At 66.8% G+C, this 56,302-nt stretch carries 52 protein-coding genes, 1 other RNA gene and 1 pseudogene (2 of these 54 cut by a window edge); 31 read left to right on the forward strand and 23 right to left on the reverse strand.

The genetic code is table 11. From position 1 onward, the window contains the following. Positions 1–370: the 5' portion of a fimbrial protein gene (locus tag EYW47_RS24885; protein WP_133197500.1), read on the reverse strand. 182 nt of this gene lie to the left of the window's left edge; the window shows 370 of its 552 coding nt (coding positions 1–370); its start codon is at positions 368–370; its stop codon lies beyond the left edge, outside the window. An 833-nt stretch (positions 371–1,203) separates the two neighbouring features. Here EYW47_RS24885 and EYW47_RS24890 point away from each other — a divergent pair. Further along, positions 1,204–1,443 (forward strand): hypothetical protein, encoded by a 240-nt coding sequence (locus tag EYW47_RS24890; RefSeq protein WP_133197501.1) that lies wholly within the window; start codon positions 1,204–1,206, stop codon positions 1,441–1,443. 79 nt (positions 1,444–1,522) lie between these two features. Here EYW47_RS24890 and EYW47_RS24895 read toward each other — a convergent pair whose 3' ends face one another. Further along, positions 1,523–6,148, reverse strand: coding sequence for a translocation/assembly module TamB domain-containing protein (locus EYW47_RS24895; protein WP_133197502.1), 4,626 nt, complete (start codon positions 6,146–6,148; stop codon positions 1,523–1,525). Positions 6,149–6,284: 136 nt separating this feature from the next. Next, a complete protein-coding gene (locus EYW47_RS24900) occupies positions 6,285–8,033 on the reverse strand; it encodes an autotransporter assembly complex protein TamA (protein ID WP_133197503.1) in 1,749 nt (582 codons plus the stop codon). A 709-nt stretch (positions 8,034–8,742) separates the two neighbouring features. Between EYW47_RS24900 and EYW47_RS24905 the strand changes: the two genes are divergently transcribed. From EYW47_RS24905 to panD, 5 genes are all read left to right on the forward strand, one after another. Further along, positions 8,743–8,928, forward strand: a complete 186-nt coding sequence (locus tag EYW47_RS24905) for a DUF3460 family protein (RefSeq protein ID WP_133197504.1) — start codon at positions 8,743–8,745, stop codon at positions 8,926–8,928. 116 nt (positions 8,929–9,044) lie between these two features. Continuing rightward, positions 9,045–9,887, forward strand: a complete 843-nt coding sequence (locus EYW47_RS24910) for a segregation and condensation protein A (RefSeq protein ID WP_133197505.1) — start codon at positions 9,045–9,047, stop codon at positions 9,885–9,887. 327 nt (positions 9,888–10,214) lie between these two features. After that, positions 10,215–10,976, forward strand: a complete 762-nt coding sequence (locus EYW47_RS24915) for a hypothetical protein (RefSeq protein ID WP_240763904.1) — start codon at positions 10,215–10,217, stop codon at positions 10,974–10,976. Positions 10,977–11,295: 319 nt separating this feature from the next. Then, on the forward strand, positions 11,296–12,129 hold the full coding sequence (panC, locus tag EYW47_RS24920) for a pantoate--beta-alanine ligase (protein WP_133197506.1): 834 nt from the start codon (positions 11,296–11,298) through the stop codon (positions 12,127–12,129). A gap of 120 nt (positions 12,130–12,249) precedes the next feature. Continuing rightward, a complete protein-coding gene (gene panD / locus EYW47_RS24925) occupies positions 12,250–12,636 on the forward strand; it encodes an aspartate 1-decarboxylase (protein WP_028207747.1) in 387 nt (128 codons plus the stop codon). 295 nt (positions 12,637–12,931) lie between these two features. Here the strand turns inward: panD and EYW47_RS24935 are convergent, their stop codons facing one another. Further along, positions 12,932–13,558: a ParA family protein gene (locus EYW47_RS24935; protein WP_133197507.1), complete on the reverse strand. Its 627-nt coding sequence runs from the start codon at positions 13,556–13,558 to the stop codon at positions 12,932–12,934. A 302-nt stretch (positions 13,559–13,860) separates the two neighbouring features. On the opposite strand from EYW47_RS24935, the gene EYW47_RS24940 reads away from it, so the two are divergent. Beyond that, positions 13,861–14,280: a PaaI family thioesterase gene (locus tag EYW47_RS24940; RefSeq protein ID WP_133197508.1), complete on the forward strand. Its 420-nt coding sequence runs from the start codon at positions 13,861–13,863 to the stop codon at positions 14,278–14,280. Positions 14,281–14,400: 120 nt separating this feature from the next. Here EYW47_RS24940 and EYW47_RS24945 read toward each other — a convergent pair whose 3' ends face one another. Beyond that, a complete protein-coding gene (locus EYW47_RS24945) occupies positions 14,401–15,984 on the reverse strand; it encodes a cobyric acid synthase (RefSeq protein ID WP_205710151.1) in 1,584 nt (527 codons plus the stop codon). Positions 15,985–16,176: 192 nt separating this feature from the next. Between EYW47_RS24945 and cobU the strand changes: the two genes are divergently transcribed. Genes cobU through EYW47_RS24965 form a run of 4 tightly spaced genes read left to right on the forward strand, consistent with a single transcriptional unit; the run spans position 16,177 to position 19,763 of the window. Beyond that, on the forward strand, positions 16,177–16,812 hold the full coding sequence (gene cobU / locus EYW47_RS24950; RefSeq protein WP_133197509.1) for a bifunctional adenosylcobinamide kinase/adenosylcobinamide-phosphate guanylyltransferase: 636 nt from the start codon (positions 16,177–16,179) through the stop codon (positions 16,810–16,812). After that, positions 16,809–17,750: an adenosylcobinamide-phosphate synthase CbiB gene (gene cbiB, locus EYW47_RS24955; RefSeq protein WP_133197564.1), complete on the forward strand. Its 942-nt coding sequence runs from the start codon at positions 16,809–16,811 to the stop codon at positions 17,748–17,750. The genes cobU and cbiB overlap by 4 nt, the downstream gene beginning before the upstream one ends. After that, positions 17,743–18,792: a threonine-phosphate decarboxylase CobD gene (cobD, locus tag EYW47_RS24960; RefSeq protein WP_133197510.1), complete on the forward strand. Its 1,050-nt coding sequence runs from the start codon at positions 17,743–17,745 to the stop codon at positions 18,790–18,792. The genes cbiB and cobD overlap by 8 nt, the downstream gene beginning before the upstream one ends. Before the next feature lie 53 nt (positions 18,793–18,845). Continuing rightward, the gene (locus EYW47_RS24965) at positions 18,846–19,763 is read left to right on the forward strand and encodes a cobalamin-binding protein (RefSeq protein ID WP_240763905.1); all 918 of its coding nucleotides are present in this window, start codon (positions 18,846–18,848) and stop codon (positions 19,761–19,763) included. A 30-nt stretch (positions 19,764–19,793) separates the two neighbouring features. On the opposite strand, the gene cobC is transcribed toward EYW47_RS24965, so the two are convergent. From cobC to EYW47_RS24990, 5 genes are read right to left on the reverse strand one after another with little or no spacing between them, the layout of a single operon-like run. Next, on the reverse strand, positions 19,794–20,384 hold the full coding sequence (gene cobC, locus EYW47_RS24970) for an alpha-ribazole phosphatase (RefSeq protein ID WP_133197512.1): 591 nt from the start codon (positions 20,382–20,384) through the stop codon (positions 19,794–19,796). Further along, positions 20,369–21,148: an adenosylcobinamide-GDP ribazoletransferase gene (locus tag EYW47_RS24975; protein WP_133197513.1), complete on the reverse strand. Its 780-nt coding sequence runs from the start codon at positions 21,146–21,148 to the stop codon at positions 20,369–20,371. The genes cobC and EYW47_RS24975 overlap by 16 nt, the downstream gene beginning before the upstream one ends. A gap of 5 nt (positions 21,149–21,153) precedes the next feature. Next, positions 21,154–22,242: a nicotinate-nucleotide--dimethylbenzimidazole phosphoribosyltransferase gene (gene cobT / locus EYW47_RS42030; RefSeq protein ID WP_133197514.1), complete on the reverse strand. Its 1,089-nt coding sequence runs from the start codon at positions 22,240–22,242 to the stop codon at positions 21,154–21,156. A gap of 51 nt (positions 22,243–22,293) precedes the next feature. Continuing rightward, positions 22,294–23,130, reverse strand: coding sequence for an ABC transporter ATP-binding protein (locus EYW47_RS42035; protein WP_377785136.1), 837 nt, complete (start codon positions 23,128–23,130; stop codon positions 22,294–22,296). After that, positions 23,127–24,158: a FecCD family ABC transporter permease gene (locus tag EYW47_RS24990; RefSeq protein WP_133197566.1), complete on the reverse strand. Its 1,032-nt coding sequence runs from the start codon at positions 24,156–24,158 to the stop codon at positions 23,127–23,129. Before EYW47_RS24990 ends, EYW47_RS42035 begins: the two co-directional genes overlap by 4 nt. A gap of 543 nt (positions 24,159–24,701) precedes the next feature. Here EYW47_RS24990 and EYW47_RS24995 point away from each other — a divergent pair. The 5 genes from EYW47_RS24995 to EYW47_RS25015 all read left to right on the forward strand — a co-directional run bounded on the left by EYW47_RS24995 (position 24,702) and on the right by EYW47_RS25015 (position 27,268). Then, positions 24,702–25,052, forward strand: coding sequence for an ATPase (locus tag EYW47_RS24995; protein ID WP_133197515.1), 351 nt, complete (start codon positions 24,702–24,704; stop codon positions 25,050–25,052). Next, on the forward strand, positions 25,049–25,363 hold the full coding sequence (locus EYW47_RS25000) for a cell division protein ZapA (RefSeq protein ID WP_133197516.1): 315 nt from the start codon (positions 25,049–25,051) through the stop codon (positions 25,361–25,363). Before EYW47_RS24995 ends, EYW47_RS25000 begins: the two co-directional genes overlap by 4 nt. A 119-nt stretch (positions 25,364–25,482) precedes the next feature. After that, positions 25,483–25,663: non-coding RNA, 6S RNA (ssrS, locus tag EYW47_RS25005), on the forward strand. A gap of 130 nt (positions 25,664–25,793) precedes the next feature. Beyond that, positions 25,794–26,252 (forward strand): EVE domain-containing protein, encoded by a 459-nt coding sequence (locus EYW47_RS25010; protein ID WP_133197517.1) that lies wholly within the window; start codon positions 25,794–25,796, stop codon positions 26,250–26,252. A gap of 284 nt (positions 26,253–26,536) precedes the next feature. Continuing rightward, positions 26,537–27,268 (forward strand): SIMPL domain-containing protein, encoded by a 732-nt coding sequence (locus EYW47_RS25015; RefSeq protein ID WP_133197518.1) that lies wholly within the window; start codon positions 26,537–26,539, stop codon positions 27,266–27,268. A gap of 163 nt (positions 27,269–27,431) precedes the next feature. Here EYW47_RS25015 and lgt read toward each other — a convergent pair whose 3' ends face one another. Together lgt and EYW47_RS25025 are read right to left on the reverse strand one after the other, a co-directional pair. Continuing rightward, the gene (gene lgt, locus EYW47_RS25020; protein ID WP_133197519.1) at positions 27,432–28,346 is read right to left on the reverse strand and encodes a prolipoprotein diacylglyceryl transferase; all 915 of its coding nucleotides are present in this window, start codon (positions 28,344–28,346) and stop codon (positions 27,432–27,434) included. A gap of 288 nt (positions 28,347–28,634) precedes the next feature. Next, a complete protein-coding gene (locus EYW47_RS25025; RefSeq protein WP_133197520.1) occupies positions 28,635–29,591 on the reverse strand; it encodes a LysR family transcriptional regulator in 957 nt (318 codons plus the stop codon). A 172-nt stretch (positions 29,592–29,763) separates the two neighbouring features. Here EYW47_RS25025 and ilvD point away from each other — a divergent pair, with 172 nt between their 5' ends. Together ilvD and EYW47_RS25035 are read left to right on the forward strand one after the other, a co-directional pair. Next, on the forward strand, positions 29,764–31,437 hold the full coding sequence (gene ilvD, locus EYW47_RS25030; RefSeq protein WP_133197521.1) for a dihydroxy-acid dehydratase: 1,674 nt from the start codon (positions 29,764–29,766) through the stop codon (positions 31,435–31,437). 222 nt (positions 31,438–31,659) lie between these two features. Next, a complete protein-coding gene (locus EYW47_RS25035; protein WP_377785188.1) occupies positions 31,660–32,007 on the forward strand; it encodes a c-type cytochrome in 348 nt (115 codons plus the stop codon). Positions 32,008–32,142: 135 nt separating this feature from the next. On the opposite strand, the gene EYW47_RS25040 is transcribed toward EYW47_RS25035, so the two are convergent. The 3 genes from EYW47_RS25040 to EYW47_RS25050 all read right to left on the reverse strand — a co-directional run bounded on the left by EYW47_RS25040 (position 32,143) and on the right by EYW47_RS25050 (position 34,550). Further along, positions 32,143–32,562 carry a DUF2486 family protein gene (locus EYW47_RS25040; RefSeq protein ID WP_133197523.1) on the reverse strand — a complete coding sequence of 140 codons (420 nt, stop codon included), beginning with the start codon at positions 32,560–32,562 and terminating at the stop codon, positions 32,143–32,145. Positions 32,563–32,625: 63 nt separating this feature from the next. After that, positions 32,626–33,042, reverse strand: coding sequence for a DNA polymerase III subunit chi (locus tag EYW47_RS25045; protein WP_133197524.1), 417 nt, complete (start codon positions 33,040–33,042; stop codon positions 32,626–32,628). Beyond that, entirely contained in the window at positions 33,039–34,550 is a 1,512-nt protein-coding gene (locus EYW47_RS25050) for a leucyl aminopeptidase (protein ID WP_133197525.1), read from the reverse strand. Before EYW47_RS25050 ends, EYW47_RS25045 begins: the two co-directional genes overlap by 4 nt. A 131-nt stretch (positions 34,551–34,681) precedes the next feature. Here EYW47_RS25050 and lptF point away from each other — a divergent pair, with 131 nt between their 5' ends. The 3 genes from lptF to EYW47_RS25070 all read left to right on the forward strand — a co-directional run bounded on the left by lptF (position 34,682) and on the right by EYW47_RS25070 (position 37,387). Beyond that, positions 34,682–35,782, forward strand: coding sequence for an LPS export ABC transporter permease LptF (gene lptF / locus EYW47_RS25060; RefSeq protein ID WP_133197527.1), 1,101 nt, complete (start codon positions 34,682–34,684; stop codon positions 35,780–35,782). A gap of 3 nt (positions 35,783–35,785) precedes the next feature. Beyond that, a complete protein-coding gene (gene lptG, locus EYW47_RS25065) occupies positions 35,786–36,934 on the forward strand; it encodes an LPS export ABC transporter permease LptG (protein ID WP_133197528.1) in 1,149 nt (382 codons plus the stop codon). Positions 36,935–37,009: 75 nt separating this feature from the next. Next, positions 37,010–37,387 carry a sirohydrochlorin chelatase gene (locus tag EYW47_RS25070; protein WP_133197529.1) on the forward strand — a complete coding sequence of 126 codons (378 nt, stop codon included), beginning with the start codon at positions 37,010–37,012 and terminating at the stop codon, positions 37,385–37,387. A 159-nt stretch (positions 37,388–37,546) separates the two neighbouring features. Here the strand turns inward: EYW47_RS25070 and cobA are convergent, their stop codons facing one another. The 6 genes from cobA to EYW47_RS25100 form a co-directional block, all read right to left on the reverse strand. Then, on the reverse strand, positions 37,547–38,320 hold the full coding sequence (gene cobA / locus EYW47_RS25075; protein WP_133197530.1) for a uroporphyrinogen-III C-methyltransferase: 774 nt from the start codon (positions 38,318–38,320) through the stop codon (positions 37,547–37,549). A gap of 67 nt (positions 38,321–38,387) precedes the next feature. Then, positions 38,388–39,704 carry a sulfate adenylyltransferase subunit 1 gene (locus EYW47_RS25080; protein WP_133197531.1) on the reverse strand — a complete coding sequence of 439 codons (1,317 nt, stop codon included), beginning with the start codon at positions 39,702–39,704 and terminating at the stop codon, positions 38,388–38,390. A 25-nt stretch (positions 39,705–39,729) separates the two neighbouring features. Then, the gene (gene cysD, locus EYW47_RS25085) at positions 39,730–40,692 is read right to left on the reverse strand and encodes a sulfate adenylyltransferase subunit CysD (RefSeq protein ID WP_133197532.1); all 963 of its coding nucleotides are present in this window, start codon (positions 40,690–40,692) and stop codon (positions 39,730–39,732) included. Between the two features lie 95 nt (positions 40,693–40,787). Then, positions 40,788–41,549, reverse strand: coding sequence for a phosphoadenylyl-sulfate reductase (locus tag EYW47_RS25090; protein ID WP_205710152.1), 762 nt, complete (start codon positions 41,547–41,549; stop codon positions 40,788–40,790). Further along, a complete protein-coding gene (locus EYW47_RS25095; RefSeq protein ID WP_133197533.1) occupies positions 41,546–42,100 on the reverse strand; it encodes a DUF934 domain-containing protein in 555 nt (184 codons plus the stop codon). The genes EYW47_RS25090 and EYW47_RS25095 overlap by 4 nt, the downstream gene beginning before the upstream one ends. A 33-nt stretch (positions 42,101–42,133) precedes the next feature. Next, on the reverse strand, positions 42,134–43,813 hold the full coding sequence (locus tag EYW47_RS25100; RefSeq protein ID WP_133197534.1) for a nitrite/sulfite reductase: 1,680 nt from the start codon (positions 43,811–43,813) through the stop codon (positions 42,134–42,136). Positions 43,814–44,039: 226 nt separating this feature from the next. Between EYW47_RS25100 and EYW47_RS25105 the strand changes: the two genes are divergently transcribed. Next, the gene (locus EYW47_RS25105; RefSeq protein ID WP_133197535.1) at positions 44,040–44,981 is read left to right on the forward strand and encodes a CysB family HTH-type transcriptional regulator; all 942 of its coding nucleotides are present in this window, start codon (positions 44,040–44,042) and stop codon (positions 44,979–44,981) included. 97 nt (positions 44,982–45,078) lie between these two features. Continuing rightward, positions 45,079–46,290 (forward strand): ABC transporter substrate-binding protein, encoded by a 1,212-nt coding sequence (locus EYW47_RS25110; RefSeq protein WP_133197536.1) that lies wholly within the window; start codon positions 45,079–45,081, stop codon positions 46,288–46,290. A gap of 204 nt (positions 46,291–46,494) precedes the next feature. Here EYW47_RS25110 and EYW47_RS42040 read toward each other — a convergent pair. Next, a pseudogene (locus EYW47_RS42040) lies at positions 46,495–46,785 on the reverse strand (type II toxin-antitoxin system RelB/DinJ family antitoxin); the annotation flags it as partial. A gap of 337 nt (positions 46,786–47,122) precedes the next feature. On the opposite strand from EYW47_RS42040, the gene EYW47_RS25120 reads away from it, so the two are divergent. Both EYW47_RS25120 and EYW47_RS25125 read left to right on the forward strand, forming a co-directional pair. Continuing rightward, positions 47,123–47,776: a protein-L-isoaspartate O-methyltransferase family protein gene (locus EYW47_RS25120; protein WP_133197538.1), complete on the forward strand. Its 654-nt coding sequence runs from the start codon at positions 47,123–47,125 to the stop codon at positions 47,774–47,776. Positions 47,777–47,835: 59 nt separating this feature from the next. Further along, complete coding sequence (locus EYW47_RS25125; RefSeq protein WP_133197539.1) at positions 47,836–48,159, forward strand: rhodanese-like domain-containing protein; 324 nt, start codon at positions 47,836–47,838, stop codon at positions 48,157–48,159. Between the two features lie 178 nt (positions 48,160–48,337). Here EYW47_RS25125 and aptA read toward each other — a convergent pair whose 3' ends face one another. After that, positions 48,338–49,663, reverse strand: coding sequence for an omega-aminotransferase AptA (gene aptA / locus EYW47_RS25130; RefSeq protein ID WP_133197568.1), 1,326 nt, complete (start codon positions 49,661–49,663; stop codon positions 48,338–48,340). A gap of 450 nt (positions 49,664–50,113) precedes the next feature. Between aptA and urtA the strand changes: the two genes are divergently transcribed. The 6 genes from urtA to EYW47_RS25160 form a co-directional block, all read left to right on the forward strand. Further along, complete coding sequence (gene urtA, locus EYW47_RS25135) at positions 50,114–51,418, forward strand: urea ABC transporter substrate-binding protein (RefSeq protein ID WP_133197540.1); 1,305 nt, start codon at positions 50,114–50,116, stop codon at positions 51,416–51,418. A 143-nt stretch (positions 51,419–51,561) separates the two neighbouring features. After that, positions 51,562–53,247 carry an urea ABC transporter permease subunit UrtB gene (urtB, locus tag EYW47_RS25140; protein ID WP_133197541.1) on the forward strand — a complete coding sequence of 562 codons (1,686 nt, stop codon included), beginning with the start codon at positions 51,562–51,564 and terminating at the stop codon, positions 53,245–53,247. Between the two features lie 87 nt (positions 53,248–53,334). Continuing rightward, a complete protein-coding gene (gene urtC / locus EYW47_RS25145; protein ID WP_133197542.1) occupies positions 53,335–54,537 on the forward strand; it encodes an urea ABC transporter permease subunit UrtC in 1,203 nt (400 codons plus the stop codon). Positions 54,538–54,617: 80 nt separating this feature from the next. After that, positions 54,618–55,403, forward strand: a complete 786-nt coding sequence (gene urtD, locus EYW47_RS25150) for an urea ABC transporter ATP-binding protein UrtD (protein WP_240763908.1) — start codon at positions 54,618–54,620, stop codon at positions 55,401–55,403. A gap of 47 nt (positions 55,404–55,450) precedes the next feature. After that, on the forward strand, positions 55,451–56,146 hold the full coding sequence (gene urtE, locus EYW47_RS25155) for an urea ABC transporter ATP-binding subunit UrtE (RefSeq protein WP_133197544.1): 696 nt from the start codon (positions 55,451–55,453) through the stop codon (positions 56,144–56,146). Positions 56,147–56,241: 95 nt separating this feature from the next. Then, positions 56,242–56,302: the 5' portion of an urease accessory protein UreD gene (locus tag EYW47_RS25160; protein WP_133197545.1), read on the forward strand. Its footprint extends 869 nt past the window's final position; the window shows 61 of its 930 coding nt (coding positions 1–61); it begins with the start codon at positions 56,242–56,244; its stop codon lies beyond the right edge, outside the window.

The raw sequence follows: 56,302 nt of genomic DNA on the forward strand, positions 1-56,302 counted from the left end.
AGTCGACCAGCTGGACTTCCACTTTGGTCGCGGTGCCGTTGTTCAGCAGGTTGCCGTCGCTCAGCGTGTTCGCGCCGTATTCCCAGAACGTGTGGACGTTACCCGCGTCCGGCGTGCAGTTCGTCAGGGCGATGTTGAAGCCCGTCGAGCCCGCGACCGAACCTGCTGCGGACAGCTCCGAAGCCGACAGGGTCGGCAGCGTGACCGTGAAGTTGTTGCCTTGACCGTTACCGCTCACGTCGCAGGTGTTGGCAATCAGTTCACCGTTGATGGTCACGATACCGCCGTTGCTCGCGGGTCCAGCAGCGTGAGCCGCCGAAGCAGCAAGCCCCATTGCCGCGACGATCATTGGGAGTGCAATTTTTTTCATAAAAAATAATCCTAAAGAGCCACCGAAGTGACCGACCAGATTGATGAATCAGCGAAAATCACGCTGAACCCGGGCATGACTCAGCCGACGGTGACAACCCCGCACCGGCCGAATTGCTAGTTCCGGCCGCTCAGCTCCCCATTCAAGGGGATCTAAAATTATGAAATCTGACTGCACGAAAAGTTATCAGAACAGTCTTAATTATCCGACCGTAAGAGCAGAATCTTCTTTATCTTTTCTTGGATAAACCTTGGCGCCGCTGTACTTTTCCGAAATGTCTTTGGATATTGAAATTTATTTGACAATTACTCAGCTTCGGAACTCTAATAAAAACCCTTCCTTTAAAATTTCCAGAATTAATCCGCCTACGCAAACAGGATGTCCAATTTGCCGTTGACGTCCCTTGCCGTTTTTCCTTTATCGTGCCTGGTTTATGTTAGTGAAATAGAGCTGGCGTCGACGCCATTCATGGGCGTTTCCGCCTGGCGATAAGCGTTCGCGCGAGAACAGCACGCCGCGCGTAAATCAAGCCTCATATCCATGGCGCCCATGAATAGCCGCCTCACCGCCGGTTCTTTTTTCTTCTCCTTGAAGACGTACAGCGCCGCGATCCTCGCGCTGGGCATGGCCTTCTGACAAGACCTGCCATTTCCTACAGGCCTGCTTTTCGCAGTCCTCTCCAATGGCGGTGCTGCGAATAGGCTCGGACGGTGCGAGCGCTACGCTCGATACGCTGCTCGGCAGCGTCTTCGCAATGTGTCTCGGCATCGCCGTTGCGGTGATCGCCAACATCCTGATCCCGCAATCGTCTGCCGCGGCGCCGACGCGATCGCGTGCGGTTCTTTCGCCTGATCGCCTCGCGCGACGTCTTCGCCCTTGCGCTCTATTTCGTCATGCTCGCCGCCCTGCTGTACGCGTTCGGCGGGTCGACGCTCAGCCCCTTGATTGGCACGCTGCCGGATGCGCACTGGCGCCCGGCGATCAAGACTCGAGAGCCCCATGAGCTGGATTCGTCGAATCGCCCACACTGGCACGATGGCGTGCGCCCGATAGCAACCGACAGCAACCGATAGTGCCGACCACACCGGCCGCTCTGATCGGGCCCGCGAGGCGCGCTAGCCCTCGCCATGCCGCGCGCCTACCGGGTGGGCACTACCACTTGATGCGATCGAAGCGCCGCGTATAGAGAATATCGGCGCCGTAGAACGTGCCGCCATAGGTGGCCACGGACCAGTAGCGCGTCAGATTGAGCGTGATCTTGATCGCGTTCGCGGCCGACTGCAGCCCCTGCTCGTAACCGAGCACGAACCGCTCGTTGATGGCCTTGGAGAGCAGCACGACTTCGGGGTCGGTCAGACCCACCTCGCTGCGCCCGATCGAAATTTCGTCGAGGCCGATGCTCTGCGCGATGCGCTTGCCTTGTGCGCTGCCGAGCAGCGCGAGCGCCGTCGTCATCGCGCTCTGTTGACCGACGTTGTTGCCCTGGTCGGTGCCGTGGCCGAACAGGAGCCACGAAAGCTTGTCGTTATCGGGCACGTTCGGCTCGGAGACGAGCTTGGCCACCGGCGCCTGAACCGTGCCCGTGACCTGCACGCCCGCCTCCACCTGCTGGTTGCGCCGCATCGCGAGAATGTTGATGCCCGGATTGCCGACCGGCCCGTTGAACGTAAAGAAGCCGTTCTCGATCGCGAGCTTGGTGCCGAACGCCGTGTAAGTGGACCCTTCGGTCACGCGCACGTTGCCGTTCGCGCGCAGCGGCACGTCCGGCGCGCTGTTCACGGTAATCGTGCCGGCGAGACCCAGGTCCGCGCCCTGCCCGCGGAAGCGGAAGTCGCGCCCGAGGTTGATGGCAACGTTCGCGCGGGGCGCGAAGCGCGGCGCGGGCTTCTTCGACGCAGTCTCCTCGATGGGCGGTGGCATGCCGCCGGTCGTCGTGCCGTCGGGGCGCACGATCACGACGTCGTTGCCGAGCGCGGGCGCGGCCGACTCGGGCATGTCGAAGCGCGCGCGATCTACGGTGAACTTGCCGTCGATCTGCATGCCGCCCAGATGCCCGCCATTGGCGATGCTCGCGCTGCCCGAAAGTGACAACTTGCGGTCGGGCGAAGCAAACAGCTCGAGCTTGTCCGCGATGATGCTCGCGGTAAGATCGGGCTCGTCGTTGTCGAGGCGCACGCGGCCCGTAGCGCGCAGCGTGCCGCTCGTCGCGCCATGGAACTCGACCTGCTGGAAATCGACGAGATTTTTTGAAAGCGCGATGCGGATCGTGCCGTCCTTCAGCTCCATGCCCTGGTCGACCACCGTCGCGGAAATGCCGTCGCCAATGAGCGAGCCCGTTAGGTTCGGCTTGGCCAGCGTGCCGCCCAGCGCGAGCTGCAGCGCGAGATGGCCATCGAGCAGGTAGGTCGGGCCCAGCAGGCCGCCGGTGGTCTTCAGCGAAGGCACGTTCGCCTTGATCGTGCCGCCGAGCGGCGCTTCTTCCGCCACCGTGAGCATGCCGCCGCGCGCCACGAGCGTCGTGTTCGTGTCGATGTCGAGCGTGCCGATGCGGCTTGCCTGCGCATGCGCTGTGAGCGTGAGGCGATTGCCGCCGCTGAAAGCCGCGCGCGCATTGAGATCGCCGATGCCGAGCGAGGCGAGACCGCGCCCGATCTCGGTCGTGATGTCGCCCGAGCGGCGCTTCACCTGCACATAGCCGCTCGCGCTCTGGCCGATCGAGAAGTCCCAGTCGCCATCGAAGATCAGATCGGTTTTGAGCGTGGACGGCACGCCTGTGAACTGCTGGCGCAATTGCATGATGCGCGCGACCGAGACGTTCGTGAGCGCGCCCGCCGAGCGGATGCGGCCGTGGTCGAGGTCGAACGACTTCAGGTCGAGCGAGGCGCCCACGGCTGCGATGCGCGTCGCGCCGAGCGTGAGCTTGCCCGGCCCCGCGCTCACCGTCACCGGCGCCTCCAGCTTCACGCCAGGCACGCCGCGGTTCTCGAGCTGCGTCACCGTGCCGTCCCAGCCTGTGCCTTCGCGCGTATCCGAGAGCTTGCCGTTGGCCGCCACCGCGAAATCGATCGGCTGGCCTTGTACCCTGCCCTTCGCGCTCGCGGTGAGCGTGTGCTTCGCGCGCGTGCCAGAAAGGCGCGCGCTCAAGGTCGTGATGTCGACGCCCGCCACGGCGACACCGCTCGCGTCGGCGCTGAACGCGAGCGCGCCGTTCGCGCCGTCGCGCGCCTCGGCCCGGCCCTCGGCGTGGCCGACGCGGTTCTCGCCGAACACCACGTTCTCGGCCTTGTAGTCGAGCGCCACGTCGGGATGCGCGAAGGTGCCGGTCAGGTCGCCGCTCGCCGCGAGCTGGCCCGCGACGCCGAAGCCGAGCCGGTCGAGCTGCGGTGCGTCCACGCGAAAGCGCAGGCGGTCGCCGCTTGCGCCAAAGCTGCCTTGCAAGTCAACGGTATTGCCCGCGACCGAAAGATTCGCGTGGCTCGGCAGGATGCGCGAGCCCGCCAGCTGGACGAGGCCCTGGCCGGTGAGCGGGAGGTCGTCGTAGACACTCGGGCCGAGCTTGAACTCGGCCTTCGTCGTCACGGTGGGCGCGAGCATGCCGCTCGCGTCGAGCGTGCCGTTCACGCGTGCCGTGATGCGGCGCGTTGGGCCTTTCTGCGCGGCCTGGCGTGCCGTCGTTTGCGGCGTCGCGCGTGGTGCCGCGGTTTGCGTGGTATTGCGCGCAACGTTCTGCGCTTGCGCCTGCTCGCTCGTCTGCGCAGGATTGAGCGCGGGGTTCATCGCGGGATTGAGCGCGAGGTTGCGTTGCGGATTCAGCGCATTGTTTTCCGCGGCGCGCTGCGCCTCGGTGGGCGCCGCGGGCCTGGCCGCGGGTTTGACCGCCTTGCGGGCCGCGCCCTTTTGCACAGGGACCTGCGGCGCCAGCGAGAGCGGATCGAAATTGGTCAGCACCGCCTTGAGCGTGTACGAGGAATGGGCGTCGTGCTTGAGCGCGCCCGTGATGTCGAGATGCCCGGCCCCCGAGCTCAGACGCACGTCGTTGAAAGCAAGGCGCGCGGGATCCTGCGTCACCTTGCCCTGCAGACGCAGCGCGGCCTTCGGATCGGCGAGATCGAGCGCGACGCTCTGCACGTCGCCGGCCAGATGCACCGTGATCGGGCCCGCCAGCTGGGTCGGGAGCACGCTCGCTTCGAGTGCGTTCAGATCGAGGGCCGCCACCTTGAGGTCGAAGCGGCCGTTACGCCCGCTCAGCACGCCGCTACCCGTCACTGTCGCGTTCTTCACGAGCCGCACGTTCAGGTTCGAGAGGCGTTGCGTATGCGCATCGAGCACGACGTCCGTGCGCGCCTCGATGAGCGGCAGCAAGTGCGCGTCGATAGCCCCCGGCTTCGCGTTGACGATCGACACCTTGCCCGCGACCGTAAAGCCCGCCGCATTGGGATTCTCGTGGCCGGGCGCGACGCCGGCTGCACCCGAAGCGAGGGCGGTGGCGGAAGCCGGTGCGGCAGCCGACGCCCCAGCGGACACCCCGGCCGAAGCGTTGCGCGCGTGCGCCGCGGACGCGCCCCGCGACCGCGCTGCCGATGACCCTGCCGATGCCGCCACCGATCCCGCCGCCGAGGCGCCAAGAGTACCGGACGCCGTTGCCGATCCAACCGCCGATGCGCCACGCGCACCGGGCGCCGCTGCCAACGCCGCCGCCTCGGGCACGAACGGCTTGACCGGGTCCTGCGACGGCTCCAGGTCGGCGCGCAGGGCCAAGTCGGCGAACGGCGCGCCCGGCGCGAACGCCTGCGGGTTCACGTGATCGAAAGCGAGCGTCGCGCGCTTGAGCGGCACAGCCGCGAACGGCGCCGCCTCGACATGCGCCTGCCCCGCCAGCTTCATGCCGCTCGCCGCGACGTCGGCGGTCAGCGCCTCGAGCGACCCGCCGAGGCGTGCGTTCACCTGCACCGCCTCGTTGTTCACCTTGCCCGCATAGCCAAGCTCGCCCGTGAGTGCGAACGGCCGCACGCCGTCGAGCTTCGCGCTCGCGCTCACCGCGCCGTACGGTGTGTCGAGCTGCTCGACGGCCGCCTCGTGATGGCGCCCGTCGCTGCGGCCGTGGAATGAGAAATTCGAGAACTCGGTGGTCGAGGCGCCCTCGTGCAGCGTGAGCTTCGTCACGCGCAGATCGCGGATCTCGAGCGCGAGCGGCAGCCGCAGGTCGCCCGGCAGCGTCAGCGGCGACGATGGCTCGGTGGACGGCACGATGCGCGCATCGACGTTGCCCACATGCAGATAGTCGAGCACGAAGCGCCAGGGCCGCTTCTCGTGGATCTCCAGCGCCCACTGGCTGCTCACGCGGTCGACCGCGAAGGTCGTGCCGTCCGTGCCACGCCAGCGCACGTCGCGCAGGCGCAGGCCCGTCGCGATCGTGCCGCCGTCGAGCGTGCCCGCGAGTTGGCCGCCCAACACCTTCACCGCTGCGCGCCAAACCCAGGCCGTGCCGCGCTCGGTGGTCGCCGCGCCGTACAGGAGCCCCGCCAGCAGCGAGACGATCAGCACCGGCGCCACAACCGCCCACGCGAGCGACTTCCACAGCCGGCGCCGGCGGCGCGGCGGCGGTGCGTCCGGCTCGCCGCCAACACCCGACGGCGGCGCGCCAGCGCCATGCGCTCCATTTGCTCCATTCGCGTCGTCACCGCCGGGCGGCGGCGCGCCGCCGCCATCCGAAGGCGCGGCAAGCGTCACCGCAGGCACGAGCCAGCCCAAGCAACGCAAGCGTTCATGCGCGCTCATGCGGCGCCCCCTGCGGCAGCGAGCCCTTTAGCCGTGCGTCCTGCGGCGGCACGCCCTCCGGCGGCGCGCTCCCCGGCGGTGCGCCCTGGGGCGAGCGGCAGCATCGAAGCGGCACGGAGCGTGGCAGGCGTCATCATCAGAATGCGATTCCGAGAGTCACGTAGGGCCGCACTCTGCGGTCGCGAAAACCGTACGCGAGGTCGAGATTGACCGGACCGACAGGGCTACGCCAGCGCGCGCCGAAGCCCGCGCCCGGATAGAAGACCTTTTCTCCCCAGGTGTCGGTGGCGGTGCCGACATCGAAGAAGACCGCGCCGCCCCAGTCGCGATTGAACCAGTGCTGATATTCGCCCGACCCGGTCACGAGGTACTTGGTCGGCAAAATCGAGCCGTCGACGTTGTTGCCGATGCTCTGGAAGGAATAGCCGCGCACCGAGTTCGAGCCGCCCGCGCGGAACAGCAGCGAGGCTGGCACGTCCGAGGAACTGCTCGACGTGAATACGCCCCCCATCTCGGCGCGAAACAGCACGATGTCGTCGCGGCCGATCGGCAGATACTGCTGGCCGCGCATGTAGCCGCGCACGAAGTTGGCATCGGAGCCCGCGCCCTTCACGCCGAAGCCCGCCTCCACGCGCACGAGGTTGCCCGAGCGCGGAAAGAGCGGATCGTCGACGTTGCGGCGCGTCCACGACCATTGAGGCACCAGCGCACGGGCCATGGTGGGCGGCCCGGCATTCTGGTAAAGGCGGTCCTGGTAGTAGAGCAGCGAGTACGCGTAGTCGATGTTCTGCGAGGTGCGCGTGCGCTGCACGCCCGCGCGCAGGCTGTAGATCGTGGTGTCCGAGACGTCGGTCGTCGTGTACGACGCCAGCACGCTGTTGGTCCACGCACGCGGGCCCGGCGGCATCGACAGTTGTATCTGGCCGTATTTCTGGATCTTGTCGAGCCGCCCCGAGAGCTGGAGCGGCCATGCCGAGCCAAAGGTGTTCAGATACGTGTACGAGCCCTGGATATGCGGACCGGTATCGGTCGAGTAGCCCACGCCGCCGCGGAAGTTGTTGTACGGATACTCGCTCACCTTCACGTGCAGCGGCGTCTGCTCGGGCTTTTGCGTGTTGTCGTCCACGTCGATGGCCACGCTCGCGTAGTACGGCGTGTTCTGGACCTGGCGCTGCAGCTCGGTCACACGGTTGACATCGTAGATTTCGCCGGGCGAGATCGGGTTCACGTTGTCGATGGTTTTCTGCGGATAACGCCGCGTGCCCGAGACGTCGATCTGCCCCATCGTGAAGGTCGGGCCGCTGTCAAATGTCACGGAAAGCTTCGCATCATGCTTGAGCGGATCGACGCGCGCCTCGGAATGCACGATCTTCGCGCCCAGGTAGCGCCGCGCCTGCAGCGCCCTGAGCGCCGCGCTCTTGGCGCCGTCCCAGCCCGACTGCGTGAAGGCTTCGCCTTCGTGCAGCGAGAACGCGAAACGCGTGGCATTTTCCTGCGCGGGGTCCTCGGTCTGCACGGGGCCGGTAAACGTGAGCGTCACCGCCGAGATCTGCGTGCGCGGGCCCGCGTCGACATATACGGTCACGGCGCGCTTGCCGTTCGCGCCTGTGCGCACGTCGGTGCGCACGACCGGCGTGAAATATCCGTCCGTGGAGGCCAGGTCGCGCACCTGCTGCGGCGTGGCGGTCACGAGAAAGTCGAACTGGTCGTCGCTGACGCCGGGCCGCGTGGAGAAGCGCGCGAGGTCGAGATGCGCTTCTAGCAGCTTGCGCAACTCGCGCGGCGAGGTCTGGATGTCGACGTCGTAGTACGTGCGCTTGTGCGACCAGGGCAGCAGGCTGGCGAGATCGGCGCGCGCGGGCGCCGCGGTCACCAAACTGGCCATGAGGCCTGCGGCAAGCCATGCGGCCAAGCGCAGGGAGAAGCCAGCGGAAGAGCAGGCTGAAAAGCGGGCCGAGAAGCTGGCGGAGAAGCAAGCCGAGAAGCAAGCCGAAAAGCGGATCAAAAAGCCGACTGCGGGGTGCCCCCCCTCAGCGGGCCCGCCGTTGGCGCGCTGCGTGGCGGCGTGAGCACGCCGCGTCACCCGTGACGGATGCCGCTTCGCACGCAACGCTTCGATCACCCATCCCGCCAAACAAGACCTCCAGCCGTCGTTCTTTTGCCCATTGCATACGTTTGCGCAGGCGCCTCTTGCCGCGGCGCGGGCGCAAACGCGTTATTTCACCACAACAACGCTCGAAAACCCCAGGACGCGGCGCAAAAAGGGCCGCAAGGAGCGCCTCATCAAGCTGCGTTGCCGCCTGGTACGACGCACAAGCACCGGTTTCACCCAGCTGCCGCTTGCCGGACACCGCTCCCCGGCCGGCGCGCACCAAGCCCGTCCGGGGCGTGCCGGGCGAGCGCCGATGCGGCCCCCGCCCGCGCACGGAGCGAGCGCCTTGCATGCACTGTCCGCCTGGATGTTCCGCGCCCGGCGCTTGCGGTAAAATTGCCGCCGACACGCATCGAGGCGGCCTGTCAGACACCGCCGCCTCACCGCACCTACGCGCACTTTTATGTGCACCTATGCGCAGCACTCGCGACGGACGTTAGCCATGTATCAGTCGGAAATCACGCAGTTCCTGAACCAGCTCAAAGAGCAGAAGCCGTATCTCGATGAGCAGCAGCGCAAGGGCCGCGCGCTCCTGTGGGACAAGCAGCCGGTCGACCTCGACGAGCGCGAGCGCCAGCAGGCCTCGCGCGTCAAGCAAACGTCGTACGTCTACTACCAGAACTTCTGATGGCCGAGGCCGACGGGGCCGACATGGCTAACGAGGCCGAAGGACGGCCCGACGCACGTCATGCCCCCCCGGCCGGCGCGGCGGCGGGCCATGCTCCAGCAGGCCCGGCCGGCCAGATGGCCAGCGCGGGTGAAGCGCTCGCCGCGCCCGCCACGGATTCGACGCCCGACACGGTTGACGGCGTCGCGTTTGCACGCCTGTACGGCGAGCCGCTCTTCAAGCTCCCGCAAGACCTCTACATCCCGCCCGACGCGCTCGAAGTCTTCCTCGAGACGTTCGAAGGCCCGCTCGATCTGCTGCTCTACCTGATCCGCAAGCAGAACTTCAACGTGCTCGACATTCCGATGGCGGACGTCACGGTGCAATACCTCGGCTATGTCGAGCAACTGCGCAAGACCAACCTCGAACTCGCCGCGGAATATCTGCTGATGGCCGCCATGCTCATCGAGATCAAGTCGCGCATGCTGCTGCCGGTCAAGAAGTCCGACACCGGCGAGGAAGCCGAAGACCCGCGCGCCGAGCTCGTGCGGCGCCTGCTCGAATACGAGCAGATGAAGCTCGCCGCGCAGCGCATCGACCGCCTGCCGCAGCTCGGCCGCGACTTCATGCGCGCCGAGGTCTATATCGAGCAGAGCATCACGCCGCGCTTTCCCGACGTGGACAGCTGCGACCTGCGCGCCGCATGGGCCGACGTCATCAAGCGCGCGAAGCTGGTGCAGCATCACAAGATCTCGCGCGAGGAGCTCTCGGTGCGCGAGCACATGAGCGTGATCCTGCGCAAGCTCCAGGGCGCGCGCTTCATGGAGTTCTCCGAGCTCTTCGACGTCACGCGCGGCGTGCCCGTCGTGGTCGTGAACTTCATCGCCATGCTCGAGCTCGCGCGCGAATCGCTCATCGAGATCACCCAGGCCGAGCCGTTCGCGCCGGTCTACGTGCGCCTCGCCTATCTGCCTGCCTGAGCCGCACTCGCCCATCGAGATTTGAAATCGCCACCGGCACGACGTCGTGCCGGTGGCGATTTCCTTTGGGCTTCGTGTCCGCGCGCGCGGCTTTGAGTTCGGACAAGAACGATGCGCGCCGCGCCGATGTTGAGATGTGTTTCCAAAGCGGAAGCCATAGACTGGCCCGCTTTACCGGCTATCGCCATGACGAGCGCTTACGGCTCGGTCACTTCAGCGCTAGCGGCTCGAAACCACCAACAATTTCATATGCACGGTCAGAAATTCATCCGTTCTCAGGGGCGCCGGAAACCAGGGGGATTCACCGCCATCGCGGCTCGATTGGTTGTGAGCGCAGCGATCTGCTTCTCGTGCACGCTCGCCCTGGCGCAATCGGCGGCCGACGATGCCAACAAGAGCAATAACCCGCTCAGCCTCGCGACCTCGCTGAACTTGCAGAACTACTTCACGCCGAGCCTCTTCGGCAGTAACGACCACACCAACGATTTCCTCTTGCGCTCGGCGATCCCGATCGCACCGAATGCGCTCATTGCGGCGCCGGAGATCTTTCGCGTGACCGTGCCCGTGAGCACGCGTCCGGGCAGCACGGGCGGTTACACGACGGGACTGGGCGACCTCAATCTGTTCGACATCTTCCTGCTGCACGGGGGCGCGATCGACATTGGCGCAGGGCCCCTGATCACGGCTCCGACGGCGACCGACCGCTCGCTCGGCACCGGCAAATGGCAGGCGGGCCTCGCGGCAGTCGCCATCAACGTCGACAGGCAGCGGCTGCTGGGCGCGCTGATTCAGTGGCAGCACTCGTTCGCCGGCCAGAGCGACCGGCCCGACGTGCAGACGCTCACCGCCCAGCCGGTCGTCATCTGGAATCTGCCCCAAGGCTGGTACGTGCGCTCGACCGGCACCTGGACGTTCGACTTGCAGCACGGGGGCTACTACATCCCGGTGGGGCTCGGCGCGGGCAAGACATGGAAAGCCCGCTCCACCATCTACAACGTGTTCGTCGAGCCCCAGTATTCCGTCGCGCACGCGGGCAACGCGCCACGATGGCAAATATTCGCCGGCTTGAACATGACCCTCGGCAAGTAGGCGCCGCGCGAAACCGGCGCCAGCCCCGCGCCCCGGAGCCGCAGCGCCCGAAGCATCGCTCGCGGCGCCATGACCCTCTTTTCCACGCCGTGGCGGCCGGGCAGCGCGATCCAGCCCTATACAGGCTCCCCTCGCGCGAGGCCAGGATAATCCCCCATCCGAAGCGGCTGCGCAGCACGCCCAAATCCTCTACAATCGCCCGCGCCTGCCCGTGACGGGCCGGGCACGCCATCCGGCCGGCCGCGCGCCCTGGTGCGCCGCGCGTTTCGCCGGTTGCCGCAACCCGTCTTGCCCCGTGCGAGGCATAACGCATCCGATCATGAAAGTCATCAGCTCGATTCAGGAACTGCGCGACCAGTTGCGCGGCCAAAACCGCACCGCGTTCGTGCCGACCATGGGCAACCTGCACGAAGGCCACCTCTCGCTGATGCGCCTCGCGCGCCAGCACGGCGACCCGGTAGTCGCCAGCATCTTCGTCAACCGCCTGCAGTTCGGCCCCAACGAAGATTTCGACAAATACCCGCGCACGCTCCAGGACGACATCGAGAAGCTGCAGAAGGAAAACGTCTACGTGCTGTTCGCGCCCACCGAGCGCGACATGTACCCGCAGCCGCAGGAATACCGCGTGCACCCGCCGCACAACCTCGGCGACATTCTGGAAGGCGAGTTCCGGCCCGGGTTCTTCGAAGGCGTCTGCACCGTGGTCATGAAGCTGATGTCGTGCGTGCAGCCGCGCGTCGCAGTGTTCGGCAAGAAGGACTATCAGCAGCTCATGATCGTGCGCGCGATGTGCCAGCAGTTCGCGCTGCCGACCGAGGTGATCGCCGCCGAAACCGTGCGCGACACCGACGGCCTCGCGCTCAGCTCGCGCAACCGCTATCTCGCGGCCGCCGAGCGCGCCGAGGCGCCGCAGCTCGCGGGTGTGCTGCGCACGATCCGCGAGCAGGTGCTCTCGGGCCGCCGCGACTTCCAGCAGCTCGAGCTCGACGCCATGGCCACGCTTGCCGCGCGCGGCTGGAAGCCCGACTACATCGCCATCCGCAGGCAGGCGAACCTCCTGCCCCCCGTACCTGGTGAAACGGATGCGCCGCTCGTCGTGGTGGCTGCGGCCAAGCTGGGCGCCACGCGCCTGATCGACAATCTCGAGATCTGAACCAATCTGAGCGGATCTGAGCGCCGCGCCGCCTGCGCGCCGGCTCACCCGGTCTCAGCACGCTTTTTTTCGGCATTACCCGTGGCGGGCCGTGCGCCCGCCCGCCTGAGGAGACTCACCATGCAACGCCATATGCTCAAGTCGAAGATCCACCGCGTCGCCGTCACGCACTGCGAGCTGCATTACGAAGGCTCGTGCGCGATCGACGAGAACCTGCTCGAAGCGGCGAACATCGTCGAGAACGAGCGCATCGACATCTGGAACATCAACAACGGCGAGCGCTTCACGACCTACGCGATCAAGGGCGAGCGCGGCAGCGGCATGATCTCGCTGAACGGCTCGGCCGCGCGCCGCGCGCAACTGGGCGACCTCGTGATCATCGCGGCTTTCGCGAACGTGGAAGAAGAAGAGCTGAAGGCAGGCTGGAAGCCGGACCTCGTGTTCGTCGACGAGAACAACCGCATCAAGGGCAGCCGCGACCACGTGCCGACGCAAAGCTGGAGCTAAAGCGCGAGCGGCCGCGCGGCGGCTTGCGTTCGGCGGCTTGCGTTCGGCGGCTTGCGTTCGGCGGCTTGCGTTCGGCGGCTTGCGTCCGGCGGCTTGCGTCCGGCGGCTTGCGTCCGGCGCTTGCGGCTCATGCGGCGGGCGCCCTGCCCGCCGCGGCACGCATCACCGGGCGCGGGGCACGCCCCCGGTGGTTCGCAGCGCGCTGGCCGCTCGCGCCAGTCACGCGCCATTCTCGCGCCGCTCAGGTCCACTCAGGGGCCGCTCAGGGGCCATTCAGGTACCACTCGGGTGGCGCTTATTTGCCGTCCACCCACGAGATGATCGGCTGCCACTGGTCGAGATCCTTATCCACACGGCTTTTCGCGACGTCCCATAGCGTGAGGCCGTGGGCGGCGAGCTGCACGTAATTCTGCGTGTCGCGCAGATAGCCCAGCACGGGCAGATCGAGCCCCTCCACGAAGCGTTGCAGTTGCTCGGCCGAGCGGGTGCGCGAGTCCACCCGCATGCCCACCACGCCCACCTTGATGGCGCCCTTTCTGACCGCCTTTTCCTTGGCGAGCCGGTCGAGGAAGTCCTTGGTCGCGAGAATGTCGAACATGGACGGCTGCAGCGGGACGATCACCTTGTCCGCGAGCTCGACGATCGCGGCGAGCCGGTTGCCATGCAGGCCCGCCGGCGTGTCGATCACGGCGTGCTCGAGCCCCTTGGGCGGCTTGCCCGGGTTGTCCAGGTCGACGCCCCAGCTCTCGATGGCCGGCAGCGTCTCGGGCCGCAGGTCGAGCCACGCGTGCGCCGACTGCTGCCGGTCGAGGTCCGCGAGCGCGACCCATTCGCCTTGTGCCGCGAAATAGCCGGCCAGATTGGTGGACAGCGTGCTTTTGCCGACGCCGCCCTTGGGGTTCGCCACCACGATCACCGTCATGAATGCTCCCGTCAGGAAGGCTGGCGCAGGGGCCAGCCGGTTTGCCGATTCTGCTGATTCTGCCGATTTCGCTTCCGCCGGTGCCGCAGCCCAGCCGCGCTAGCCGCTTCGAAGTGCGCGGCACACCGGCGCGACGGCACGCCGTCGCAACCGTCCGATAATATCGGCAAATGCGGCAGCGCCGAAGTCCCGGCACGAGCGTGCGCGCGTGTGGCGCATCGCACAGCCGCGAAGCCAGGCGTGCACGCCGTGCCGTTTCGAACCCCGATCCCCCTTCTGAAAATCAAGGAGACTTTCCTGTCATGAGCACGTTGCGCACCGATATCACCATCGATTCCCTGCACGAGCGCCAGCGCGGCCGGCTGCCCGATCTGATCGGCTTTCGCGCGGTCGCGCTCGAACAAGGCCTGCTGCGCGCCGAACTCGACATCCGCAGCGAACTGCTCGCGCCCAATGGCTTCCTGCACGCCGCCACGGTGATCTGTCTGGCCGATACGGCCTGCGGCTACGGCTGCCTCGCGCACCTGCCGCCGGGCGCGAAAAACTTCACCACCGTCGAGCTCAAGAGCAACTTTCTGGGCACGGCACGCGAAGGCACGCTGAGCGTGGTCGCCACGGGCGTGCACCTCGGGCGCAGCACGCAGATCTGGGACGCCACCGTGACGGGCCCGGACGGCAAGACCACGGCCCTCTTCCGCTGCACGCAGATGGTGCTGTACTGAAGCGAGTTCGCGAGGGCCGGTTCACGCGGATAGCTGGCCCTCCTGTTGCCGTACCGATGACGCCTTCCTGACCACTCCGGAGCGGTACGTCCGCGCCAGCCGTCGCCGTCGCGACCGCGCTCAACCGATCGCGCCATACAGGCGCGCCAGATCGAGGCTCGCTTCAAGGGTATCGGCTAGCCGCTCGAGCGACGCCTCGCGCAGCGCCGGGTAATCGACGCGTTGTGCCGCCTCGAGTCCCGCCCAGCGCAGCAGCGCGGCGCACGCTTCGGGCGTATCGAAGAGACCGTGCACGTAGGTCGCGAGAATCTGGCCGTCGGCTGACTGCGCGCCGTCCGCTCGCGGCTGCCCGGCCTCGCCGTTGCCGGCGCGGTCCATCGCGCCGTCCAGGGCAGAGTCGCCCACGCCGCTGGCCGACACGATGCGCAGCGCGGGCTCGGCCAGCGCCGGGCCGCGCGTGACGCCCATGTGGATCTCGTAGCCCCGCACCGGCACCGGCGGTGTGCCGTCGGCGGCTTGCGCGGCGCCGCGCAGCACGAGGCGGCCCGTCACGTTCTTCAGCGTCTTCTCCCGCGTGAGCTCGGTTTCGTAGTCGAGCCAGCCGAAGCCGGCCACGGCGCCGGGCTCGCCCTCCACGCCATGCGGATCGGCGATCGCGCGCCCGAGCATCTGCATGCCGCCACAAATGCCGATCACCCGCCCGCCGTAGCGCAGATGCCGCGCGAGCGCCGTTTCCCAGCCCTGCGCGCGCAGCCACGCGAGGTCGTCGCGCACGTTCTTCGAGCCCGGCAGGATCACGAGATCGGCGGCAGGCGGCGCGCTGCCCGTGCGCACATAGCTGAATTCGATCTGCGGATGCGAGCGCAGCGCATCGAAGTCCGTATGGTTGCTGATGTGCGGCAGCGCGGGCACCACCACGCGCAAGGTCTCGCCGCCGGCCTGCGCGTGCGTGTGGGCGGCGCCGGGCAGCATGTCCTCGGCATCGAGCGTCAGGCCGTGCAGATACGGCACCACGCCGAGCACCGGCTTGCCCGTCTGCGCTTCGAGCCAGTCGAGACCGGGCTTGAGCAGCGAGGCGTCGCCGCGAAAGCGGTTGATGATGAAGCCCTTCACGCGCGCGCGCTCGCTCTCGGACAAACACGCGAGCGTGCCGATCAGGTGCGCGAACACGCCGCCGCGGTCGATGTCGGCGACGAGCACGACAGGGCAGTCGACGGCCTCGGCAAAGCCCATGTTGGCGATGTCGTTGGCGCGCAGATTGATTTCGGCGGGGCTGCCCGCGCCTTCGACGAACACGGTCTCGTAGCGCTCGCGCAGCCGTGCGTACGACTCGAGCACGGCTTGGCGCGCGAGCGGCTTGTAGTCCTGGTAGGCGCGCGCGTTCAGATTCATGCGCGCCTTGCCGTGGACGATGACCTGCGAGCCCAGATCGCTGTTGGGCTTGAGCAGCACGGGGTTGAGGTCGGTATGCGGCGCGATGCCCGCGGCGAGCGCCTGCAGCGCCTGGGCGCGGCCGATCTCGCCGCCGTCGGCCGTCACGGCGCTGTTCAGCGCCATGTTCTGCGGCTTGAACGGCGCCACGCGCACGCCCGCGCGGTACGCGAGGCGGCACAGGCCGGCCACGAGCGTGCTCTTGCCGGCGTCGGATGTGGTGCCCTGGATCATCAGCGTGCCGCGCGGCACGGCGGGTTTCGTAACAGACATGATGGCGATGAGTGGCGGCAATGGCGGCAAAATGCCGGGGCGTTCGGGCGAAGGCGCATTATCCCATCGGCTGCGCGCGTCGCAGACGGTCTGCGCCGCTTCTCTCCACGCTCTTCACGCTCTTGATGCTCTCGACGCTCTCCCGCCGCGATCACCGTCAATCTGTCGGACACTAGCCGCTACAATCACGCGATGATTTCGCGCGACTTCACCTTCATCGTCGGCGGCGCGCGCTCGGGCAAGAGCGCCTACGCCGAACGCCTCGCCGCAGAGAGCGGCCTGCCGGTCACCTATATCGCCACCGCGGCCACGCCCGGGGGCGCACACGCCGATGCCGAATTCGCCGCGCGCATCGCGCACCACCGTGCGCGGCGGCCCGCGCATTGGGCCATCGTGGAAGCGCCGCTCGATCTCGCGGGCGCGCTCGACGCCGCGGCCACACCCGGCCAGTGCGTGCTGATCGACTGCCTCACGCTCTGGCTCGCCAACCTGCTTTGCCCGCCCGGGTCGGAGGCGCCGCTCTCCGACTGGCGCGCGCGCCTCGACGCCTTCGCCGCCGCCTGCGAACGCGCGAAGCACGCCGACTGCACCGTGCTCGTGGTCAGCAACGAGATCGGCATGGGCGTCGTGCCGATGGGCGCGGCCACGCGCCTCTACGTCGATGAGCTTGGCCGCCTGAACCAGCGCATCGCCGCGCTCGCCCACCGCGCGACGCTGGTGGCCGCCGGCTTGCCGCTCGTGCTCAAGGCGCCGTCGCCGGACGCAGCGGGCGGACTGAGCGGACTGAGCGGACTGAGCGGATCAGGCGGATCAGGCGGATCATGCTGACGATGCTGAGCCTGCCCGCCACCGCCGCGCTCGCCGTCGCCGGCGTGGCCGTCGACCGCTGGATCGGCGAGCCGCGCCGCGCGCATCCGCTCGTCGCGTTCGGCGCGCTCGCGAGCCGCATCGAAAAGCGCCTGAACACCGGCCGCCGCGGCCGCCCGCTCGGCCTCCTGGCCTGGCTCGCCGCGGTTGCGCCGCCTGTCGCGCTCGCGGCGCTACTGTGCGCCGTGCTGCCCTGGCCGCTCGCGTGGGCGCTGCACATCGCGTTGCTGTGGTTCGCGCTCGGCGCGCGCAGCCTCGAAGAGCACATCGCGCCCATCGCACGCGCACTTGCCGAACGCGACCTCGCGGCGGCGCGCGAGTTGACCGCGCGCATTGTCTCGCGCGACACCGCCAACGCCGACGCCACCGCGCTCTCGCGCGCCGCCTGCGAATCGGCGCTCGAAAACGGCAACGACGCGATCTTCGGCGCGCTGTTCTGGTTCGCCCTCGCGGGCGGGCCGGGCGCGCTCGCGTTTCGGCTCGCCAACACGCTCGACGCGATGTGGGGCTACCGCACGCCGCGCTTTTTGCGCTTTGGCTGGGCGGCCGCCCGCATCGACGACGTGCTCAACTGGATTCCCGCCCGCCTCACGGCCGCGAGCTACGCGCTGCTCGGCGACACGCGCGTCGCGCTGCGCTGCTGGCGCGAGCAGGCGCCGCGCTGGGAGAGCCCGAACGCGGGCCCGGTGATGGCCGCGGGCGCGGGCAGCCTGAACGTGCTGCTCGGCGGCGCGGCGGTCTACCACGGCGCCGTGGAGGAACGCCCCGCGCTCGGCGCCGGCGCGCCGCCGCGTGCCCAGGACGTGACGGCCGCGCTGCGTCTCGTCGAGCGCACGACGATCCTGTGGCTCGCCATGCTCCTTGCACTGGCCTTCCTGAGCGTGGCAACCCATGTCTGAAGCGCATCTCGACACGGCTCCGCACGTGATCGCGCACGGCGGCAATCTGCACGAAGCCGCGCGGCGTTACGGCATCGCCTGGGATGCGTGGATCGATCTTTCGACCGGCATCAATCCGCACGGCTATCCGGTTCCACCGGTGCCCGCCGCAGCGTGGCGACGCCTGCCCGAGGACGGCGACGGCTTCGCCGCCAGCGCGGCGCGCTACTACGGCGCGCCCGATGCGCAGCACGTGTTGCCGGTGGCCGGCAGCCAGGCCGCGATCCGCGCGCTGCCCGCGCTGCTGGCCACACCGGCATCGGCGGCGTGCGTGGCGATCGCGCCGCTCACCTACGGCGAATACGCGCCCGCGTTCGCGCAGGCCGGCCACGCCGTCGTGCCGCTCGACATCGCCAGCGCGACGCTTCCCGAAGACGCGACGCACGCGGTCGTCGTGAATCCCAACAATCCCACGGCGAGCCTCATCGGCCGCGAGACGCTGCTGCGCTGGCACGCGCAGCTCGCCGCGCGCGGCGGCACGCTGATCGTCGATGAAGCCTTCGCCGACGCCTGCACCGATTCCCGCGCGGCCTCGCTCGCGGACGCAACCGGGCGCACGGGCCTCGTGGTGCTGCGCTCGCCCGGCAAGTTCTTCGGCCTCGCGGGGGCGCGCTGCGGCTTCGCGCTCGCGGCGCCCGCGCTGCTCGCGGCGCTGCGCGCGCGACTTGGTGCGTGGACCGTGAGCGGACCCGCGCGCCATGCGGTCACGCACGCCTTCGAAGACACCGCGTGGCAAGGCGCGATGCGCGAGCGGCTCGCCGCCGAAAGCGCGCGCCTTGCGGCATTGCTCGCCTCGCACGGTCTCGCGCCGCGCGCCACGCCGCTGTTCGCCTGGATCGTCCATGCGCGCGCCGCCGAGTTGCAAGACGCACTGGCCGCGCGCGCGGTCTGGACGCGCCGCTTCGATGCACCGGCGAGCCTGCGCTTCGGGCTGCCCGCATCGGAAGACGAGTGGCAACGCTTCGAGACGGCGCTCGCGCAGGCCATGCAGGCACTCGGCTGATGCGGCGCCGGTCGATCGTCCACGCCGGCACGCGCGCTTGCACTCGCCCCGGCTTGCGAGCCTTCGCACGCGCACTCGCCTTCGCGAGCGCCGTCGCATGCGCGCCTGATACGGCCTGCGCCGCCACTGTCAACGCCGTCGACGACGCCGGCAACACCGTCACGCTCGCCGCGCCCGCGCAGCGCGTCATCAGCCTCGCGCCGCACGCCACCGAGCTGATCTACGCGGCGGGCGGCGGCGCGAAGCTGGTGGGCGTGGTCGCCTACAGCGATTTCCCGCCGCAGGCGCTAAGCGTGCCGCGCGTGGGCGACAACCGCGCGCTTGACCTCGAACGCATCGCCGCGCTCAAGCCCGATCTGATCGTCGTCTGGCGGCATGGCAATGCGCAGCAGCAGATCGACCGTCTGCGCGAGATGCACATCCCGCTCTTTTTCAGCGAGCCGCATCGGCTCGACGACGTGGCGACCTCGCTCACGCGGCTCGGCGTGCTGCTGGGCACGCAAGAAACCGCGCAAGACGCGGCCGATGCTTATCGTCGCGAGATCGCGCGGCTGCGCGCGCGCTACGCGCAGCGCGCACCGGTAAGCGTGTTCTACGAAGTCTGGGACCAGCCGCTCATGACGATCAATGGCGAGCACATGATCAGCGACGTGATCGCGCTATGCGGCGGACGCAACGTGTTTGCCGCGCTGCGCCCGCTGGTGCCCACGCTCTCGACCGAAGCGGTGCTGGCCGCCCATCCCGACGCGATCGTTACCGCGTCGCAAGGCGCGACAGCGCCGGACCGGCCGCTGCCAGCGCTCACGCACTGGCGCGCGTGGCCCCAGTTGCCGGCTGTGGCGCACGGCAATCTCTTCGCCATCGACGGCGATCTGCTCACGCGGCCGGGACCGCGCATCGCGCAAGGCGCGGCGCAGCTATGCGAGGATCTCGATCGCGCACGCTCGCGCGATGCCCGCACGGCAAATTAATCTGGAATCCGAATAAATTGGCAGCCAGATTCAGGCGTTCCAGCGCGCGAGCTGCCACTCGCCGCTCGACGCCTCGCGGCGCAGCGTGACGATAGCCGCCATCTCGAGCGGCCAGCGCACGCAACGCGCGAGCGGCAAGCTCAACGCGCGCGCCGTGATCGCACGCATCACGCCCGCATGCGCGACGGCCCACAGGCTCCCGTGCGCCTCAGTATCGAGTGCATCGAACCACCCCGACACACGCGCATCGAACTGCGCGACGCTCTCGCCGCCATGCGCACGCGCATGCTCGAAATCCGCTGCCCAGGCGTCGATCTGCGCGCGCTCGATGGCGTCCCAGCGCTGCATCTCCCATGCGCCGAAGTCCATCTCCGCCAAGCGCGCGTCTTCGCGCGGCGCGAGGCCACCGTGCATGTGCCCGAGCACCCGAGCGACGCTCGCACAGCGCGTGCGCGGGCTCGTCTCGATGCGCTGCGGCACGCGTGCGCCAAGCGCGGCCAGACGCGCGGCGATCGACGCCGCACCCGCATCGGCGGCCGCTGCGAGCGAGACGTCGGACTTGCCGTAGCACACGCCCGGCTCCACCGCCACGGCAGGATGACGAATCAGGACGAGATCCACGCGAGCCCCATCAGATAGATCGCCAGCTCGAACACCTGCTGTGCGAAACCCAGGCAATCGCCCGTATAGCCGCCGATGCGGCGCACGAAATAGCGCCCGAGCGCATAGCGCAGCGCAACGAGCACGGCGAGCGTCGCCACGCCCGCGCCCCAGTCCGGCCACGCGGGCCAGAGGAGCCAAGGCAGGCCGAACAGGCACGCACAGCTTAGTGCGAGCGCACTCATGCGCTGCGCGACCGGCTTGGCCTTGCCTTCGGGACGCACGTAGTCGAGCGAGACGAGGTAGCTGATCGCCAGCGCGCGGCTCGCCGCGTGGCCGGCAATCATCAGCGTGGCGGCGCGCAACGGCGGCAGCGCGGCAAGCGTCTGCCACTTCAGCGCGAGCGAAACAACGAGGCCGATGGCGCCGAACGCGCCAATGCGCGAGTCGTGCATGATGCGCAGCACGTCCTCGCGCTGGTACGCGCCGCCGAATGCGTCGATGCTGTCGGCGAGACCGTCCTCATGGAACGCGCCGGTAGCGAGGAGCGTTGCGCCCATCGAAAGCAGCACCGCCACGCTCGCCGGAAACACATGCAGCGCCGCGAGGTACACGAGCGCCGCCAGCGCGCCGAGCAACGCGCCAACGAGCGGAAAATAGCGCGCCGCCGCATTGAGCCATTGCGGTTCGAAGCCGACCCAGCGCGGCACCGGCACGCGCGTGAAATAGCCGAGCGCCGTGAAGAAGTAACGCAATTCCGCGAGCGGATTCGTCGCGCCCTTCATGCGACTCAATGCGCACGCTCGCCGTTGGGTTTCTCGCTGCGCGCGTCCACGCCCGCGGACTCGAAGCTCGCCATTTCGTTGAGAAACGCCACGGCCGCGCGCAAAAGCGGCACCGCCAGCGCCGCGCCCGTGCCCTCGCCCAGACGCAGATCGAGCGCGAGCAGCTCGCGCGCGCCGAAATGATCGAGCATGCGCCGATGCCCCGCCTCGTTCGACGCGTGCGCGAACACGCAGTAATCGCGCACGTGCGGCGCGAGCGTATCGGCCACCAGCAGCGCCGAGGTCGCGATAAAGCCGTCGACGAGAATCGCCATACGCAGGCGTGCCGCTTCGAGAAACGCGCCCGCCATCATCGCGATCTCGAAGCCGCCGAAGGTTGCGAGCACATCGATCGGCTCGCGCACGTTCGCGTGGCGCGCAAGCGCCGCCGCGAGCACGTTGCGCTTTCTCGCGAGGCCCGCGTTGTCGAGCCCCGTGCCGCGCCCCACGCATTCGTCGATGGGCACGTTGCACAGGCGGCTCATCAGGCACGCGGCCGACGACGTATTCGCGATGCCCATCTCGCCAAAACCGATCACGTTGGTGCCGAGCGCCGCGTGGTGGCGCACGCGCGCCGCGCCCGCCGCGAGCGCGGCGACGGCCTCGTCGCGCGTCATTGCGCTCTCGTGGGCGAAGTTGCGTGTGCCGGGCGCAATCGGCAGCGAAACGAGCGCCGATGCAGACGGCAGCGGCGGCAATGGCGTGGCGACGCCCGCATCGACGATCTCGAGCTCGAGCCCGGCCACGCCGCTGAACGCGTTGATGGCCGCGCCGCCCGCGAGGAAGTTGGCGACCATCTGCGCGGTCACCGCCTGCGGATACGGGCTCACGCCTTCGTTGGCGATGCCGTGGTCGCCCGCGAACACGATCATCACCGGGCGCTCGACGCGCGGGCGCGTGGTGCGCTGGATCATGCCGAGCTGGCGCGCGAGCGCCTCGAGGCGGCCAAGGCTGCCTGGCGGCTTGGTCTTCGTATCGATGAGGTGCTGAAGCTCGTCGCGCAGCGACTGGTCGAGCGGCTCGACGGCCAGCAATTCGGAAAGCGTTGAAGTCATGGTGGTTTCAGTTCGATTCGGTTCGATTCGGTTCGATTCGCGCGCGCCGGTTCAGCGCTCGCGTGGCGGTTCGAAGGCGGCCACGAGCGCCTCGTGTGCCCCTTCGCGGATCAGCATGAGCGGATGGCCGAAGGCGGCGCTCGCACGCTCGGCCGTGAGCACGTCGCGCACCGGGCCCGCGAAGCAGCCGCCGCGGCCATCGAGCAGCAGCGCGTGCGTCGCGTAGCGCCGCGCAAGATTGAGATCGTGACAGGAAAACACGACAGTGCGCGACCCGGTGTTCACCCAGTGCGCGAGCGCCTGGAGGCAGGCGATCTGATGATGCAGGTCCAGATGCGCGAGCGGCTCGTCGAGCAGCAGGAGCGGCGCGTCCTGGCACAGCGCCGCCGCGAGCGCGACGCGCTGGCGCTCGCCGCCCGAGAGCGAGAGCACGTCGCGTGCGGCGAACGTTTCGAGGCCGAGCATCGCGAGCGCGGCGTGCGCGGCGGCGCGGTCGTCTTCGCTTTCCCAGCCCCAGCCTGCGAGATGCGGATAGCGGTTGAGCAGCACGGTGTCGAGCACGCTCGCGCTGAACGCATCGCGCACGTCTTGCGGCATCAGCGCGCGACGTTGCGCGAGGCGCACCGGCCGCCAGTCGCGCAGCGCCACACCATCCACTTCGACATGGCCCGCAGCGCTCTCGCGCAGGCCTGCGAGCGTCGCAATCAAAGTAGTCTTGCCCGCCCCGTTCGCGCCGGCCACGCACCAGATCTCACCGGCCTCGAAGCGCTGCGTGAGGCCCTCGACCAGCGTGCGCGCGCCCGCACGCAGCGTGAGCGCATGCGCGGCGAGCAGCGGCTTCGCAAGCATGGCGTCGTGGCTCGCGGCGGCGCTCGATGAGCAACTCATGGCGTGCGCCTCTTGAGCAACATCCACAGGAACACGGGCACGCCCGCGAGCGCGGTCACAACGCCCACGGGCAGTTGCGTGGGCGCAGCGACGGTCCGCGCGACGAGATCGGCGCCCATGACCGCGAGACCGCCCGCGAGCGCGGCCGCGGGCACGAGCATGCGCTGGTCGTTGCCGAAGGCGAGCCGCAGCATGTGGGGCACGACGAGCCCGACGAAGCCGATGGTGCCGCCCGTCGTGACGGCCGCCGCCGCCGCGAGCGAGGCTGCGAGATAGACGCCCACGCGCAAACGCAGCACCGGCACACCGAGCGCCTGGGCGGCGGCGTCGCCACGCAGCAGCACGTTCAAGCGCGGCGCGGCGCTCACGCCAAACACGAGCACGAGCGCGAGCGCGATCAATGCGGGCCACGGCATGCCGGCGCCGTTGAGGTCGCCGGTGAGCCAGAACAGCATGCCGCGCAGGCTCGCTTCGGGGGCGAGCGTCAGCACGAGCGTGATGAGCGCGCCCCACCCCGCCGCCGTCACCGCGCCTGTGAGCAACAGACGCGGGGAACTGTCCTGCGGCTCGCCGCGCCAGAGTTCGCGGCGCGCGAGGCCGAGCACGAGCAGGATCGAAACGAAAGCGCCCGTGCAGGCGCTCGCCTGCACGGCCCACCACGCAGCGCCCGCGATCATCGCCACCAGCGCGAACGCCGCGGCGCCACCCGAAACGCCCAGCACGTAGGGTTCGGCGAGCGGATTGCGCAACAGCACTTGAAGCAGCGCGCCCGCGAGCGCGAGCAGCGCGCCGCATGCGAAGCCGCCGAGCGCGCGCGGCAGGCGCAACGTGCGGACGATTTCGCTCGCCATGTCGTTAGCGTTTGGTGTGGAAGAGGTGGCCGGCACGAGCGCATGCAGCGCCTGCCCGAGCGTCACCGGCACGCTGCCGATCACGAGCGACGCCACGAATACGGCGAGCGCAGCAATGGCCAGCGCGCACCAGATCGCCGCTGCCCGGCGCGCGTTCATCGTGCTGCGCAGCGACATGGCGCGCGGCAAGACCTGCGCAGGCGTGCGGCGCGGGTTTTCGGGGTGGACGGTTCGCATCGTCGAAAGAAGTGGTCGACCTCAGGACACTGACACGTCGCCGCTGCGGCTCGCGAGGCGGCATACGCGTGACGTATGCCCGCCGGCATGGGATTTCGTCGCGACGCGCAGTCCGGGACGCGCTCTCCGGGACACGCAGTCCGGGACGCTCACGCCGGCGCCCGAGCGCCGGCAAGTGTAGGAGGGCCCCGTACGAGCGTCAAGAAAGCGCCATTATTGCGCGAAATACGGTTCCTATTGCGGTGAGAAGCTCAGTGCGAAGCGCGGCGAGAAGCTCGGCGTGAAGCGCGGTGCAAAGCGCAGCGCGAAGGCCGGCCTCGCGCAAGAGGCAAAATGCGTTCCCGCACGACGTGCGCCGGCACCTTATGGGTTAAAAACTGCAAGAAGCGGACATGAAGCGGGGCTGTTACGTCTGGAAACGACGCAAATGTCGGAATACGCGACAATCCGCGCTAGAATGCCTGTCTTTAGAGGACGCAGCACATGCTCAACGAACTCGAAACACTCTCACAAAACATCGGGCGGCTGATCGAGATCAATCAGCGCCATCATGAAGCACGCGTGGCGCTCGAAGAGCAACTCGCACAATTGCACGCGCAATGCGAAGCGACGCGCGCCGAACTCGAACAGGTGCGCGAAGAGCGCGACGCGCTGCAGGCCGAGCGCGATGGGCTCTCGGCCAAGATCGACGACGCGCAGGTCCGTCTGAACGCGATCCTCGAAAAGCTGCCGCGTGCGCGCGCCAGCGCGGAGCGCGAGAACCAGCTCGATTTGCTCGAGCCCTCGCAGAGCGCCGACGACGACAACGCCGCTCGCCACGGAGAAAATGCATGACGACCAAGCAGATCGAAGCGACGATTCTCGGCCAAAGCTATCGCCTCGCCTGTTCAGCGGAAACCGAAGCCGCGCTGCTCGAAGCGGTGGCGCGCGTGGATGCGGAAATGTCGAAGATCCGCAATCACAGCAACGTGCGCGGCACCGATCGCATCGCGGTGATGGCCGCGCTCTCGATCGCGTCGGAACTGCTGCGACTGCAAACGAGCGTGCGACACGGCGAGGCATTCCCAGCGGAAGAAATCCGTCGTACAATGCGCCAAATGAACGAGCAGCTTGGCGCAGTTATCCAGCAGTACGGTGTGCAATAAAACCCGCTGCACAATGCGTTAAAATGTTGCTCATGGAAAGGTCCACAAGACGTTTCTAAACAGCGGTGCCCTCGCGGTACCGTGCAGCACCGAACAGCGTAGTACAAACAGTTTAGTCAGCTTCCCTGCCTGGTTCGCCAAGGTCATATATTCCTTGAACCAATGCCATGTGCACGGTTGCGGAAATTTGTAGCACGGGCGTGCGCGTCACTAGTCTGATGTACCCAAAGTGCTGCTAACTGCGACCAATTCTGAACCCTCGGTTCAGGATGCCGGCCTAGCGGCTATGGCGGGGACCTATTCAAACGGCATCGGACTCACGTCCGATGCCGTTTTCCTTTTGTGCTTTGCTTTTGTATCATCCGGCTGCATCTTCGCTTGCCGCGACGTTGCTGCATCTCCCTTCACTTTCGACGCGTTTCTTCGACTCATGCGCTACTGGCTGATGAAGTCCGAACCCGACGAAGCAAGCATCGACGACCTCGCGAACGCTGCGCAGCGCACGCTGCCCTGGACCGGTGTGCGCAACTATCAGGCGCGCAATTTCATGCGCGACACCATGCAGATCGGCGACGGCGTGCTCTTCTATCACTCGAGCTGCCCCGAGCCTGGCATCGCGGGCCTTGCGCAAGTCTCGTCCACGCCCTATCCCGACCCCACGCAATTCGATTCGAAGAGTCCCTACTACGACGCAAAATCCACGCAGGAAACGCCGCGCTGGGTACTCGTCGATGTGGTGTTCAAGAAGAAGTGCCCGCTCATTGCGCTTGCCGCGTTGCGCGAGCATGAGGAACTCGCTGAGATGCGCGTGCTCGCCAAGGGCAATCGCCTGTCCATCACACCGGTCACGAAGGCCGAGTGGGACTTCATCACCAAGCGGCTGATGTGAGCCCAGATGCGAGCCTTGATGTGAGCCCTGACGTAAGCCCCGACATGAGCCCAGATTGGCGGCGCGGCGTACGCCCACCGCCAATCTTTAAAGATTGCAAAGCCCCCCTGCTCCAGCGGGAACCCTGCGTAGCCCGCCCCGCCTAACGAACACGCACGGATATTCATCGCGCACACGCAGCCGACACGCACGCACGAAGTTGCGCACAATCATGCGCTCGCGCCGGCACGCTTAAACCCGTTCGTGTGCGCGCCGTTCGCGAATCCGTTCTGCAAGGAGCCCAAATGAAGAGAAAAACCGCCATCACGCTCGCCGCCGCCTTCGCTGCTGCTGTGCCGCTCGCCATGACGCTCGCACCAAGCACTGCGCTCGCGCAGAGCGAAGCGCGCTATCAACCCTCGGGCGTGCTCTCGCTGTCCTCCGAGGCGAGTGCCGAGGTGCCGCAGGACGTCGTCACGATTACGCTGTTCTACGAGCAGGAAGCGAGCGATCCCGCTTCGCTCACGGCCACGCTCAATCAACGCGCCGACCAGGCGCTGCAAAAAGCCAAGGGCGTTGCGGGCGTGACCGCGCGCTCGGGCCAGTTCTCGATCTATCCGTCGACCGATCGCGACGGGCGCATTTCGGCATGGCGCGGCCGCACGGAGGTCGTGCTCGAGTCGCACGATTTCGCCGCCGCTTCGAAGCTCGCCGGCGATATTTCCTCGGTCATGCAAGTAGGCAACGTGCAGTTCTCGCTCTCGCCCGAAGCGCAGCGCGCTGCGCAGCAGAAGCTTGCAGGCCAGGCGATTGCCTCGTTCCGCGAGCAGGCTGCCGCGAACGCCCGCGCGTTCGGCTATAGCAGCTACACGGTGCGCGACGTGAACGTGGGCCACCAGGGCGTGCCGCCGCGCCCGATGATGATGATGAGCGCACGCGCCATGTCGGCCGACGCGAAGGCCGCGCCGCCCATGCCGCTCGAAGGCGGCACGTCCACCGTGACCGTCAACGTGTCGGGCTCGGTGCAGATGAAGTAGCGCGCACGTTCAAGCTGTCGCGCCGCATGTCGCCCGCCGCATGTCGCCCGCTGCATGTCGCCCATATGGCACACATGACACGCGCGGCACGCGCAAAAAGCAAGAAAGCCACGGCAAAACCGTGGCTTTCTTCATGGTGCGTCCAGTGCACCGCCGAAGCGCATCAGCTCTTTGCACTCACCGCTTGCTGCGTGCCGTTGCTGCGTTTCGCGCGGCGATACGCCCAGATCATCAGCAGCGCGCCCACAATGATCATCGGCAGCGAGAGCCACTGCCCCATCGACAGGCCCAGCGCGAGCAGGCCGAGGAAGTCGTCGGGCTCGCGCGCGAACTCCACGGTGAAACGCGCGAGGCCATAGCCGATCAGGAACATCGCCGAGATCGCGCCCATGGGCCGCTGCTTGCGCGAGAACAGGATCAGCACGATGAAGAGCGCGATGCCTTCGAGCGCGATTTCATAGAGCTCGGACGGATGACGCGGCAGCAGGTGATATTGCGCGAACACTTCGTTCAGATGCCACTGCGCGGCCTGTTGCGGGTGCGTGGCGAGCCATGCCGCGTCGTCGTTGGCGGCACCCGGAAACATCATGGCCCACGGCGAGTCCGGCGAGGTCACGCGGCCCCACAGTTCACCATTGATGAAGTTGCCCAAACGCCCCGCGGCGAGGCCCGTGGGCACCATCGGCGCAACGAAGTCGGTGACCTGCAGCCAGGTGCGTCCGCGCTGCCACGCGAACAGGATCATCGCGAAGGTCACGCCAAGGAAGCCGCCATGGAACGACATGCCGCCTTCCCACACCTTGAAGATGTCGAGCGGATGCGCGAAGTACCAGCTCGCCTTGTAGAAGAACACGTAGCCGAGGCGCCCGCCGAGGACCGTGCCGAGCACGCCGTAGAACAGGATGTCGTCGATGTCCTTGGCGGTCCAGCCCTGCGCAGCCACGTATGGCAGGCGCAGGCGCAGACGGCCGATCACGATCGCGAGGATGAAGCCGACGAGATACATGAGGCCGTACCAGCGCACGGCGAGCGGCCCCAGATGAATGGCGACGGGGTCGAAGTTCGGGTGGATGAGCATCGTGGAATCAGTGCTTGTCGGCGGTGAGGATTGAAGTCGAGTTGTAAGAAGCGCCGCAAAATCGGCAAGAAAATGTCCAATGCGTGCCCAATGCGTGCCCAAAACGTGCGGCGCGTGCGTTGGACGTTTCCAAAGCGGCTCAGTTCGCATGGCGCGCCGCGGCGACACATTATCGCCGAGACGAGGGGGGTCAAACCAAAATGAACCTCCAACCGGGGTCGCCGCAATTTCAAGGGCCGGATATGAAAGCGGCCTGCGCCCTGCCTGTCACCCGAACGGTGTGGGCGCTCATGGTGCGCGTGGCACGTCCACGCTCGACGCGTGCGCGCGCACGATCTCGATGAAGGCCGCCAGCACCGGGCTCACCTCCGCCGCGCGCCAGACGAGACCCGTTTCGATCGTCGGCGCCGTTTCGGCCAGCGGCCGGTAGACCACGCCCGTGCGACGCAGATGCCGCAGCGACTGCGGCACGAGCGCGATGCCCATCCCCGCCGAGACGAGGCTCACGATCGTCTGCATCTGGATCGCCTCCTGGCCCACACGCGGCGCGAGCCCTGCGGCGCCATAGCAATCCATGATGGTGTCGTGAAAGCCGGGGGCCAGATGGCGCGGGAACACCACGAGCGGCACATCGGCGAGATCGGCGAGGCTCACGGGCGTCTCGCACCAGTCCTGCTCGCAAAGGCCGCCCGCGCGCGCCGAAAGCTCGGCCGGCATGGCCACCACCAGCGGCTCGCGCGCGATGGGCAGATACGCGAGCTGCGCCGCGTGACGCGGCGGCACGGGCGCGATCACGAGACCCGCGTCGATGCGGCCCGCTACGAGCTCATCGATCTGCACGTCGCTCGTGGCCTCGGCGAGCTGCAGCCGCACGCGCGGGTGGCGCGCGCCGAAGTCGCGCAGCAGAAGCGGCAGCAGGCCGTAATCGGCCGTCGAGACGAAGGCCAGCGCCAGCACGCCCGCCTCGCCACGCGCGAGGCTCTGCGCGAGCGGGCGCAATGCTTCCGCCGCGGCGAGCAGGCGCCGCACTTCGGGCAGCAGGTCGGCGCCCACGGCCGTCAGCTCGACCGAGCGGCGCGTGCGCGCGAAAAGCTCGACGCCAAGCGTCTCCTCCAGCGCGCGGATGGCCTGCGACAGCGGCGGCTGCGTCATCGAAAGACGCGCCGCCGCGCGGCCGAAATGCTGCTCCTCGGCCACAGCCACGAAGTAGCGCAACTGGCGCAGATCGGGAATCGTCGTGCTCATCGGCAAACCGGTCCTGTGATTCTTTTTGCGACTCAATAGCCCAAGAATAATATATTGGACATTGCGCTCGCGAAACTCCATTCTTCTTCGCACACGCCGGCATATTCCGCCCAAGGCACGCCATGCCCGGCGATCGAAACAAGATTCGAGACACCTTCCACGGAGCGTCCCCATGGCATACAACCGTCGTTCGAAGAACATCACGCAAGGCGTCGCCCGCTCGCCGAACCGTTCGATGTATTACGCGCTCGGCTATGAAAAGGCCGACTTCGACAAGCCGATGATCGGCGTCGCCAACGGCCACTCGACCATCACACCCTGCAACGCGGGCCTGCAGCGTCTGGCCGACGCGGCGGTGGCCGCCGTCAAGGGCGCCGACGCCAACCCGCAAACCTTCGGCACGCCCACGATCTCGGACGGCATGTCGATGGGCACCGAAGGCATGAAGTACTCACTCGTCTCGCGCGAAGTCATCGCCGACTGCATCGAGACCTGCGTACAGGGTCAGTGGATGGACGGCGTGGTCGTGATCGGCGGTTGCGACAAGAACATGCCCGGCGGCATGATCGCGCTCGCACGCATGAACGTGCCGGGCATCTACGTGTATGGCGGCACGATCCGCCCCGGCAACTGGAAGGGCAAGGATCTGACCATCGTCTCGGCGTTCGAGGCCGTGGGCGAATTCACGGCCGGCCGCATGTCCGAGGAGGACTTCGAAGGCGTCGAGAAGAATGCGTGCCCGTCCACGGGTTCGTGCGGCGGCATGTACACGGCCAACACGATGAGCTCGTCGTTCGAGGCGCTCGGCATGTCGCTGCTGTATTCGTCGACGATGGCCAATCCCGATGAGGAAAAGGTCGACTCGGCCGCCGAGTCGGCGCGCGTGCTCGTCGAAGCGGTCAAGAAGGATCTCAAGCCGCGCGACATCATCACGAAAGAGTCGATCGAGAACGCCGTGGCGCTCATCATGGCGACAGGCGGCTCGACCAACGCGGTGCTGCACTATCTTGCCATCGCGCATGCCGCGGAAATCGGCTGGAGCATCGACGACTTCGAGCGCATGCGCAAGAAAGTGCCGGTGCTCTGCGACCTGAAGCCTTCGGGCCAGTATGTCGCGACCGACCTGCACAAGGCCGGCGGCATTCCGCAGGTGCTCAAGATCCTGCTCGACGCGGGCCTGTTGCACGGCGATTGCATGACCATCACCGGCAAAACCATCGCCGAAGAGCTGAAGGACGTGCCCTCGAAGCCGCGCGCCGATCAAAACGTGATCTTCCCCATCGAGAAGGCCCTGTATAAGGAAGGTCACCTCGCGATCCTCAAGGGCAACCTCGCCCCGGAAGGCGCCGTTGCAAAGATCACGGGCCTGAAGAACCCTGTGATCACCGGCCCGGCGCGCGTGTTCGACGACGAGCAAAGCGCGATGGAAGCGATTCTCGCCGACAAGATCAAGGCAGGCGACGTGGTCGTGCTGCGCTACCTCGGCCCGAAGGGCGGCCCGGGCATGCCGGAGATGCTTGCGCCCACGTCCGCGATCATCGGCAAGGGCCTGGGGGAATCGGTGGGCCTCATCACCGACGGCCGCTTCTCGGGCGGCACCTGGGGCATGGTGGTCGGCCACGTGGCGCCCGAAGCATTCGAAGGCGGCGCCATCGCGCTCGTGCAGGAAGGCGACTCGATCACCATCGACGCGCACCAGCTGCTGCTGCAACTGAACATCGACGACACCGAGCTCGCGCGCCGCCGCGCAGCCTGGAAACAGCCGGCGCCGCGCTACACGCGCGGCGTGCTCGCGAAGTACGCGGCGCTCGCGCGGCCCGCGAACAAGGGCGCGGTGACGGGTTGAAAACGGGCGACGGGTTGAAAGTGGGCTAAAGGTGGCGGGCCGGGCGTCGAGAAGCGCCCTGCGAAGCACGCCACGTGACCCGCTCGGATCGCTGCCTGCGGGAAATCAAGGCAACGTGGAGGCCGCAAGGAGGCTTCAAGGAGGGCGCACAGACCGTGCGCCCTTTGCTCTTATAATGCGACGACACAGCCGGCGACCACGCTGGCGGAGACCAGTATGAAATTGAAGTCGCAGGCGAAGAACAAGACAGCGACGCCAACCGCCGTGCTCGCATTGGCATTGGCGCTAGCCACGACGAGCGCCCACGCGCAGAACTCTCCAGGTGGACTCGCGCTCGCGCAACAGCAGAACTGCATGAGCTGCCATTCGGTGACGCGCTCCTTCATGGGACCCGCCCTGCGCACCGTGGCGGCCAGGTACGTGGGCAAGCCTGACGCACAGACCTATCTCACACACAAGATTCTGGAAGGCAGCAGCGGCGTATGGGGCACGGTGCCCATGCCTGCGAACACCCAATTGAGTCCGGCCCAGGCGGCCACGCTCGCAAGCTGGATCCTCACGCTGAAGTAATGTAGACGGGCCTGCGGGCGGCCGCTGCACCCGGCATGTGATCCATTCCGCCCTGCAGACCCCGCCGCGCCGCAGCACATGTGGCAACGGCATCGAAAGTCGACGCACGCGCCGCCGAGCGCCCCAAAGCCGCCCTCAAACCTCCGGCGGCGTCGATTTCCCCGCGCGCGCAGCCAGCTCCTCGCGCAGCGCGGCCTTGACCCAACCCTTCAATTCGGTTTCGAGCGCGAGACCGATCTCGCGCGACACCTGCCCCACGATCCAGTGCGAATGCTCCTGCAACGCCGCGGCGCAGCGCTGCTCGATCACGCTGCGCCCTTCGCCGGTCAGCCAGCCCATGGCCCGGCCACTCAGGCGTTCGACGAGCGCTTCGGCGTCTGGAGGGAGGCTGTCGGACTCGCCGGTGGGCATGGGGTCCGGCACGGCGGCCGCCTGGTGCGCGGCAGCGGCCTTCTCGAACGGCGACGCATCGCGTCCGCGCAGCAGGTTGCCCGGCACGAGTGTTTCGTTCAAGAGCGGGATCGGGGACCCTTCAACATCATGGAAATCGGACACGATCAGCTCCTCCGGATTTCGATCAAACGGATAAAGAAGAGACAAGCGGCGGGCACGCCGGGTTCAACCGCCCTGCTTGTAGTTGTTCAGCGCGTAGCCGCGATCGCGGTAGAAGCGGTAGCGCTCGCGGCCCGAGGCCAGTTCCTCGGGCGCATCGCCGATCACTTCGAGCAGGCGCTCGAAGCGCGCGAACTGGGGCGGCACGGCCGCGCCCAGGTTCAACAGCACGCCATGATGCGGCGCACGCTCGAGATCCGTGGCCAGCACGATGGGCGTTTGCGCGGCGAGCGCGCTCTCGGCCATGCAGTGCGGCACGAAGTCGAGCGGCGAAAAGGTCCACAGCATCTCGTCGAACGCGCGCAGGCGCGCGGGCTCGGCCAGCACGACGGCTTGCTGGCCGGCCTGATACGCCTTGCGCACGAGCCGGCACGCGTACATCAGCGAATTGCCGACGTTCGTGTGGAAATCGATCCGCGTCATTGCCCTGCACGATCGATCAAGAACTGCGCGAGCAGCGGCACGGGACGGCCCGTCGCGCCCTTCGCCGCGCCGCTCTTCCATGCGGTGCCCGCGATGTCGAGGTGGGCCCACGGATAGCTTTCCGTGAAGCGCGAGAGGAAGCACGCCGCCGTCACGCTGCCCGCCGGACGCCCGCCGATATTGGCGATATCGGCGAAATTCGACTTCAGCTGCTCCTGATACTCGTCGTCGAGCGGCAGGCGCCATGCCGGGTCGTTCGCCTCGCGCGAAGCGTCGAGCAGCTCGCCCGCGAGCGCGTCGTCCTTCGAGAACAGGCCGCTGTTGTGATGGCCGAGCGCGATGATGCACGCGCCCGTGAGCGTGGCGATGTCGATCACGGCGGCCGGCTTGAAGCGCTCGGCGTAGGTGAGCGCGTCGCACAGGATCAGGCGCCCTTCGGCGTCGGTGTTGAGCACTTCGACCGTGAGGCCCGCCATCGTCGTGACGATGTCGCCCGGCTTGGTGGCGTTGCCAGCAGGCATGTTCTCGCACGCGGGGATGATGCCTATCACGTTGAGCTTCAGGCCCATTTCGGCGACCGCGCGGATCGTGCCAAGCACCGAGCCCGCGCCGCACATGTCGTACTTCATCTCGTCCATGCCCTCGCCGGGCTTCAGCGAGATGCCGCCCGTGTCGAACGTGATGCCCTTGCCCACCAGCACGACGGGCGCGGCCTTCGCGCTCGCGCCCTGATAGTGCAGCACGATGAATTGCGGCGGCTCGACCGAACCTTTTGTTACAGAAAGAAACGAGCCCATCTTGAGCGTTTCGATCTGGCGCTGGCCGAGCACTTCGACCTTGAGCTTCCAGTCGCGCGCGAGCTTCTTGGCCGTGGCCGCGAGGTACGTGGGCGTGCAGACGTTGCCCGGCAGGTTGCCGAGGTCGCGCGTGAGGTCCATGCCGTTGGCGAGCGCCACGGCCTGCTTGACGGCGAGCTTCGCGGCCTTGTCGTCGGTGGCGTCGATGCTGAAGACGACGCGCTTGAGCGCGCGCTGCGCGACGTCGGGCTTGCTCTTCATCTGCGTGAAGCGGTAGGTCTCGTGGCGCAATGCGAGGATCGCGGCGCGCACACCCCAGTCGCCCGTGCGCTCCTTGATGGGCAGCTGTGCGAGCGTGAACGTGACCTGCGCGATCTTCGTGCCGAGAATCGCGCGCCAGGCCGCCTTGACGGCCTCGCCATAGGCCTTCTGGCCGAATGCATCCTGCTTGCCAAGGCCGACCAGCAGCACGCGCGAGGCGCCGATGCCGCTGACTTCCGGCAGGAACAGCGTGGAGCCGGCCTTGCCGTCGATGTCGCCGGACTTGACGAGGCGGGCGATCGCGCCGCCAATGGCGCGGTCGATCACGAATGCCGGGCCGGAAAGGGTTTGTGCCTCGAAGATGCCCACTACGACGCAATCCGACTTGCCGGTCAGGAAGGGGCCTTCCCCGCCTTTGCTCCAGTCACAGGCTTTTATGCTAAAGTCCATCGCGCTTGTCCTCGGATAAAATCTGGGCTTAGGATGAAAGCCGCAATTATCCGCTATTTTTTCCGCGGCGGCTCCTGGGCAGTAGCGCGAGCGCTTCGCCCGGCGCGGACCGCCCGCCCTCTTCATCAATAATGATCTTCGAACGTTCCCTGCAGCGTGAACTCGCGTACACGGCCGGCGCCGTGTTCATGGTTCTGCTCACGATCATGCTGACGACGATGATGATCCGCATCGTCGGCTTTGCCGCGTCGGGCCAGATCGACCCGCGCGACGTGCTGGTCCTGATCGGCCTGACCGTGATCGGCTACCTCGCCGTGATGCTGATCGTCACGCTCTTCGTCTCGATCCTGTTCGTGCTCACGCGCTGGTACAAGGATTCCGAAATGGTCGTCTGGCTCGCCTCCGGGGTGAGCCTCACGCGCCTCATCAAGCCGATCGCCGTTTTCTCCACGCCGATCGTGATCCTCATCGTGTTTTTCGCCTTTGTCGGCTGGCCGTGGTCGAACGCGCAAAGCAAGCTGATCCGCGCGCGCTTTCAGCAGCGCGATGAAGTGTCGCTGCTGGCACCTGGCCAGTTCCGCGAATCGCCGACCACGCACCGCGTGTTCTTCATCGAAAGCATGAGCCCCGACCAGGGCCGCGTGGACAACGTGTTCGTTACGAGCACGGAGAACGGCAAGGTCAACGTGATCGTCTCCAAGACCGGACACACCGAAACCGAGAAGAACGGCGAGCGCTTCGTCGTGCTCGAGAACGGCCGACGCTACGACGGCGAACCGGGCCACCCCGATTTCCGCATCACCGAGTTCCAGCGCTACGGCGTCAAGATCCAGAGCCAGCCGGTGGTTTCGACGCCCACGGCGAGCAGCACGCCCACGCTCGACCTGATACGCAATCCGAGCGGCGACAATCTCGGCGAGCTCGCGTGGCGCGCCGGCCTGCCGCTCATCGCGCTCAACCTGATGCTGCTCGCGATCCCGCTCGCCTATCAGAACCCGCGCCGCGGGCGCACCATCAACCTCGTGATGGCCGTGCTGATCTACCTCACCTACTCGAACCTGCTCAACGTCATGCAATCGCAGATCGAGCAGTCCAAGATCTCGTTCGGCCTCGGACTCGTGCTGCTGCATATCGTGGTGCTCGCGCTCGTCGTCTTCCTCTTCTGGCTGCGGGTGCGCAACCGGCCGCTCTTTACGCGCGCGATGTTCCAGCGCGCGTCGCAGGGGAGCTGACCGATGCGCATCTACGAGAAATACTTCGCGCGCCAGATCTATGTGGCGTTCGTGTTCATCCTGTTCGCCTTTTCGGGTCTGTTCTTCTTCTTCGACCTGATCAACGAGCTGAACTCGGTCGGCCACGGCAACTACAAGTTCACCTATGCGGTGCTGCGCGTCGCGCTGCAGGCGCCTTCACGGCTCTACGAGATCATTCCGGTGGCGGCGCTCATCGCCGCGATCTATGTGTTCGCGCAGATGGCCGCCAATTCCGAGTACACGATCTTTCGCGTCTCCGGTCTCGCGACTGGCCAGGCACTGCGCTCGCTCCTGAAGGTCGGTGTCCCGATCGTGCTGCTCACTTACCTCATCGGCGAAGTGGTCGGTCCGTACACGGACCAGCTCTCCGAGCGCGTGCGTCTGGAGGCGCTCGGCTCCGCCGTGTCGACGGACTTCAAGTCGGGCGTCTGGGTGAAGGACACGCTCACCAAGCGCGCCGACGGCGAGCAGGCGACGCGCTTCGTCAACGTGGGCGAGCTGCTGCCCGACGCGACGATCACCAACGTGCGCATCTACGAATTCGATTCGCAGTTCAGGCTCTCGAACGTGCGTATCGCGAAGAGCGGCAAGTATCAGCCGCCGGGCCACTGGCTGCTCAAGGACGTGACGGACACCGAGCTCATCGGCGTGCCGCCGCCGCCGAACCGGCCTGCCGATGCGCTCAATCCGGTCTATCGCGCGCAGCAAACCGCGCTGCCCGAGTACTCGCTGCGCTCGGAGCTCACGCCGCAGATTCTCTCGGTGCTGCTGGTTTCGCCGGATCGCATGTCGATGTTCAACCTGTTCCGCTACATCCAGCATCTTTCGGAAAACCATCAGGACACGCAGCGCTACGAAATCGCAATCTGGCGCAAGGTGCTCTACCCGTTCGCGGTATTCGTGATGCTGGTGCTCTCGCTGCCGTTCGCGTACCTGCATACGCGCGCGGGCGTGGTGGGCGTGAAGGTGTTCGGCGGGATCATGCTCGGCATGAGCTTCCAGCTCGTGAACACGTTGTTCTCGCACGTCGGTACACTGAACACGTGGCCCGCGCCGCTCACGGCGGCGACACCTGGCCTGATCTATCTGGCGCTCGGTCTGATCGGCCTGAAATGGGTCGACCGGCATTGACGTCCCTTTAACGTCCGGTCGACGTCCCGTCGACGTCGATTGGAGAGAGGCCACGCTCTCACGGAAAACGCGACGATGGGCACGCACGGCATGATCCTCTTCGGCCACGGCGCGCGCGATGCGCGCTGGAAAGAGCCGTTCACGCGCCTCGCGGACAAGCTCGCCGCCACGCGCGGCGATGCGGGGCCCGTAAGTCTCGCCTTTCTCGAGCTCATGGCGCCGAGCCTGCCCGAGGCCATCGCCGCGCAGGCGGCGCTCGGCTGCGACGCCATCACCGTGGTGCCGGTGTTCTTCGGCCAGGGCGGCCATATCCGGCGCGATTTGCCCGCGCTCGTCGCGCAATGCCAGGCTGCGCATCCAGGCGTACAGATCGCCTGCGCGACCGCCGTGGGCGAAGACGACGGCGTGCTCGACGCGATCGTGCAGTACTGCCTCGGGCAAGAGCACGATTAGCGCCCTGCCCTTCAAAAGAGTGGCTGGCACGGCATGCACCAGCACGGTATGTGCCAGCACGGCATGTGCCAGCACGGCATGTGCCAGCACAAAAGCAGACGGGCCGCTCATTGAGCGGCCCGTCTTGCGTTCTACCTACCCCCGTTTATCTGCGCTGCTTCAGGCCGCGGCGCGGCGGCCCGGCGTTTCATCCTGCATCTCGTCTTCGGCCAGCGCCTGCCCTGAGCGCGCCGCAAACGCGTCGCCGATCATGAGCAGGCTCGGCTGTGCCGGATCGAGCCATTCCTGCGCCTCGCCGGCGGCCAGACCCGCCAGCGTGAGCGTGAGCGTGCGTTCGCGCGCCGTGCTGCAGGCCTCGACGATCGCCACGGGCGTCGCGCCCGCGCGGCCCGCTTCGATCAGCTGCCGCGCGATGTCCGGCGCGCTGTCGCGGCCCATGTAGAACACGAGCGAGTCGGCATTGACCTGCTCGCGGATCGCCTCGCTGTCCGCTGCGCGCGAGTAAGTCGCGAGCGCGACGCTGCGCGCCACGCCGCGCAGCGTGAGCGAGCGCTGCAGCGTGGCCGCACTGGCCAGCGCCGCGGTGATGCCCGGCACGATCTCGTACTCGATGCCCGCCGCTTCGAGCGCGCGCATCTCTTCGTCGGCGCGGCCGAACAGCATCGGATCGCCGCCCTTCAGGCGCACGACCACGTCGTGCTCGCGCGCCGCATCCACGAGCTGCTTGTTGATAAAGTGCTGCGCCGTCGAGCGCTGCCCGCAGCGCTTGCCGACCGCGATGAACTTCGCATCGCGCGGGGCATAGTCGAGCATCGCCGGCTCGACCAGCGCGTCGTGCAGCACGACCTGCGCTTCTCCGAGCAGGCGCGCGCCGCGCACCGTGATAAGATCCGCCGCGCCCGGTCCGGCGCCGATCAGATAAACCTTGCCCATTTGCCTCGTTGACTCATGTGTCGGCGCGCCGCCATTCAATCCGGGCGACGCGCCTCGCGTGGCCGCCTCAGGCGGAGACCGCGCGGATCATCCCTGCCGCCACCGTGTGGTGCGTTGCCTCGTCGATGAGGACGAACGCGCCGGTGCCGGGATGCACATCATACAGGTCCGCGACGATCGGCTTTTGCAGCGTGAGCGCCACGCGGCCGATGTCGTTCATCGCGAGATCGTGGCGGTCGGTCGCTTGCGAGAGCGTGTGCACGTCGAGCACTTCCTTGACCGCGCCGATCTTCGCGAACACCGTGCTCGCGGTCTGCTTGAGCAGGTACTTGCGCTGCGGCGAAAGCGGCTCTTCGTCGAACCAGCAGAGGTCCGCTTCGAGCTTCTTCGCGGGCTGCGTGTCGTCCGAAGCGGGCACGAAGGTATCGCCGCGCGAGACGTCCACGTCTTCGGCGAGACGGATCGTGACGGTCTGGCCCGCGAACGCGCGGTCGACCTGCGCCGTGCCGCCCGGCACCGGCGCGATGATCTCGGCCACCGTCGCCTGGCGGCCCGCCGGCAGCACCGTGATGGTGTCGCCGAGCTTCACTTCGCCCGCTTCGACGCGGCCCATGTAGCCACGGAAGTCGTCGGCGCTGGAGCCGTCCTGGCGCGCGACCCATTGCACCGGGAAGCGCAGCGCGTCGCCCGTGGCCTGCTCGACCGGCAGCGCCTCGAGCACGTCGAGCAGCGGCTCACCCGCGTACCACGGCATGCGCTCGCTCGCGGCCACGATGTTGTCGCCCTTGAGCGCCGAGACCGGCACGAAGCGCACGTTCTCCAGACCGAGCTGGCGCGCGAGCGCGACGTAGGCGTCGCGGATCAGGTCGAACGTGGCTTCGCTGTAGTCGACCAGATCCATCTTGTTGATCGCGACGATCACGTGCTGGAGGCCGAGCAGCTTGACGATCGCGCTATGGCGCTTGGTCTGCGGCAGCAGTTGCGTCACGCCGTTCTCGACCGTCACGCGCGTGGGGTCGATCAGGATGATTGCGGCGTGGGCCGTCGAGGCGCCCGTGACCATGTTGCGCGTGTACTGCTCGTGGCCCGGCGTGTCGGCGATGATGAACTTGCGCTTGGCCGTGGCGAAGTAGCGGTACGCCACGTCGATCGTGATGCCCTGCTCGCGCTCGGCTTCGAGGCCGTCGGTGAGCAGCGACAGGTCAATTTCGTCGCCCACGGTGCGCTTGTTCTTCGCGCGCGAGAGCGCCGAAAGCTGATCCGAGAGAACTGCCTTGCTGTCGTACAGCAGGCGGCCGATCAGCGTGCTCTTGCCGTCGTCCACGCTGCCCGCCGTGATGAAGCGCAGCACGCCGAGGTCTTCAGGTTGATGCGTCGTAACCATATTTAATGTTTCCTCAACGTGCTCTTTAGAAATAACCTTGCTTCTTGCGCTGTTCCATCGCGGCTTCCGACGCCTGGTCGTCCATGCGCGTCGCGCCGCGTTCCGTGATTTCGGTCACGGCCGTCTCGGCGATGATCTTCTCGACGTTGTCGGCATCGCTTTCCACGGGGCACGTGCAGCTGATGTCGCCCACCGTGCGGAAGCGCACCTGCGCCATTTCACTCGTCTCGCCTTCCTTCATCGGCGTGAGCGGCGTGACCGGCACGAGCAGGCCATTGCGGCGCACGATCTCGCGCTGGTGCGCGTAGTAGATCGACGGCAGTTCGAGCTTCTCGCGCTCGATGTATTGCCACACGTCCAGTTCCGTCCAGTTCGAGATCGGGAACACGCGCAGGTGCTCGCCGTTATGCAGGCGCGCGTTGTAGATGCTCCAGAGTTCCGGGCGCTGCGCCTTCGGGTCCCACTGGCCGAATTCGTCGCGGAACGAGAAGATGCGCTCCTTCGCGCGGGCCTTCTCTTCGTCGCGGCGCGCGCCGCCGATCATCGCCGTGTAGCCGTATTGCTCGATGGTTTCGAGCAGCGTGACGGCCTGCGCGGCGTTACGCGAATCCGTTTCGCGGCGCAGACGCACGGTGCCCTTCTTGATCGAATCCTCGACGTGGCCGACCACGAGCTCAGCGCCGATTTCGGCCGCACGGCGATCGCGGAAGTCGATCACTTCCTCGTAGTTGTGGCCCGTGTCGATGTGCACGAGCGGGAACGGCAGCGAGGTCTTGCGGTTCGCGCCAAGGCCGAAGGCCTTCAGGGCGAGCGCCAGCACGACCACGGAGTCCTTGCCGCCCGAGAACAGCAGCGCGGGCTTGCTGCACTCGGCAACGAGTTCGCGCAGGATGTGGATCGACTCGGCTTCGAGCCAGTCGAGATGGTCCATGCGGTTCGCCGTGACCTGGAGCGGTGCGTTCACTGCGGAATCGAGCGTCGTGCTCATGTTCGGATCCTTCGTTAGTTCGCGCCCTTTTTACGGGGCGCGCGGTACTCGGTATTCGGTGGCACGCCGCTCAAAACGATGGCGCGCAATAAACTTCAATCCTGGTTCGCCTGGCCGATGGACGACACTTCAACGACCGGAATGGCTGACACGGAGGTGATGTGCAGCCCGCATTCCTTCGTGTCGCGCGACTCCCACCACCAGCGGCCCGCCCGGCTGTCTTCGCCCGGGCGCACGGCGCGCGTACAGGGCTCGCAGCCGATGCTCGGGTAGCCGCGCGCGTGCAGCGGGTTCACCGGCACGTCGAGGGCGCTCAGATACGCCCAGACGTCGGCCTCGGTCCAGTCCGCGAGCGGATTGAACTTGGCGATGCCGCGCGCGTTGTCCTGCTCTTCCTCGTGCAGCTCCGCACGCGTGACCGACTGCTCGCGGCGCTGGCCCGTGACCCAGGCCGAGACGTCCGAAAGCGCACGATTCAGCGGCTCGACCTTGCGGATCTCGCAGCAGCGCTTGCGCAAATCGATGCTCTCGTAAAACGCGTTCAGGCCATGCTGCGTGACGTATTCGTCCACCGCGTCCTGTTGCGGACGGAACTGCTCGATCTCGTAGCCGTAGCGCTCGCTCACGCGCTCGATCATGCCGAGCGTTTCCGCATGCAGGCGGCCCGTGTTCAGCGAGAAGATGCCGATCTTCACGCCGCGCGAGAGGATCGCGTGGGTGAGCAGCATGTCCTCGGCCGCGAGGCTGCTTGCGAGCTTCACGTTGGCGTGGCGCGCGGCGATCGAATCGAGCAGCGCGTCGAGGCGCTCGATCTTCGCCTGCAGCGCCGGCGCGATTTCGTTAGCGACGGTACTCATGCTGCGGCGCCCGGTTGTGCCTGTTGTGCCTGCTGGGCGAGACGGCGGCGGAACAGCGGCGACGGCTCGTCGAACGCGCCCTGGTACTGCACCGTGAACTCGGTGAAGGCCTTGAGCGCGTCGTTGAGGTCCTTGTCGGCGCGCAGCGCGTACGAATCGAAGCCGCAGCGCTCGTAAAAGCGCAGCTGGTCGCGCAGCACGTCGCCGATCGCGCGCAGCTCGCCCTGGTAGCCATAGCGCTCGCGCAACAGACGCCCGATCGAATAGCCGCGGCCATCGCGGAACACCGGGAAGTCGATGCCGATCAGCGCGAGCTTGTCGAAGTCGCCGGCGATGTCGGCCGGTTCGCTGTCCGGCGCGAGCCACACGCCGAGCTCGTCCTTGCCGCGCGAGGCGACGAGCGCATCGCGCTCCGCCTGCCACAGAGCGAACGGCACCAGCACCTTGCCGGCGGGCAGCGCCGACACTTCCGGCAGGGCACCGTCTTCAGCGGCGCGCACGACTTGCCAGTTGTCCTCGACGATCTCGCGTTTTTTGATAATCAATGCCATTGCTTGACTCTCGTTTCTCGTTGCGTGCTGCTCTTAAGCGTGGGCCGGCTGGCGCGATGCGTACACGCGCTCCTTGAACGGCGCGATGCCGAGGCGGTCGTACGTGTCGATGAAGCGCTCGCCGTCGATGCGCAGTTCGACGAACGTGTCGATCACCTTCGACATCACATCGGGCATTTCCTCGGCCGAGAACGACGGGCCGATCACGCGACCAAGGCGCGCGCCGTTGGCGCCGTTGCCCTGCTCGCCGCCGAGCGACACCTGGTACCACTCCGAGCCGTCTTTATCGACGCCCAGAATGCCGATGTTGCCGACGTGATGGTGACCGCACGAGTTCATGCAGCCCGAGATGTTCAGCGACAGGTCGCCCAGGTCGTGGACATAGTCGAGATTGTCGAAACGCTCCTGGATCGCGAGCGCGATGGGGATCGACTTCGCGTTCGCGAGCGAGCAGAAGTCGCCGCCCGGGCACGCGATGATGTCGGTCAGCAAGCCGATGTTCGCCGTCGCGAAACCTTGTGCCTTCGCCTTTTCCCAGAGCGCGTAGAGGTCGCGCTTCTTGACGTCCGCGAGGATCAGGTTCTGCTCGTGCGAGACGCGGATCTGGCCAAACGCGTATTCGTCGGCCCAGTCGGCCACGGCTTCCATCTGCGCATCGGTGGCGTCACCCGGCGCGATGTCGCGCGGCTTGAGCGAGAGCGTGACCGACGCGTAGCCCGGCACGCGGTGCGTGCGCACGTTACGCTCGACCCAGCGCGCGAACGCGCGGCTCTCGAGCAGATGCTTCTCGTACGAGGTATCCGTATCGGCGAGCTTCTCGTAGGCCGGCGCCACGAAGTGCTTCGACACGCGGTCGAGTTCTTCCTGGGTGAGCGTCGAGGGGCCGTCCTTCAGATGCTGCCACTCCTCTTCCACCTGCGCAGCGAACTTCGCCGGCGAGAGCGCCTTCACGAGAATCTTGATGCGCGCCTTGTACATGTTGTCGCGGCGGCCATAGCGGTTGTACACGCGCAGCACGGCTTCGCAATAGGTCAGGATGTGCTGCCACGGCAGGTCGCGCTTGATGATCGCGCCGACGATCGGCGTGCGGCCGAGGCCGCCGCCCGCGAGGATGCTCGCGACGACTTCGCCCTTTTCGTTACGGTCGAGATAGACGCCCAGGTCGTGGATCTGCACGGCCACGCGGTCTTCCTTCGAGCCGGAGACAGCGATCTTGAACTTGCGCGGCAACCACGCGAACTCGGGGTGGAACGTCGACCACTGGCGCAGAACCTCGGCCCACGGGCGCGGATCGACGATTTCGTCGGGCGCAACGCCCGCGAACTGGTCGGCGGTAATGTTGCGGATGCAGTTGCCCGAGGTCTGGATGCCGTGCATCTGGACCGAGGCGAGCTTACGCAGGATCTCGGGCGTTTCCTCGAGCTTGATCCAGTTGTACTGGATGTTCGAACGCGTCGAGAAGTGGCCGTAGCCGCGGTCATGCTCGCGCGCGATGCGCCCGAGCATGCGCAACTGGTCGCTGCGCAGGTTGCCGTACGGAATCGCGATGCGGTGCATGTAGGCGTGGCGCTGGTAGTACAGGCCGTTCTGCAGGCGCAGCGGGCGGAATTCTTCTTCGCTCAATTCGCCCGAGAGGCGCCGGCGAACCTGGTCGCTGTATTGCGCGACGCGTTCGTCAACGATGGTCTGGTCGTACTGATCGTATTGGTACATTCGGGGACCCCAGGGTTGTTCATTCGCAGCGTTCCGGTTACGCCGCGCGCTCCGATTTCAATTCGACCGCCTTGGTCCTCGCTTGCGAGCCGCGCCGTTGCGCGCACTGCTCGTTTGCTAATGACCAAAACAGATATCCATATTGGAAAACTTCGAGGAATGGTAATAAACTCCCTTTATATTTCAAACGATCTAAAAATCAGGTTGATATGCCAAGGGGTTATATATGAACCTCCACCAGTTCCGCTTCGTGCGCGAAGCCGTGCGCCAGAACTTCAATCTCACGGAAGCGGCCAAGGCTCTGTATACAAGCCAGCCGGGCGTCTCGAAGGCGATCATCGAGCTGGAGGATGAACTCGGGGTCGAAATCTTTACTCGCCACGGCAAGCGCGTGCGCTCGCTCACGGAGCCGGGGCGCATCATCCTCGCCTCGGTGGAGCGCATCCTGCAGGAAGTGGAGAGCTTAAAGCGCGTGGGCAAGGACTACGCCGCGCAGGATCAGGGCAATCTGACCATCGCCGCCACGCACACCCAGGCACGCTACTCGCTGCCGGCGGCCATCGCCGAATTCAAGCGGCGCTTCCCGAAGGTGCACCTTTCGATTCTGCAAGGCAGCCCCACCCAGGTGGCGGAAATGGTGCTGCACGACCAGGCCGACCTCTGCATCGCGACGGAAGCCATCTCCGGCTACAAGGAATTGGTGTCGCTGCCCTGCTTCACCTGGCACCACGTGGCGGTCATGCTGCCGGACCACCCACTGCTCGAGCGCAAGCCGCTCTCGCTCGACGATCTGGCCCAATTTCCGCTCATCACCTACGACAATGCGTTCGCGGGCCGCACGAAGATCAACGATGCGTTCCGCCTGCGCGGCCTCTCGCCCGACATCGTGCTCGAAGCCATCGACGCGGATGTGATCAAGACTTACGTGGAATTGGGTCTGGGCGTGGGGATCATGGCCGACATCGCGTTCAATGCCGAGCGCGACCGCCATCTGCGCGCGCTGCCCGTGGGCCACCTGTTCGGCAGCAACGTGACGCGCGTGGCACTCAAACAGGGCGCGTACCTGCGCAGTTATGTCTATACGCTGGTGGAGTTGCTCTCGCCGAGCCTGAACCGCAAGCTCATCGAGCAGGCGCTCAAGGGCGAGCACGAGAGCTACGAGCTGTAACTCACGAGCCGTAACGGCGCGCGAACCGCGCCTAAAGAACGATCAAGCCTCATTACAACAACGCTTCTCGCTGCATTTCCTCCTGGAGACCTATTGCATGAAGCTGCAACCGCGCCTGAGTTCGTCCCTGAGTCCGCTTTTCCAGTCGCCCCTGCGCTCGCTGCGTCCGCTCGCGGCAGCGGCCGCGCTTGCCGCGGCCGCTTTCGCGCCCGCCGCGCATGCCGATCTCAAGGTCGGCATCGATCTGTCGAGCACCGGCCCCGCCGCCGCCATCGGCATCACGAGCAAGAACGCCATGCTGATGTGGCCCCCGGAGATCGCAGGCCAGAAGACCGACTACATCGTGCTCGACGACGGCTCCGATCCGGGCGCGGCGGTGCGCAACATCCACAAGCTCATCAACGAGGATCACGTGGATGTGATCGTCGGGCCGAACATCACGCCGGCGGCGCTCGCCGCCCTCGACCCCGTGGCCGAGGCCAAAACGCCGATGATCACGCTGGTGGGCTCGGGATCCGTGGTCGAGCCGCAGCAAGGCGCGCGCGTGTGGGCCTTCAAGATGGCGCAGACCGACGCAGCAATGGCCGACGTGATGACGCGCTACATGGCCGCGCATGGCGTGAAGACGGTGGGCTTCATCGGCTTTGCGGATAGCTACGGCGACAGCTGGCTCAACGAATTCACGAAATTCGCGAAGGAACGCAACATCCAGATCGTGGCGACCGAGCGCTTTAACCGCACCGACGCGAGCGTGACGGGCCAGATCCTCAAGCTGATGGCCGCGAAGCCCGACGCCGTGCTGATCGCGGGCGCCGGCACGCCCACGGTGCTGCCGCAGCGCACGCTGGTCGAGCGCGGCTACAAGGGCGCGATCTATCAGACGCACGGCATTGCCACGCCCGAATTCATCAAGCTGGGCGGCAAGGACGTAGAGGGCACGCTGTTCCCGACTCAACCCGTCGTGGTCGCGCGCACGCTGCCGGCCGAGCTCCCGGCGCAAAAGGCGGCGCTCGCGTTCGTCGATGCGTATGAAGCGAAATACGGCCCGGGCACGGTCACGCAGTTCGCGGGCGACGCGGCTGGCGTCTACCCGCGCCTCTCGGATGCCGTGACGCGCGCGCTCAAGACCGCGCAGCCCGGCACGGAGGCATTCCGCGTGGCGTTGCGCCGGGAGCTCGAGCACGCCCACGAGCTGGTCGTGCCCAACGGCGTGGTCAACACCAGCGAAAAGGACCACGTGGGCCTCGACCAGCGCGCGAGCGTAATGGGCACGATACGCGGCGGCAAGTTCGTGTATCTCGCCCAGTAACGCGGCGCGCTAGTCGAATGCGGCCGGCCAGCGCCGCGAGCTGTGGAGCACGCGCAAGACCTTGATCGTCTGGCATCGATTCGCGGTCGGCCAGCGCGAGCGGCGACCATTCGAGCCTCAAGTCTTGCCCTTGCGGACGTGCGCGAGGCGTGGCCGTGCGCCTCGCGGCGCTTGCGAGCCGTCGTTTTCCTCCGCCTGCTCCAGCGCCGTGCTCACCGCCGCCGCGCGCCGCTTCGCGAAATGCGCCTCCACCTCGTCCGCCTCGATGCCCGGGCGCGGGTCCTCGAGCGCCTCGCGCACCTTCGCGCGGAACCACGCATCGTGCGTGGCCGGATCCACCGCGAAGTCGAAAGGCAAAGCGCCTTCGTTCGCGACGCGCGTGAGCAGGATGCGTACCGCGTCCGAAACGGTGAGCCCCATGTTCTCGAGCACCGCCGACGCACGCTCCTTGAGCGCCGGATCGATGCGAACCTGTACCAATGCGCTTGCGCTCATCCCCCAGCTCCTTCGCGTGATGTTCGAAGCGACATCGTAATTCATTCGTATTACGTCAGACATGCTGTTCCTTTGAAGCAGGTTAAACACGCTTCGAGTTTCGCAGCCTGACGCGATCCGCTCCATTCATCCGAATGGCCATGTGCACTCGTCGCGCAAAGACGAGCCAGGACAAATACTGATCCGCTTGCGCATTTCCCCCGCCGGCGGCAAGGCGCGGCGCGAAAGCCCTTTGGTACAATCTCGCGGTTGCCTGGCACCGTTTTTCAGCGCCACGTTCACCGCGCGTCCGGGGCCTCGCCATCTGCACAGAACCGAACCATAACGCCGAGTCATCATGAACATCGAACAAGCGCGTTTCAACATGATCGAACAGCAGATCCGCCCCTGGGAGGTGCTCGACCAGGACGTGCTGAACCTGCTGTCGATCGTCAAGCGAGAGCACTACGTCCCCGCGGCCTATGTCGATCTCGCGTTCGCCGACCTCGAGTTGCCCCTTCCCAACGACCAGCACATGCTGGCGCCGCGCATCGAAGCGCGCGTGCTGCAGGAGCTCGCGGTGAAGAAGCATGAGAGCGTGCTGGAGATCGGCGCGGGTTCGGGATACATGGCGGCGCTGCTCGCGCATCGTGCGCAGAAGGTGCTGACGGTGGAGATCGACACGGAACTCGCCGACTTCGCGCGCGCCAATTTCGTCAAGAACGGCGTGCTGAACGCCGAAGTCGTGCAGGGCGACGGCTCGCGCGGCTGGGCGGCCAATGCGCCCTACGACGTGATCTGCGTTTCGGGCGGCCTGCCCGTGGTGCCGCAGGAGCTGCTCGAACAATTGAAGGTGGGCGGGCGTCTGGCCGCTTTCGTGGGCGGCGCGCCGGTCATGGAAGCGCAAATCATCACGCGCATGGACGAAAAGCAGTACCGCATTGCGAGCGTGTTCGAAACGTATGTCGAGCCGCTCGAAAACGCGGTGCAGCCGTCGCGCTTCAAGTTCTAGGCCATATACTGTTGCGAGCCGCGCAGGCGGCTCGTTCTTTTCCAACGACCGAGTTTCACATGCAGAATCTGACCGCCCCCGCCCTCGCCGAATGGCTCGCCGACACCTCGCGCGAGGCCCCCGTGCTCCTCGACGTGCGCGAGCCGTGGGAGATCCAGACCGCCAATATCGCCGGCAGCGTCTCGATCCCGATGGCCCAGATTCCGGCCCGCAGCGAGGAGCTGGACGACGATGCGCAGATCGTCTGCGTCTGCCACCACGGCGCGCGCAGCGCCCAGGTCGCGATGTTCCTCGAGTCGCGCGGCTTCACGAAGGTGTTCAATCTGCAGGGCGGCATCGACGCCTGGTCGCGTCAGGTCGACTCGAAGGTGCCCACGTACTGATCGGTACGCATGGGTAGGCGGCGCGAGACGCGCTGCCCGTCAAGATAAATTCGGACGCAAATCCGGATGCAAAAAACCGGTGCAAATCCGGCGGCTGCAATCCTGGATCAGGACGATATGAAGGGCGCGGCTTCGGCCGCGCCCTTCTTCATTGCAGCGCTAGTCAGGCCTCAGCGCTTTACTCCACCTCGCGCAGCACCAGCGCAACCGTCGAGAAGATCTCCTCGATCTGCGCCTCGTCCACGATCAGCGGCGGCGAGAACGCCAGGATATCGCCCGTGTAGCGCGTGAGCACGCCCTTCTGGTAGCAGCGCACGAAGACCTCGTAGGCGCGCGCGCCCGGCGCGCCTTCGCGCGGCTCCAGCTCCACGCCGCCCACGAGCCCGAGATTGCGCACGTCGATCACGTGCGGCTCGCCGCGCAGCTTGTGGATCTCGCGCTCGAACACCGGCGCCATTTGCGCCGCGCGCCCGAACAGACCCTCGCGCTCGTACAGGTCGATGGCCGCGCACGCCGCCGCGGCAGCGACAGGGTGGCCCGAATACGTATAGCCGTGGAAGAGCTCGATGCCGTTGGGCGCGCCGCCCACGATGGTGTCGTGAATGCGCGCGCTCGCGGCCACCGCTCCCATTGGCACAGCGGCGTTGTTGGTGCCCTTGGCCATCGTCAGCAAGTCGGGCGTCACGCCGAAGTAATTGGCCGCGAACGGCGCGCCGAGGCGCCCCCAACCCGTGATGACCTCGTCGAAGATCAGCAGGATGCCGTGCTTGTCGCAGATCTCGCGCAAGCGCTGCAGATAGCCCTGCGGCGGGATCAGCACACCGGTCGAGCCCGCCACCGGCTCGACGATCACCGCCGCAATGGTCGAAGCGTCGTGCAACGCGCACAGCCGCTCGAGCTCGTCGGCGAGATGCGTGCCCCAGGCCGGCTGCCCCTTCGAGAACCCCGCCTCGCGGATATTGAGCGTATGCGGCAGGTGGTCGACCGAGGGCAGCAACTGGCCCGAATACGCCTTACGGTTGGGCGCGATGCCGCCCACCGAAATGCCGCCGAAACCCACGCCGTGATAGCCCCGTTCGCGCCCGATGAAGCGCGTGCGCTGCCCCTCGCCGCGCGCACGGTGGAACGCAAGCGCAATCTTGAGCGCCGTGTCCACGGCCTCGGAGCCCGAATTCGTGAAGAAGATGTGCTTGAGGTCGCCCGGTGTGTGCTTTGCGATCTTTTGCGCGGCCTCGAAAGCCTTGGGATGGCCCATCTGGAACGTCGGTGCGAAATCCATTTCCTCGGCCTGCGCCTTCACCGCGGCGACGATCTCGTCGCGGCAGTGCCCCGCGTTCACGCACCACAGCCCGGCGGTGCCGTCGAGAATCTGCCGGCCGTCGTGCGACGTGTAGTACATCCCTTTCGCGCCGACGAGGAGCCGCGGCGCACTCTTGAACTGCCGATTCGCGGTGAACGGCATCCAGAACGCGGACAGGTCGGGCAGGCTGGCATTCATCTGCATCTCCTTGATCTCTTTGACATCGACAGTACGGCGATTGACGGAATTCGCAGGCACTCCTGTTCATGACGCTTGCGGTGCTGCACTTCAGTTCATGCACGTTGAACGTGTCCGGCGCTTCAGTCCTGCAGTCTAGATATCCGCTCACCCATGCACAGCGATGCAGCGCGCGACGGATGCCCCGCTGCCCGCCGCCATGCATTCGCGCACTGTAACGATGCAGTGCACCCGAACATGAATCGCATTGCACCACATTCGCCCGTGGGCTGCGCGGCGTCACGCGAGGCGCACGCCGCCCGCGCCTTGTGCCGCCACGCATCGCACATCTTCCACGCGCGGCCACGGCCTGGCACAACGCTTGCAGTAATCCGCCCCGCAAGACTGAACACCTCACGTCGGCGCATAACCAGACCAGACGCGCCACGACCCACGACTTGAACCAAAGGGGCACACATGAAACGTCGCAGTCTGTTGAAACTCGGGACGATGTCGGGCGCGCTCGCGCTCGCGGGGCGCCTGCCGTTCGCGCACGCCGACACGGGCAGCGGCCCGATCAAGGTCGGCATCCTGCATTCGCTCTCGGGCACCATGGCGATCTCCGAGACCTCGCTCAAGGACACCGCGCTGATGACGATCGCCGACATCAACAAGAACGGCGGCGTGATGGGCCGGCAAATCCAGCCCGTGGTGGTCGACCCCGCGTCGAACTGGCCGCTGTTCGCCGAAAAGGCCCGCCAGCTGCTCACCCAGGACAAGGTCGCGTGCGTGTTCGGCTGCTGGACCTCGGTGTCGCGCAAGTCGGTGCTGCCCGTGTTCGAGGAACTGAACGGCCTGCTCTACTACCCGGTGCAATACGAAGGCGAGGAGATGTCGCGCAACGTGTTCTATACCGGCGCGGCGCCCAACCAGCAGGCCATCCCCGCCGTCGAATACCTGATGAGCGCGGAAGGCGGCGGCGCGAAGCGCTTCTTCCTGCTCGGCACCGACTATGTGTATCCGCGCACGACCAACAAGATCCTGCGTGCGTACCTGCATTCGAAGGGCGTGCAGGACAGCGATATTCAGGAGGTCTACACGCCGTTCGGCCACAGCGACTATCAGACCATCGTCGCGAACATCAAGACCTTCTCGCAGGGCGGCAAGACCACGGTGGTCTCGACCATCAACGGCGACTCGAACGTGCCGTTCTACAAGGAGCTCGGCAATCAGGGCATCAAGGCGACCGAGGTGCCCGTGGTCGCGTTCTCCGTGGGCGAGGAAGAGCTACGCGGCATCGACACGAAGCCGCTCGTCGGCCACCTCGCGGCCTGGAACTACTTCATGTCGGTGAAAGGCCCGCAGAACACGAAGTTCAAGGAGCAGTTCGCCGAGTGGGTGAAGACCAACAACCTGCCGGGCGGCGCGAAGCGCGTGACGAACGATCCGATGGAAGCCACCTTCGTGGGCATCCACATGTGGAAGCAGGCGGTCGAGAAAGCGAAGAGCACCGACGTCGACAAGGTGCGCGTGGCGATGATCGGCCAGTCCGTGGCGGCGCCCTCGGGCTTCACGCTCACGATGGACGGCAACCATCATCTGCACAAGCCGGTGATGATCGGCGAGATTCGCGGCGACGGCCAGTTCAACGTGGTGTGGCGGACCAAAACGGCGATCCGCGCGCAGCCGTGGAGCCCCTTCATTGCCGGCAACGACGGCAAGCCGGACGTGGTGAGCTCGAGCGTCTTGCCCGCCTTCCTGCGCCGCTCGCGCGTCGCCTGAAATCCTGCATCACCGCGCGCCTCGCCGCCGTGCGCGGCGCGCACTGTGCCCGTGCTTGCCCGCGCTTCGATTTGCTCAGCCGGTGTGCAACGTCGTGGCGTCATCAGGCAATGCACGGCAGCCCGAACCAGGAAGCAATCACCATGGCTCTCTTACTCTCGAGGTTCGTCCGGGTACGAGCGCGCGTTCGCGTGCGTCGCGCAAGCGCCGCACACCCGCTCGTGCTTGTGCTTGCACTCGCTCTTTGCGCAGCCTTCTCCTCAGGCGCCCATGCGCTCGAAGCAGCCGACATCGCGCCGCTCAGCGGTGACGACTTCGATGCGAAGGCCGCCGCGATCGACAAGCTCATCGCCACGCACGACGCCGCGTCGCTCGCACTGTTGAAAGCGCTGGCCGAGGACAACGTCACCGCAACGGACTCGGGCGAAGTGCTCGTGCAGGACGGCGCGGATAGCCAAAGCACACGCGACGCCGCCACCGGCAAGCCGGTGCCGCCAGGCGTCGCGGCGAGCGCGCAGCCCATTACGCTGAACAACCTGCTGCGCTCGAAAGTGGCGGGCGCGGTGTCGGGCCTGCAGCTCGCCTCGCCTGACGTCGAAACGCGCCGCGCGGCCATCGCCGGGCTGCTGAAGAATCCCGACCCGGCAATGAAGCCACTGATCGACGCGGCACGCGCGAAGGAAACCGATCCCGCGCTCAAGCGCCGCCTCGACACGCTCTGGGCGATGACCGCCCTGCACAACCCGAACGAGGCCACGCGCCTCGAGGCCGTGAAGCTGGTGGCCGCGCGCCACGACCTCGACATGTACGAGTTGCTGCGCCCGCTCGTCGCGAAGAACGCGAGCGGTGTGTTCAACGAGCCCGACGCCGCTGTGCGCACCGCCGCCCAGCAAGGCATCGACGCCCTCGACGCGATCCAGCGCCGCAACGAGATCGCGGGCACCCTGTTCGCCGGCCTCTCGCTCGGCAGCGTGCTGCTGCTCGCGGCGCTGGGTCTGGCGATCACGTACGGGCTCATCGGCGTCATCAACATGGCGCACGGCGAGTTCCTCATGATCGGTGCGTACGCAACTTATGTGGTGCAGACGCTGTTCCAGCGTTATGCGCCGGGCGTGCTCAACTGGTATCCACTGCTCGCGGTTCCGGCTTCGTTCATCGCCGCCGCGCTCGTGGGCGCGGTGATCGAGCGGCTCGTGATCCGGCATCTGTACGGACGTCCGCTCGAAACACTGCTCACCACCTTCGGCATCAGCCTGATCCTCATTCAGGCCACGCGCATGATCTTCGGCGCGCAGAACGTGCAAGTCGAGAACCCCGCCTGGATGAGCGGCGGCGTCACGCTCATGCAGAACCTCATCCTGCCGTACAACCGCCTCGCGATTCTCGCGTTCTCGTTGATCGTGGTGGCCATCGCGTGGGCCGTGCTCACGAAGACGCGTCTGGGCCTCTACGTGCGCGCCGTCACGCAGAACCGCCGCATGGCCGCGTGCGTGGGCGTGCGCACGGCGCGCGTCGATGCCTGGGCGTTTGCATTCGGCGCGGGCGTCGCGGGTCTGGGCGGCTGCGCGCTCTCGCAGATCGGCAACGTAGGCCCGGACCTCGGACAGAGCTACATCATCGATTCGTTCATGGCCGTGGTGCTGGGCGGTGTGGGACAGATCGCGGGCACCGTGATCGGCGGCTTCGGCCTCGGGCTCGTCTCCAAGGCTATCGAACCGTTCTGGGGCGCGGTGCTCGCGAAGATCGCCGTGCTCGTGCTGATCGTGCTCTTCATCCAGAAGCGTCCGCAGGGGCTGTTCGCCCTCAAGGGCCGCAGCGCGGAGGCATGAGATGACACGACGACCCCCAACACTCCCTTCGGTCGCTGCCCCCCAAGGGGGTGTCAGTACTCTTGGGGCGGCCCGGCGAGTACTGACATGACGGCCACCTCCACCACACCGCGCGCCTCGTACGGCGCACCCGCGCCGCAACGCGGCGACGGCCCGGAAACGTTCGCACTGGGCCTGCCCGCGCGGCCCGCCCTGCTCTCGCGCCGCGCGTGGCTCGCGCTCATTGCGCTCATCATCGCGATGGGCGTGGGCGTGCCGCTGTGCGCGCTCGTGCTGCCGCAATCGAGCGCGCTGCATCTGTCGGCCTATACGATGACGCTGGCCGGCAAACTCATGTGCTACGCGATCGCCGCGCTCGCGCTCGATCTCGTGTGGGGCTACTGCGGCATCCTGAGCCTCGGCCACGGCCTGTTCTTCGCGCTCGGCGGCTACGCCATCGGCATGTACCTGATGCGCGAGATCGGCCACGACGGCAAGTACGGCAGCGATCTGCCCGACTTCATGGTGTTCCTCGACTGGCATGCGCTGCCGTGGTACTGGCAAGGCACGCAGCATCTCTGGTACGCGCTGTTGCTCGTGGTGCTCGTGCCCGCCGTGATTGCCTGGGTATTCGGCTTCTTCACGTTCCGCTCGCGCGTGAAAGGCGTGTATCTCTCGATCATCACGCAGGCCATGACCTTCGCCGCGATGCTGCTGTTCTTTCGCAACGAAACTGGCTTCGGCGGCAACAACGGCTTCACCGACTTCAAGCGCATCGCGGGCATGCCCATCACCCATCCGGGCACGCGCACCGTGCTGTTCCTGATGACCTTCGCGACGCTCGTGCTCGCGTTTCTCGCCGCGCGCGCCATCGTCGCCTCGAAGCTCGGCCGCGTCGTGACCGCCGTGCGCGACGGCGAGACGCGCCTCATGTTCCTCGGCTACAGCCCGCTCGGCTACAAGCTCTTCGTCTGGACCGTCTCGGCCGTGCTGTGCGGCATCGCGGGCGCGCTCTACGTGCCGCAAGTGGGCATCATCAACCCGAGTGAAATGTCGCCGGGCAATTCGATCGAGATGGCGATCTGGGTGGCCGTAGGCGGACGCGGCACGCTCATCGGCCCGATCATCGGCGCGTTTGCCGTGAACGGCGCGAAAAGCTTTTTCACCGCCTACTTTCCGGAGTACTGGCTTTTTTTCCTAGGCCTCATTTTCGTGCTCGTGCCGCTGTTGCTGCCCAATGGCATCGTGGGCCTGATCGAGCTCGTCGCGCAGCGTATCAAGCACCTTGGCGCAGGAGGCAAACGCTCATGAACGGCCACCTCATCCTCAACGATCCTCTCAGTCACAATCCGTTCGACGACGACACGCTAACGGTTTCCGGCGTTGCGACGATGGGCCATGTGGTCGAGCCCGGCGCCATCGACATCTCGCACGGCACGATCCTCTATCTGGAGGACGTGAGCGTGAGCTTCGACGGCTTTCGCGCGCTCAACAAGCTCTCGCTCGAGATCGACGCGGGCGAGCTGCGCTGCGTGATCGGCCCGAACGGCGCGGGCAAGACCACGATGATGGACGTGATCACCGGCAAGACCTCGCCCGATTCCGGCAAGGTCTTTCTCGGCCAGACGCTCGATCTCACGCGCATGAACGAGCCGGCAATCGCACGCGCGGGGATCGGCCGGAAGTTCCAGAAGCCCACGGTGTTCGAGCAGCATCCTGTCTGGGAAAACCTCGAGCTCGCCATGAAGGCCGACAAGGGGTGGTTCGCCACGCTGCGCGCGCGCCTGGACCGCCAGGCGCAGGCGTTGATCGAGGAGACGCTCGAAGTGATCCGGCTCGAGAGCGAGGCGCGCCGCCTTGCGGGCGAGCTATCGCACGGGCAGAAGCAGCGGCTCGAAATCGGCATGCTGCTGATGCAGCGCCCCGCCCTGCTGCTGCTCGACGAGCCAGCCGCGGGCATGACCGACGACGAAACCATGGAGCTCGCCGCGCTGCTCAACCGCTTGAGAGGCAGCTGCTCGATGATGGTGGTCGAGCACGACATGGAGTTCGTAGCCGCGCTCGCGGGCGAGACCGGCCGCGTGACGGTGATGGCCGAAGGCCGCGTGCTCGCGCACGGCACGCTCGCCGACGTGAAGCGCGACGACGCGGTCATCGAATCCTATCTGGGCCGCTGAGCCCGTTGAACCCGCCCGGCACGGCTCCGGAAATACAAGGCATCGACATGCTCACCATCGAATCGCTGAACCAGTACTACGGCGGCAGCCACATCCTGCGCGACGTCTCCATGACGGTGCCCGAGAGCAGGCTCACCGTTCTGCTCGGCCGCAACGGCGTCGGCAAGACCACGCTGCTGCGCTGCCTCATGGGCGTGGTGCCGACGAAGAGCGGCACGGTCGCATGGCGCGACACGTCGCTCACGAAGCTGCCCACCCATGCGCGCGTCGCGCACGGTCTCGCGTACGTGCCGCAAGGCCGCGATATCTTCCCGCGCCTCACCGTGGAGGAAAATCTGCTGGTGGGCGCGGCGAGCAAGAAGCGCCTGCCCTCCGGGGTGCCCGACCACATCTATACGCTCTTTCCCGTGCTCAAGGACATGAAGGGGCGGCGCGGCGGCGATCTTTCGGGCGGCCAGCAGCAGCAGCTCGCCATCGGCCGCGCCTTGATGAGCGATCCGCAACTGCTGATCCTCGACGAGCCCACCGAAGGCATTCAACCCTCGATCATCCAGGACATCGGGCGCACGCTGCGGCAACTCGTCGAAGAGATGAGCCTGACGGTGCTGCTCGTCGAGCAGTATTACGACTTCGCGAAGGCCATTGCGGACGGCTACTGGGTGATGCGCCGCGGCGAGATCGTGGCGGGCGGCGCGGGCGCCGACATGGACGCCGACGGCGTGCGGGAAATGATTGCGGTCTGAGCCGCCAACGGGGTGCGGAAGATGTTCGCGCTCCGAGACGCCAACGGCACATGCTATCCTGCACGGCACCTCTCGCCCTCGCCCCCGTTTTCAGCATGTCGCTTCACGAAAATCACGCCGCGCTCGCCAACACCACTTTGCGCAGCAACGCGCCTC

Origin of the sequence: Paraburkholderia silviterrae, assembly GCF_004353915.1 — a bacterium.
In the GTDB taxonomy this organism is placed as follows: domain Bacteria; phylum Pseudomonadota; class Gammaproteobacteria; order Burkholderiales; family Burkholderiaceae; genus Paraburkholderia; species Paraburkholderia silviterrae.

Bases quoted from the DNA above. Each gene is read 5' to 3' on its own strand.
- EYW47_RS24895 (WP_133197502.1), bottom strand. From the start codon at position 6,148: ATGAGCGCGCATGAACGCTTGCGTTGCTTGGGCTGGCTCGTGCCTGCG.
- EYW47_RS24900 (WP_133197503.1), bottom strand. From the start codon at position 8,033: ATGGCCAGTTTGGTGACCGCGGCGCCCGCGCGCGCCGATCTCGCCAGC.
- EYW47_RS24905 (WP_133197504.1), top strand. From the start codon at position 8,743: ATGTATCAGTCGGAAATCACGCAGTTCCTGAACCAGCTCAAAGAGCAG.
- EYW47_RS24910 (WP_133197505.1), top strand. From the start codon at position 9,045: ATGGCCAGCGCGGGTGAAGCGCTCGCCGCGCCCGCCACGGATTCGACG.
- panC (WP_133197506.1), top strand. From the start codon at position 11,296: ATGAAAGTCATCAGCTCGATTCAGGAACTGCGCGACCAGTTGCGCGGC.
- panD (WP_028207747.1), top strand. From the start codon at position 12,250: ATGCAACGCCATATGCTCAAGTCGAAGATCCACCGCGTCGCCGTCACG.
- EYW47_RS24935 (WP_133197507.1), bottom strand. From the start codon at position 13,558: ATGACGGTGATCGTGGTGGCGAACCCCAAGGGCGGCGTCGGCAAAAGC.
- EYW47_RS24940 (WP_133197508.1), top strand. From the start codon at position 13,861: ATGAGCACGTTGCGCACCGATATCACCATCGATTCCCTGCACGAGCGC.
- EYW47_RS24945 (WP_205710151.1), bottom strand. From the start codon at position 15,984: ATGTCTGTTACGAAACCCGCCGTGCCGCGCGGCACGCTGATGATCCAG.
- cobU (WP_133197509.1), top strand. From the start codon at position 16,177: ATGATTTCGCGCGACTTCACCTTCATCGTCGGCGGCGCGCGCTCGGGC.
- cobD (WP_133197510.1), top strand. From the start codon at position 17,743: ATGTCTGAAGCGCATCTCGACACGGCTCCGCACGTGATCGCGCACGGC.
- EYW47_RS24975 (WP_133197513.1), bottom strand. From the start codon at position 21,148: ATGAAGGGCGCGACGAATCCGCTCGCGGAATTGCGTTACTTCTTCACG.
- cobT (WP_133197514.1), bottom strand. From the start codon at position 22,242: ATGACTTCAACGCTTTCCGAATTGCTGGCCGTCGAGCCGCTCGACCAG.
- EYW47_RS42035 (WP_377785136.1), bottom strand. From the start codon at position 23,130: ATGAGTTGCTCATCGAGCGCCGCCGCGAGCCACGACGCCATGCTTGCG.
- EYW47_RS24990 (WP_133197566.1), bottom strand. From the start codon at position 24,158: ATGTCGCTGCGCAGCACGATGAACGCGCGCCGGGCAGCGGCGATCTGG.
- EYW47_RS24995 (WP_133197515.1), top strand. From the start codon at position 24,702: ATGCTCAACGAACTCGAAACACTCTCACAAAACATCGGGCGGCTGATC.
- EYW47_RS25000 (WP_133197516.1), top strand. From the start codon at position 25,049: ATGACGACCAAGCAGATCGAAGCGACGATTCTCGGCCAAAGCTATCGC.
- EYW47_RS25010 (WP_133197517.1), top strand. From the start codon at position 25,794: ATGCGCTACTGGCTGATGAAGTCCGAACCCGACGAAGCAAGCATCGAC.
- EYW47_RS25015 (WP_133197518.1), top strand. From the start codon at position 26,537: ATGAAGAGAAAAACCGCCATCACGCTCGCCGCCGCCTTCGCTGCTGCT.
- lgt (WP_133197519.1), bottom strand. From the start codon at position 28,346: ATGCTCATCCACCCGAACTTCGACCCCGTCGCCATTCATCTGGGGCCG.
- EYW47_RS25025 (WP_133197520.1), bottom strand. From the start codon at position 29,591: ATGAGCACGACGATTCCCGATCTGCGCCAGTTGCGCTACTTCGTGGCT.
- ilvD (WP_133197521.1), top strand. From the start codon at position 29,764: ATGGCATACAACCGTCGTTCGAAGAACATCACGCAAGGCGTCGCCCGC.
- EYW47_RS25045 (WP_133197524.1), bottom strand. From the start codon at position 33,042: ATGACGCGGATCGATTTCCACACGAACGTCGGCAATTCGCTGATGTAC.
- EYW47_RS25050 (WP_133197525.1), bottom strand. From the start codon at position 34,550: ATGGACTTTAGCATAAAAGCCTGTGACTGGAGCAAAGGCGGGGAAGGC.
- lptF (WP_133197527.1), top strand. From the start codon at position 34,682: ATGATCTTCGAACGTTCCCTGCAGCGTGAACTCGCGTACACGGCCGGC.
- lptG (WP_133197528.1), top strand. From the start codon at position 35,786: ATGCGCATCTACGAGAAATACTTCGCGCGCCAGATCTATGTGGCGTTC.
- EYW47_RS25070 (WP_133197529.1), top strand. From the start codon at position 37,010: ATGGGCACGCACGGCATGATCCTCTTCGGCCACGGCGCGCGCGATGCG.
- cobA (WP_133197530.1), bottom strand. From the start codon at position 38,320: ATGGGCAAGGTTTATCTGATCGGCGCCGGACCGGGCGCGGCGGATCTT.
- EYW47_RS25080 (WP_133197531.1), bottom strand. From the start codon at position 39,704: ATGGTTACGACGCATCAACCTGAAGACCTCGGCGTGCTGCGCTTCATC.
- cysD (WP_133197532.1), bottom strand. From the start codon at position 40,692: ATGAGCACGACGCTCGATTCCGCAGTGAACGCACCGCTCCAGGTCACG.
- EYW47_RS25090 (WP_205710152.1), bottom strand. From the start codon at position 41,549: ATGAGTACCGTCGCTAACGAAATCGCGCCGGCGCTGCAGGCGAAGATC.
- EYW47_RS25095 (WP_133197533.1), bottom strand. From the start codon at position 42,100: ATGGCATTGATTATCAAAAAACGCGAGATCGTCGAGGACAACTGGCAA.
- EYW47_RS25100 (WP_133197534.1), bottom strand. From the start codon at position 43,813: ATGTACCAATACGATCAGTACGACCAGACCATCGTTGACGAACGCGTC.
- EYW47_RS25105 (WP_133197535.1), top strand. From the start codon at position 44,040: ATGAACCTCCACCAGTTCCGCTTCGTGCGCGAAGCCGTGCGCCAGAAC.
- EYW47_RS25110 (WP_133197536.1), top strand. From the start codon at position 45,079: ATGAAGCTGCAACCGCGCCTGAGTTCGTCCCTGAGTCCGCTTTTCCAG.
- EYW47_RS25120 (WP_133197538.1), top strand. From the start codon at position 47,123: ATGAACATCGAACAAGCGCGTTTCAACATGATCGAACAGCAGATCCGC.
- EYW47_RS25125 (WP_133197539.1), top strand. From the start codon at position 47,836: ATGCAGAATCTGACCGCCCCCGCCCTCGCCGAATGGCTCGCCGACACC.
- aptA (WP_133197568.1), bottom strand. From the start codon at position 49,663: ATGCAGATGAATGCCAGCCTGCCCGACCTGTCCGCGTTCTGGATGCCG.
- urtA (WP_133197540.1), top strand. From the start codon at position 50,114: ATGAAACGTCGCAGTCTGTTGAAACTCGGGACGATGTCGGGCGCGCTC.
- urtB (WP_133197541.1), top strand. From the start codon at position 51,562: ATGGCTCTCTTACTCTCGAGGTTCGTCCGGGTACGAGCGCGCGTTCGC.
- urtC (WP_133197542.1), top strand. From the start codon at position 53,335: ATGACGGCCACCTCCACCACACCGCGCGCCTCGTACGGCGCACCCGCG.
- urtD (WP_240763908.1), top strand. From the start codon at position 54,618: ATGGGCCATGTGGTCGAGCCCGGCGCCATCGACATCTCGCACGGCACG.
- urtE (WP_133197544.1), top strand. From the start codon at position 55,451: ATGCTCACCATCGAATCGCTGAACCAGTACTACGGCGGCAGCCACATC.